This window comes from Streptomyces sp. NPDC058239, assembly GCF_042882185.1.
GTDB lineage: Bacteria > Actinomycetota > Actinomycetes > Streptomycetales > Streptomycetaceae > Streptomyces.
In genome coordinates, this window is the sequence record NZ_JBHVWS010000023.1 from 57,188 (window position 1) to 99,418 (window position 42,231).

General features: G+C 70.1%; 40 protein-coding genes. 20 read left to right on the plus strand and 20 right to left on the minus strand.

Going from position 1 to position 42,231, the window contains the following annotated elements; translation table 11 throughout:
- Nucleotides 1–2 precede the first annotated feature (2 nt).
- The 3 genes from ACFVYE_RS23915 to eccB all read right to left on the minus strand — a co-directional run bounded on the left by ACFVYE_RS23915 (nucleotide 3) and on the right by eccB (nucleotide 3,338).
- A complete protein-coding gene (locus tag ACFVYE_RS23915; RefSeq protein WP_383975813.1) occupies nucleotides 3–350 on the minus strand; it encodes a WXG100 family type VII secretion target in 348 nt (115 codons plus the stop codon).
- Between the two features lie 154 nt (nucleotides 351–504).
- Nucleotides 505–1,608, minus strand: coding sequence for a type VII secretion-associated serine protease mycosin (mycP, locus tag ACFVYE_RS23920; protein WP_389607366.1), 1,104 nt, complete (start codon nucleotides 1,606–1,608; stop codon nucleotides 505–507).
- A gap of 179 nt (nucleotides 1,609–1,787) precedes the next feature.
- Complete coding sequence (eccB, locus tag ACFVYE_RS23925; protein ID WP_389607316.1) at nucleotides 1,788–3,338, minus strand: type VII secretion protein EccB; 1,551 nt, start codon at nucleotides 3,336–3,338, stop codon at nucleotides 1,788–1,790.
- Nucleotides 3,339–3,656: 318 nt separating this feature from the next.
- Between eccB and eccE the strand changes: the two genes are divergently transcribed.
- The 3 genes from eccE (at nucleotide 3,657) to ACFVYE_RS23940 (ending at nucleotide 5,810) form a co-directional block, all read left to right on the plus strand.
- Complete coding sequence (eccE, locus tag ACFVYE_RS23930; RefSeq protein ID WP_383975821.1) at nucleotides 3,657–4,835, plus strand: type VII secretion protein EccE; 1,179 nt, start codon at nucleotides 3,657–3,659, stop codon at nucleotides 4,833–4,835.
- 11 nt (nucleotides 4,836–4,846) lie between these two features.
- Nucleotides 4,847–5,602: a hypothetical protein gene (locus tag ACFVYE_RS23935; protein ID WP_389607318.1), complete on the plus strand. Its 756-nt coding sequence runs from the start codon at nucleotides 4,847–4,849 to the stop codon at nucleotides 5,600–5,602.
- A 79-nt stretch (nucleotides 5,603–5,681) separates the two neighbouring features.
- Nucleotides 5,682–5,810, plus strand: coding sequence for a hypothetical protein (locus tag ACFVYE_RS23940; protein WP_389607320.1), 129 nt, complete (start codon nucleotides 5,682–5,684; stop codon nucleotides 5,808–5,810).
- Between the two features lie 16 nt (nucleotides 5,811–5,826).
- Here ACFVYE_RS23940 and ACFVYE_RS23945 read toward each other — a convergent pair whose 3' ends face one another.
- Nucleotides 5,827–8,406 (minus strand): bifunctional FO biosynthesis protein CofGH, encoded by a 2,580-nt coding sequence (locus ACFVYE_RS23945; protein ID WP_389607322.1) that lies wholly within the window; start codon nucleotides 8,404–8,406, stop codon nucleotides 5,827–5,829.
- A gap of 124 nt (nucleotides 8,407–8,530) precedes the next feature.
- Here ACFVYE_RS23945 and ACFVYE_RS23950 point away from each other — a divergent pair, with 124 nt between their 5' ends.
- The 3 genes from ACFVYE_RS23950 (at nucleotide 8,531) to ACFVYE_RS23960 (ending at nucleotide 10,495) form a co-directional block, all read left to right on the plus strand.
- On the plus strand, nucleotides 8,531–9,196 hold the full coding sequence (locus ACFVYE_RS23950) for an HAD family hydrolase (RefSeq protein WP_389607367.1): 666 nt from the start codon (nucleotides 8,531–8,533) through the stop codon (nucleotides 9,194–9,196).
- A 438-nt stretch (nucleotides 9,197–9,634) separates the two neighbouring features.
- Nucleotides 9,635–10,036, plus strand: coding sequence for an RNHCP domain-containing protein (locus ACFVYE_RS23955; protein ID WP_383960505.1), 402 nt, complete (start codon nucleotides 9,635–9,637; stop codon nucleotides 10,034–10,036).
- Nucleotides 10,037–10,078: 42 nt separating this feature from the next.
- Nucleotides 10,079–10,495, plus strand: a complete 417-nt coding sequence (locus ACFVYE_RS23960) for an RNHCP domain-containing protein (protein WP_383960503.1) — start codon at nucleotides 10,079–10,081, stop codon at nucleotides 10,493–10,495.
- A 75-nt stretch (nucleotides 10,496–10,570) separates the two neighbouring features.
- Here ACFVYE_RS23960 and ACFVYE_RS23965 read toward each other — a convergent pair whose 3' ends face one another.
- Together ACFVYE_RS23965 and ACFVYE_RS23970 are read right to left on the minus strand one after the other, a co-directional pair.
- Nucleotides 10,571–11,434, minus strand: a complete 864-nt coding sequence (locus ACFVYE_RS23965; RefSeq protein ID WP_383960501.1) for an NmrA family NAD(P)-binding protein — start codon at nucleotides 11,432–11,434, stop codon at nucleotides 10,571–10,573.
- Between the two features lie 105 nt (nucleotides 11,435–11,539).
- Nucleotides 11,540–11,962: an ATP-binding protein gene (locus tag ACFVYE_RS23970; RefSeq protein WP_383960498.1), complete on the minus strand. Its 423-nt coding sequence runs from the start codon at nucleotides 11,960–11,962 to the stop codon at nucleotides 11,540–11,542.
- Nucleotides 11,963–12,096: 134 nt separating this feature from the next.
- On the opposite strand from ACFVYE_RS23970, the gene ACFVYE_RS23975 reads away from it, so the two are divergent.
- The 3 genes from ACFVYE_RS23975 (at nucleotide 12,097) to ACFVYE_RS23985 (ending at nucleotide 14,275) form a co-directional block, all read left to right on the plus strand.
- Nucleotides 12,097–12,963 carry a Scr1 family TA system antitoxin-like transcriptional regulator gene (locus ACFVYE_RS23975; RefSeq protein ID WP_389607325.1) on the plus strand — a complete coding sequence of 289 codons (867 nt, stop codon included), beginning with the start codon at nucleotides 12,097–12,099 and terminating at the stop codon, nucleotides 12,961–12,963.
- Nucleotides 12,960–13,205, plus strand: a complete 246-nt coding sequence (locus ACFVYE_RS23980; RefSeq protein ID WP_389607327.1) for a DUF397 domain-containing protein — start codon at nucleotides 12,960–12,962, stop codon at nucleotides 13,203–13,205. Before ACFVYE_RS23975 ends, ACFVYE_RS23980 begins: the two co-directional genes overlap by 4 nt.
- A gap of 302 nt (nucleotides 13,206–13,507) precedes the next feature.
- Nucleotides 13,508–14,275 (plus strand): CDP-alcohol phosphatidyltransferase family protein, encoded by a 768-nt coding sequence (locus tag ACFVYE_RS23985; RefSeq protein ID WP_383960491.1) that lies wholly within the window; start codon nucleotides 13,508–13,510, stop codon nucleotides 14,273–14,275.
- A gap of 208 nt (nucleotides 14,276–14,483) precedes the next feature.
- Here ACFVYE_RS23985 and ACFVYE_RS23990 read toward each other — a convergent pair whose 3' ends face one another.
- A complete protein-coding gene (locus ACFVYE_RS23990) occupies nucleotides 14,484–15,263 on the minus strand; it encodes a DUF4232 domain-containing protein (protein WP_383960488.1) in 780 nt (259 codons plus the stop codon).
- A gap of 339 nt (nucleotides 15,264–15,602) precedes the next feature.
- Nucleotides 15,603–16,049, minus strand: a complete 447-nt coding sequence (locus ACFVYE_RS23995; protein ID WP_383960485.1) for an anthrone oxygenase family protein — start codon at nucleotides 16,047–16,049, stop codon at nucleotides 15,603–15,605.
- A gap of 93 nt (nucleotides 16,050–16,142) precedes the next feature.
- On the opposite strand from ACFVYE_RS23995, the gene ACFVYE_RS24000 reads away from it, so the two are divergent.
- Nucleotides 16,143–16,718 (plus strand): TetR/AcrR family transcriptional regulator, encoded by a 576-nt coding sequence (locus ACFVYE_RS24000; protein ID WP_389607330.1) that lies wholly within the window; start codon nucleotides 16,143–16,145, stop codon nucleotides 16,716–16,718.
- A gap of 218 nt (nucleotides 16,719–16,936) precedes the next feature.
- Here ACFVYE_RS24000 and ACFVYE_RS24005 read toward each other — a convergent pair whose 3' ends face one another.
- Nucleotides 16,937–17,860 (minus strand): hypothetical protein, encoded by a 924-nt coding sequence (locus ACFVYE_RS24005; RefSeq protein ID WP_389607332.1) that lies wholly within the window; start codon nucleotides 17,858–17,860, stop codon nucleotides 16,937–16,939.
- A gap of 174 nt (nucleotides 17,861–18,034) precedes the next feature.
- Here ACFVYE_RS24005 and ACFVYE_RS24010 point away from each other — a divergent pair, with 174 nt between their 5' ends.
- Entirely contained in the window at nucleotides 18,035–18,682 is a 648-nt protein-coding gene (locus ACFVYE_RS24010; RefSeq protein ID WP_389607334.1) for an HAD family hydrolase, read from the plus strand.
- A gap of 97 nt (nucleotides 18,683–18,779) precedes the next feature.
- Nucleotides 18,780–19,565: a hypothetical protein gene (locus ACFVYE_RS24015; RefSeq protein ID WP_383960475.1), complete on the plus strand. Its 786-nt coding sequence runs from the start codon at nucleotides 18,780–18,782 to the stop codon at nucleotides 19,563–19,565.
- A 112-nt stretch (nucleotides 19,566–19,677) separates the two neighbouring features.
- Here the strand turns inward: ACFVYE_RS24015 and ACFVYE_RS24020 are convergent, their stop codons facing one another.
- The gene (locus ACFVYE_RS24020) at nucleotides 19,678–20,523 is read right to left on the minus strand and encodes an LLM class F420-dependent oxidoreductase (RefSeq protein WP_389607336.1); all 846 of its coding nucleotides are present in this window, start codon (nucleotides 20,521–20,523) and stop codon (nucleotides 19,678–19,680) included.
- Nucleotides 20,524–20,739: 216 nt separating this feature from the next.
- Between ACFVYE_RS24020 and ACFVYE_RS24025 the strand changes: the two genes are divergently transcribed.
- The 3 genes from ACFVYE_RS24025 (at nucleotide 20,740) to ACFVYE_RS24035 (ending at nucleotide 23,808) form a co-directional block, all read left to right on the plus strand.
- Nucleotides 20,740–22,230: a CehA/McbA family metallohydrolase gene (locus tag ACFVYE_RS24025; RefSeq protein WP_389607368.1), complete on the plus strand. Its 1,491-nt coding sequence runs from the start codon at nucleotides 20,740–20,742 to the stop codon at nucleotides 22,228–22,230.
- A 232-nt stretch (nucleotides 22,231–22,462) separates the two neighbouring features.
- Nucleotides 22,463–23,107, plus strand: coding sequence for a DNA polymerase ligase N-terminal domain-containing protein (locus tag ACFVYE_RS24030; RefSeq protein WP_383960469.1), 645 nt, complete (start codon nucleotides 22,463–22,465; stop codon nucleotides 23,105–23,107).
- A complete protein-coding gene (locus tag ACFVYE_RS24035; protein ID WP_389607338.1) occupies nucleotides 23,104–23,808 on the plus strand; it encodes an endonuclease in 705 nt (234 codons plus the stop codon). The genes ACFVYE_RS24030 and ACFVYE_RS24035 overlap by 4 nt, the downstream gene beginning before the upstream one ends.
- Nucleotides 23,809–23,851: 43 nt before the next feature.
- Here ACFVYE_RS24035 and ACFVYE_RS24040 read toward each other — a convergent pair whose 3' ends face one another.
- Nucleotides 23,852–26,572: a GNAT family N-acetyltransferase gene (locus tag ACFVYE_RS24040; RefSeq protein WP_389607340.1), complete on the minus strand. Its 2,721-nt coding sequence runs from the start codon at nucleotides 26,570–26,572 to the stop codon at nucleotides 23,852–23,854.
- A gap of 98 nt (nucleotides 26,573–26,670) precedes the next feature.
- On the opposite strand from ACFVYE_RS24040, the gene ACFVYE_RS24045 reads away from it, so the two are divergent.
- From ACFVYE_RS24045 to ACFVYE_RS24060, 4 genes are all read left to right on the plus strand, one after another.
- Entirely contained in the window at nucleotides 26,671–27,402 is a 732-nt protein-coding gene (locus ACFVYE_RS24045; protein ID WP_383960461.1) for a siderophore-interacting protein, read from the plus strand.
- 126 nt (nucleotides 27,403–27,528) lie between these two features.
- Complete coding sequence (locus tag ACFVYE_RS24050) at nucleotides 27,529–28,014, plus strand: DUF3995 domain-containing protein (protein ID WP_383960458.1); 486 nt, start codon at nucleotides 27,529–27,531, stop codon at nucleotides 28,012–28,014.
- Entirely contained in the window at nucleotides 28,004–28,522 is a 519-nt protein-coding gene (locus ACFVYE_RS24055; protein ID WP_383960456.1) for an RNA polymerase sigma factor, read from the plus strand. Before ACFVYE_RS24050 ends, ACFVYE_RS24055 begins: the two co-directional genes overlap by 11 nt.
- Nucleotides 28,519–29,001, plus strand: coding sequence for a hypothetical protein (locus ACFVYE_RS24060; protein ID WP_389607343.1), 483 nt, complete (start codon nucleotides 28,519–28,521; stop codon nucleotides 28,999–29,001). The genes ACFVYE_RS24055 and ACFVYE_RS24060 overlap by 4 nt, the downstream gene beginning before the upstream one ends.
- A 51-nt stretch (nucleotides 29,002–29,052) precedes the next feature.
- Here ACFVYE_RS24060 and ACFVYE_RS24065 read toward each other — a convergent pair whose 3' ends face one another.
- The 8 genes from ACFVYE_RS24065 to ACFVYE_RS24100 form a co-directional block, all read right to left on the minus strand.
- Nucleotides 29,053–30,618 (minus strand): APC family permease, encoded by a 1,566-nt coding sequence (locus ACFVYE_RS24065; RefSeq protein WP_383960452.1) that lies wholly within the window; start codon nucleotides 30,616–30,618, stop codon nucleotides 29,053–29,055.
- Between the two features lie 247 nt (nucleotides 30,619–30,865).
- On the minus strand, nucleotides 30,866–32,329 hold the full coding sequence (locus ACFVYE_RS24070) for an aldehyde dehydrogenase family protein (RefSeq protein WP_383960449.1): 1,464 nt from the start codon (nucleotides 32,327–32,329) through the stop codon (nucleotides 30,866–30,868).
- The gene (locus ACFVYE_RS24075) at nucleotides 32,326–34,065 is read right to left on the minus strand and encodes an amidohydrolase family protein (protein WP_383960446.1); all 1,740 of its coding nucleotides are present in this window, start codon (nucleotides 34,063–34,065) and stop codon (nucleotides 32,326–32,328) included. Before ACFVYE_RS24075 ends, ACFVYE_RS24070 begins: the two co-directional genes overlap by 4 nt.
- Nucleotides 34,066–34,350: 285 nt before the next feature.
- On the minus strand, nucleotides 34,351–35,478 hold the full coding sequence (locus ACFVYE_RS24080) for an LLM class flavin-dependent oxidoreductase (protein WP_383960443.1): 1,128 nt from the start codon (nucleotides 35,476–35,478) through the stop codon (nucleotides 34,351–34,353).
- 108 nt (nucleotides 35,479–35,586) lie between these two features.
- Complete coding sequence (locus ACFVYE_RS24085) at nucleotides 35,587–36,372, minus strand: SDR family NAD(P)-dependent oxidoreductase (protein ID WP_383960440.1); 786 nt, start codon at nucleotides 36,370–36,372, stop codon at nucleotides 35,587–35,589.
- A gap of 10 nt (nucleotides 36,373–36,382) precedes the next feature.
- Nucleotides 36,383–37,327, minus strand: coding sequence for a TIGR03619 family F420-dependent LLM class oxidoreductase (locus tag ACFVYE_RS24090; protein WP_389607347.1), 945 nt, complete (start codon nucleotides 37,325–37,327; stop codon nucleotides 36,383–36,385).
- A gap of 280 nt (nucleotides 37,328–37,607) precedes the next feature.
- Complete coding sequence (locus ACFVYE_RS24095; RefSeq protein ID WP_389607349.1) at nucleotides 37,608–38,471, minus strand: oxaloacetate decarboxylase; 864 nt, start codon at nucleotides 38,469–38,471, stop codon at nucleotides 37,608–37,610.
- A 485-nt stretch (nucleotides 38,472–38,956) separates the two neighbouring features.
- On the minus strand, nucleotides 38,957–39,916 hold the full coding sequence (locus tag ACFVYE_RS24100) for a phosphotransferase family protein (protein WP_383960434.1): 960 nt from the start codon (nucleotides 39,914–39,916) through the stop codon (nucleotides 38,957–38,959).
- A gap of 217 nt (nucleotides 39,917–40,133) precedes the next feature.
- On the opposite strand from ACFVYE_RS24100, the gene ACFVYE_RS24105 reads away from it, so the two are divergent.
- Nucleotides 40,134–40,625 carry a hypothetical protein gene (locus ACFVYE_RS24105; RefSeq protein ID WP_383960520.1) on the plus strand — a complete coding sequence of 164 codons (492 nt, stop codon included), beginning with the start codon at nucleotides 40,134–40,136 and terminating at the stop codon, nucleotides 40,623–40,625.
- 272 nt (nucleotides 40,626–40,897) lie between these two features.
- On the opposite strand, the gene ACFVYE_RS24110 is transcribed toward ACFVYE_RS24105, so the two are convergent.
- A complete protein-coding gene (locus ACFVYE_RS24110; protein WP_176740255.1) occupies nucleotides 40,898–41,050 on the minus strand; it encodes a hypothetical protein in 153 nt (50 codons plus the stop codon).
- Between the last annotated feature and the right edge of the window lie 1,181 nt (nucleotides 41,051–42,231).

Sequence of the window (42,231 nt, forward strand, 5' to 3'; positions counted from 1 at the left end):
TACTAAGAGACCTGGAACCGGTCCAGGACGCCGTTGCTGCCCAGGTTGCCACCGTCGACACCCTTGAAGCTGTTGAGGCGCTCGACTTCCTCCGCGTCGAAGCCGTCACGGCTCATCTGAACGGCTTCCTTGGTGAAGGCCAGGAGCTCCTTCAGGTTGCGCACGTCGAGATTGACCTGCGTCTGGAGGCCGTTGTACGCGTTGGCCGCAACGCCCTTCCAGTGGCCTTCGACGGCGTCGATGACCCCGTTGAGGTGGGTGATCCTGCCTTCGAGCGTGTCATGCATATTGCCGAGTTCGCCGATGAGCTTGTCGATCTGATCGGCTGAAAGCTTGAGCTTGTCTCCCATAACGCACCTTCCCCCATGAATCGGATGTCGCGGCTGCCCGATTGTCGGGTACCACGCGTACATCGGACCAAAGTTATCAAAAATCAGTTTAGCTGCGGCCGCTACTCATTCCAACAGCCTTAGCCCTGAGCTGAGTTGTTGGACATTCACCTAATTACCGGCGACGACGGTCCCGCAGCACGATCGCGGTGCCCGCGATCACTGCGATGAGAAGGCCCGTGGTGGCCAGCGCATAGATCGAGATCCGGGTGATCCGCTCCTGCCGGGTCTCCCCCAACTGGAGGGCGATCGGTTCCGGTCCGACGGGACCGTCCGACACCGCACGATCCGGGGTAGGTGCGCTCGGCGGGTGTTCGTCGTCGTTGAGGGCGCGCACCGGATCAACCACTCCCCACCCGATGAAGTCGTCCCGTCCCTTGACCGCACGTTCGGCGGTCTGCTCGATCTGGGCGACCACCTGGGACTGCGTCCAGCGCGGGTGTTTCGCCCGTAGGAGGGCAGCTACTCCGGCGACGTAGGGGGCCGAGAAGCTTGTGCCGTTGTCGACACACTGGCCGCCCTTCGGAACGGTGGACACCATGTCGACGCCCGGCGCCGCAACCCCTACGAAGGTTCCGGTCTGGGAGAACGGCGCCCGCTCGTCGTTGCGGTCCGACGCGGCCACCGCCAGGACGCCCTTGTAGGCCGCCGGGTACGTCACCTTGACCTTTCCGGCGAGACCGTCGTTCCCGGCGGACGCGACCACGACGATGTCCTTGTTCAGCGCCTCGGTCACCGCGAGTGCCAGGTCGGAGTCGGCTCGCAGGGGCTTGGCGGTGTCCTGGGAGATGTTGATGACCTGGGCGTGCTTCGCGATGGCGTGGCGGATGGCCGCGGCCATCGTCGCGGCAGTGCCGGTGCCCTTGTCGTCGTTCTGCCGGATGGGGATGATCGTCGCTTCCGGGGCGAGACCGACGAACCCCGTGCCCGGACGCGGGCGGGCCGCGATGATGCCGGCGACCTTGGTGCCGTGGCCGACGAGATCGGTTGTGCCGTCCCCACCGCCGGATGCCGCCGGGTCCTGAGCCCCGTCCTTCGACGGCGGAAGCAGATCGGTCCCGGACGCCCGGTCGACAGCGGACTTCAGCTGCGGATTGGTGTCGTCGACACCGGTGTCGATCACCGCGACCCGGACCCCCTTTCCCTTGGTGTCCTGCCAGAGCTGGTCGAATACCAGCCGCTGGAGCGCCCAGGGACGGCCCTGGATCTGCTTCTTCATCGGAAAGGTGCACTCACCGCTGCCCTCGGAACCCGTCTGCGGGTCGGAGTCCAGTGCTGCCGCGGGAGCCTGCGCGAACCCCGGCAGGCCGGCGCCCGCCGCGCACATCAGGAGCAGCACGACGGCCGAAGAACGGAATCCCTTGCGTGTGATCATCACGCGCTTCCTCCTCTCCGTTCTCAGGAACTCTGCGGCTGTTTGGCACTGTTGGCGTCCAGCCGGGGCCCCTTGGGCAGGAGGCCTGACCAGTTGTCCGGCACCGGCAGCGGCCGTACATCCTTGTAGCCGAGCCTGGTCTGGGCCTGGTTGACCTCGGCGGCCTGCTCCTCCGGCGTCGTGGGCTTCTCGGTGGCCCCGATCTTGGAGGGATCCGCGCTGCTGTCGTTGTTCGTCTGCACGGCGTAGCGCAGCCCGGTATCCGTCACCAGAAAGAGCGAACCGGTGGTGGGGGAAGCTCCGTTGAACTGCCGGTACAGCACACCGCTGCCCGGCGTGACGTACGCGCTGGTGGCCCCGTCCTGAAAGCGGACCGGATACCCGGGGCCGGCCCAGGTGGTCAGTTCCGGCACGCCCGCCGAGGTGACGCCGTGCAGCACGTTGCAGACGGTTCCGGTCCGGGCCGACGTGTCGTTGGCCTGTGTCGGGACGTTCTTCGGCCAGCCGTACTTCGCGTAGAACTCGTCCGGGGAAGAGGTGAAGGACTGCGGTCCGACTTCGGTGGCCTGCGCCTTCTGGCCCAGCACCTCCGCCTCCGGGCTCGTCAGGAGCAGCCTGGCGACGAGGTCGGACACGGGCGCAACCGTCCCCGGCAGGACGACGTACTGCTGCATGCCGGTACCGGCCACGGCCTTGAGTACCGTGCCCACCTTGTCCAGGCGGGGGTCCAGGCCGCTGACGCCGGCCGGGTCACCGACCTTGCCGGGCAACCGCGGGAAGTCGATGGGCTTGCCGGCATGCAGGGTGCCGAGCCAGTCCTTGGTGACCTTCTGGGGCTGTGCGCCCTCGCTGAACAGTGAGCGGCGCAGCACCTCGTCCCGGGCCGAGGGCTTGTCGCCTCCGGTGGTACCGATGACGTGCTGCGTGCCGTCCGCATCCACCAGGTAGCGCGTGCCACCCCCGCCGTCCGCCTCGACGTAGAGGGCCTGGCCGCCGTGGAGCTGCTGCTTGCCGCCCACCTTGTCCGCCTCTCGGTCGGCGAGCAGGAAGACCGCCTTCTGCACGGTGTCACCGGCGCCGGCGCCCGGCTGCTCGCAGACCGCCCAGAGCTTGTTCCGGCCCGCCTCGTCCGCGCTGGGCAGCCGGTCGGGTGCGTACGGAATGCCGAGCATCGGACCGCGCTGCAGCTTTCCGCTGTCCAGTTCGGACTCCGCCACCTGGATCACCGAGGACTTGTCCGGGTCCAGGAGCAGTTTCGCGGAGGAGAAGTTCAGCACCGGGTGCAGGCGCTTGACGCCTTTGGTCTCCAGGACGACGTATCGGGTTGTCGATTCACTGCCGACGATGACGTGGGCACCGGGGTCGTCCCAGCCGTCGGGAACCTTGGGCTTGAAGATGCCCCAGGCCCCGAAGCCCGCCACCAGCAGGGCGCCCACCACCACTCCTGGCAGCAGGGCCCGCAGCGGGCGCGGCGCCCCCTCGTCCGAACCGGCTGCGGACGGTTGCAGAAACGCGGCGACCAGCCGCTTTTTCGCGAAGGTGTAGGCATTGAGTTCGTCCCGCCGTGATGCCATCTGCCCTATTTCTCCCCGTGGTTGTAGATGCCTCGCGAACCGCCCCCACTATGCCCGCCGCCGCTCGTTCACCGCCGTGCGGGTACATGCTTCAAGGAGCCGGCCGACGCCCCTGCCCGACCGGGCGGGTCGTGAACCCCCCTTCGAACCCCTCATCGCCGGGCGTGGGACAGTGGGCGGTCGCGGGCCGGTGTGCCGATAGCGTCGGTCCGACTCGCACACGCCTTAGTGCCGTGACACGGAGGGACATACCGGGGGATGAGCAGCGCGACGACCGCAGTGATGAGTGTGCACCCGCAGCCGGGGCGGATCGGTGGAGTGCGGCTGCACCAGGTGGTGTTGATGGAGGTCGCCGGCGCGCTGATGCTTGTCGCGTGGGTGACGAACAGGATCCTGTTGGTGCCGATGGGCCTGGTTGCGGCGGCGCTGGTGCTGCTGGCGGTTCTGCGGCGGCGGGGGCGGCCGGTGATGGAGTGGCTCACCGCCGTCATGGCCCTGCGCGGGCGGCTGAGGGCCGCGCGACGGCCGTGGTCCGCGGAAGGGGTGGACCCCGCACTGGCGCCGGTCGTCGAGTGCGAGGCGGCGCTGCGGACGTACACCTACACCGACCGGCAGCGCGAGCGCACGATCGGGATGGTGGGTGACGGAACGTTCCTGACAGCCCTGCTGCTCGTGCAGCCACGGGACGAACCGCTGCGGATGGCCCGGGACGCGCGTCCGCTGGAACTCGGGTTGCTGCACGACGCCCTGGAGGTGGACGACATCCGGCTGGAGTCGGTACAGGTCGTACAGCACACGCAGCCCGCGCCCGGACCGCACCTGCCTGAACAGGCCGCGGCAGCACGGTCGTACGCGCCGCTCCAGGGCCAGGCCGGTACCCCCGCGATCCGGCTGACATGGATCGCGCTGAAACTCGACCCGGAGCTGTGTCCGGAGGCGGTGCGGGCACGCGGCGGCGGCATCGACGGAGCGCAGCGCGCGCTGTTGCGGGCCACGGATCAGCTGGCAAGCCGACTGGCAGGGGCGGGGTTCGACGCTTCGGTCCTGACCGAGGCGCAGGTGACGTCCGCCCTCGCGACCTCAGCCGGGGTGAATCCGCAGGCCAGCGCGCTGGCGGTGCGGACGGATGTGCCGCTGCGGCGCACCACGGAGTCCACCCGCGCCTGGCGCTGCGACGACCGTTGGCACACGACCTACTGGGTCGGCCGCTGGCCCCACCTGGGCGCGGGTGCTGCGCCATCGGCACAACTGGTGGCACTCCTGACGTCGGTGCCGGCGCTGGCCAGCACATTCAGCCTGACGGTCTCGCGCGGGACCGGTGGCACACCGGCCGTCAGCGGATACGTCCGCCTCACCGCCCGCGGGAGTGATGAACTGGTCTCGGTGCGCCGGCAGTTGGAGCGCGCCGCACGAGGAGTGAAAGTCAGCCTCGTACGGCTCGACCGCGAACAACTTCCCGGTGTGCTGGCCACCTTGCCCCTCGGAGGTACCCGTTGAGCACCCATCGCATGACGCGCACCGGCACCGCCGGCCCCGCTGCTTCCGCCCCACCGGCGGCCGGACGGGGCAGGGCCGGATTCGGACTGCTCGGCCCACGCCGCGACCGGCATGTGCTGCCCGTGGAACAGCTCGCCGCGCTGACACTGCCGCTCGGCGACGACGGGGTCGTGGTGGGCGTCGACGCGAAGAGGCAGCCCGCCGTACTCGGCCTCTTCCGCCCCTCTCAGCTCGATGTCGTGGTCATCGGCAGTGTGTGGACGGCGCAAGTACTGGCGCTGCGCACAGCCGGCACCGGCGCGCGCGTCGCCGTCGAGACGGCCAGGCCGCAGGCGTGGACGGGGCTCGCGCAGGCCGCCGGCGGGGGGCAACAGTGCATGACGGTGCACGACGTCAAGCAGGTGGGACCGCAGGGCGCGTCGGTCGCCAGCCCCGTCCTGGTCGTGCGGGACTGCGGCATGCGCCCACCGCGCAGCCGGCTGGCACCCGGACCGTGGCAGTCCGTGCTGACACTGCTGCCGTTCCTGAGCCCGACGGCGCCGAGGCTGCTCGAAAAGGCGGGACTGGTCGGCATCCAGCGGGTCTCCCCCGAGGAGGCGGTAGTCCTCGAGCGCATTCTGGGACTGCCCCGGGTGCAGGCGGAAGCGCTGCCCGCGCTCGGCGACGACATGGTGCTGTGGTGTACGACTCAGCACCGGAAGTTGGTCAAACTGCAACCGACCGACGTCGAGGCCGGGCTCCTCGGAACCCCGCGCCGCCTGGACTGACTTGATCCTTGACCTGTGCGGTGGGTCCGCGGGTCCGCTCGTCGGGGAGCACAGCTGGTGCCGGGGGCGTCGCCCGCCCATGACGACGAGGAAATCCGGCGCTGGACGGGCCACACCGGACAGCCACGCCGACGCGGACCGGAAGCGGACCGCCCCCGAACCGCTCGTGATCGACGCCGTGCCGGCCGATCACGAGCGGTTCGGCTGACGAGCCCCCCGCCCCGCTAAGGCAGCACCGGCAGCAGCTCCGGGAGGTGACCGTCGGAGGCGGCGGCCGCCGCGACCCGCTCCTGCGGCACCTCCCCGTACAGCGTCGTACGCGGCTTCGCCGGCCGGCCCGCGAGTTCCGCGATCGCGACGAGGTCCTGGATGGACCGGTACGAGCCGTAACCGGAGCCCGCCATCCGGGAGATGGTCTCCTCCATCAGCGTGCCGCCCAGGTCGTTGGCGCCCGAGCGCAGCATCTCGGCCGCGCCCTCCGTGCCGAGCTTCACCCAGCTGGTCTGGATATTGGTGATATGCGGGTGGAGCAGGAGCCGGGCCATGGCGGTGACGGCCCGGTTGTCGCGGTCGGTCGGGCCGGGGCGGGCGATGCCTGCCAGGTAGACCGGGGCGTTGGTATGGATGAAGGGGAGGGTGACGAACTCCGTGAAGCCGCCGGTCTCCTGCTGGAGCCCGGCCAGGGTCCTCAGGTGGCCGAGCCAGTGGCGGGGCTGGTCGACGTGGCCGTACATCATCGTCGACGACGATCGCAGGCCCACCTCGTGGGCGGTCCTGATGACCTCCAGCCAGGTCGCCGTGGGCAGCTTGCCCTTGGTGAGGACCCAGCGGACCTCGTCGTCCAGGATCTCGGCCGCCGTACCGGGGATCGAACCGAGCCCGGCCTCCTTCGCGGCGATCAGCCAGTCGCGGATGGACATGCCGGTACGGGTCGCCCCGTTGACGACCTCCATCGGGGAGAAGGCGTGCACATGCATGCCGGGTACGCGTTCCTTCACCGCCCGCGCGATGTCGAAGTACGCGGTGCCGGGCAGGTCCGGGTGGATGCCGCCCTGCATGCAGACCTCGACCGCGCCGACGTCCCACGCCTGCGCGGCCCGGTCGGCGACCTGGTCCAGGGAGAGGGTGTAGGCGTCGGCGTCGGTGCGCCGCTGGGCGAAGGCGCAGAACCGGCAGCCGGTGTAGCAGACGTTGGTGAAGTTGATGTTCCTGGTGACGATGTACGTGACGTCGTCGCCGACCACGTCACGGCGCAGCGTGTCCGCGATCCGGCACAGTTCGTCGAGTGCCGGGCCGTCCGCGTGGAGCAGGGCGAGCGCCTGGTCGTCGGTGAGTTTCGTCGGGTCGTCGGCGGCCTGGCCGAGCGCCTGGCGTACGTCGGTGTCGATGCGGGACGGAACCATGCCGGGGGCCGCTGCCTCGCGCAGCGCCTCCCAGTCCCCGTACACCTCGTCGAAGTCTTCGCGGCGGTCGCCGGTGCGGCCCTCCGTGTCGATGGTGCGGTGCAGATCGGTGCGGCCGGTGGCACCGAACTCCTCGTCGGGCTCCTGCCAGGGCAGGCCTACGGGGATCGCCCCCTCCTTCGCGAGGCCGGTCTCCGGGTCGGCGAGGGCGCGGACGTGCGGGAGCAGACGGGGGTCGAGCCAGGGCTCGCCGCGCTGGATGAACTCCGGGTAGATGGTGAGCCGCTCGCGGAGCGCGAAGCCCGACTCGGCGGTCTTCGCGGCCAGTTCGTCGATGTGGGGCCAGGGGCGTTCGGGGTTCACATGGTCGGGGGTGAGCGGGGAGACGCCGCCCCAGTCGTCGATGCCCGCGCCGATGAGCAGCGCGTACTCGGCGTCGACGAGGTTCGGCGGGGCCTGGATACGGGCGGACGGGCCGAGGATGTGCCGGGCGACGGCGATGGCCGCCGCCAGTTCCTCCAGCTCGGCGTCCGGCATGCCGCGCATCGCGGTGTCCGGCTTGGCGCGGAAGTTCTGGACGATGACTTCCTGGATGCCGTGGTAGGCGCGGGCGGTCTTGCGCAGCTCGAAGAGGGAGTCGGCGCGCTCCTCGTACGATTCGCCGATCCCGATCAGGATGCCGGTCGTGAACGGGACGTTGGAGCGGCCCGCGTCTTCGAGGACGCGGAGGCGCACGGCCGGTTCCTTGTCCGGGGAGCCGTGGTGCGGGCCGCCCGGTTCGGACCACAGGCGGGTGGCCGTCGTCTCCAGCATCATGCCCATGGAGGGGGCGACGGGCTTGAGCCGCTGGAGGTCGGTCCAGGTCAGCACGCCCGGGTTGAGGTGCGGGAGGAGGCCGGTCTCCTCCAGGACACGGATCGCCATGGCGCGTACGTACGCGAGGGTGTCGTCGTACCCCTCGGCCTCCAGCCACTCCCGCGCCTCGGGCCAGCGGTCCTCGGGCCGGTCGCCGAGCGTGAACAGCGCTTCCTTGCAGCCCATGGCCGCGCCCTTGCGGGCGATGTCCAGCACCTCGTCGGGCGACAGGAACATCCCGTGGCCCTCGCGCCGGAGCTTGCCGGGGACGGTGACGAAGGTGCAGTAGTGGCACTTGTCGCGGCAGAGCCGGGTCAGCGGGATGAAGACCTTGCGGGAGTACGTGATGACACCCGGCCGGCCGGCGGCTTCGAGGCCGGCGTCGCGCACCCGGGCGGCCGAGGCGGCGAGATCCGTCAGATCGTCACCTCGCGCCTGAAGCAGAACGGCGGCCTCGGTCACATCGAGAGCGACACCGTCGCGGGCCCGCTTGAGGGCGCGCCGCATGGAGTTGGTGGTCGGACGTCCGCGCTGAGGATCGGTCATGAAGCGAGCATACGAGCGAGGCGCGCGCCCCGGACCAGGGACTCCGTGGGACCGGCGGGACCGAAAGCCCGACCCTGGCGCCTGGGCCGCTGGAGCGGTCGGGGGCCGTAGGGTCGGGACGGTGATGGAAACGATCGTCTTCGGCATCGGCGAAACACTCGTACGCGACGACCGCTACTGGGCGTCCTGGGCGAACTGGCTCGGCGTTCCACCGCACACGCTCAGTGCGTTGGTCGGCGCGGCGGTCACCCAGGGCCGCGACAGTGCCGATGCGCTGCGCATCCTGCGCCCCGGCATGGACGTCAGGGAGGCATACCTGGCGCGTGCGGCGGCCGGACGCGGCGAGCATCTCGACGAGACGGACCTCTACCCCGACGTCCGCCCCGCCCTCGCGGAGCTGCGCGCGCTGGGGGTGCGGGTGGTGGTGGCGGGCAACCAGACGGTACGGGCCGGGGAGCTGCTGCGGGCCCTGGATCTGCCCGCGGACCTGGTCGTCACCTCGGACGAGTGGGGCGTGACCAAACCGGACCCGGCGTTCTTCGCACGCGTACGGGAGGTGTCGGAGGCCGCCCCGGAACGCACCCTGTACGTGGGCGACCACCCGGCCGACGACCTGTTCCCGGCCAAGTCCTTCGGTCTGCGCGCGGCGCATCTGCGCCGCGGTGCGTACGGGCACTGGTGGGCGGACCATCCGGACGTGGTGGAGACGGCGGACTGGCGCATCAACGCGCTGACGCAACTCCCGGCGCTGGTTGCCGAGGCCCGCGAATCCAGCCCGTCCGGCGTCTGAGGACGGGACCGTCGCCCGCGTGAGCGGACATCATTCGTGGCACGGCCACCGGCCGCGCCGCGTCCTCGTCCTGGGCCGGGCCACCTCACCCGTATCCGCGCGGCCCGATAATCGCTGGATCCGGCCCGGGCGCATTGTTACGGTCACCTCGACCACGGTGTCGACCGTCGCCGAACCATGGGCGCCCGCCCTGGAAAGAAGTTGATGTATGCCCCGGCCAGTAGTTCCGAGCCTCCCTCGTCGCGCCTCCAACCGCGCAGGGGCAATCGGAGCCGCGTGCATGCGCACGCCCGCGGCATCGCGCTGACCCGCGTTCCCTGACCGGTACGCGTTTCCGCCTCGTCAGTACGTGATCCCCGGCTGACGGCTCATGCCCCCGAGGGCTGCTCGGTACTTCCCTGCTGCATTGCTCATCCTCTTCGGCAAGGAGAAAACCGGGTGTCCACCGACAACCCCCAGAACCGTTCGACCAAGTCCTCCGCCAACGGCGCCAGCGCCTATCTGAGGACCGACACCTTCACCTGCCTGTGGTGCGGGCTGACCGTCGCCACGCTCGCGCCCGACGGCAGCCGTCGCAACCACTGCCCCAGCTGCCTGCACTCGCAGCACTGCCTCGACCACGTCGAGGGCGGACCCTCCGACTGCGGGGCACGTATGACCCCGATCTCCATCGCGGTGCTCCGCACCGGCGGCTGGATGGTCATCCACCGCTGCACCCGCTGCGACGAGCTGACCTCGAACCCGGTCTGCGGAGACGACAACCAGCTGATTCTGATGCGGATGGCCGTGCGCCCGCTGGCCCAACCGCCCTTCCCGCTCGAAGCGTTCGGTGACCTGTGAGGGGCCGCCGACAACGACCGAGGACAGGACGGAGGCCCCTCCGTGCCACGACGTAAACCCCGACGAACGTCCCACCGCCCGCAGAGACGAAAGGATGTCCTGCACGGACCGGGCGGCGCCCACGGCGACGCGTTCCGCTGCGTCGGCTGCCGACTCGACGTGCCGCTGAACGCACCGGGCACCGCCCATCGCAATCACTGCCCGCACTGCCTGACCAGCCTGCACGTCGATCTGCGGATTCCGGGAGACCGGGCTGCCGACTGCCGCGGGCGGATGACTGCGCTCAGCCTGTCCGTCCGGCAGGACGGGGAATGGACGATCATCCACGAGTGTCTGACCTGCGGTGAGCTCAGCGCCAACCGCATCGCGGGAGACGACAACGCCCTCGCGCTGATGCGCATGGCCGTACGGCCTCTGTCCGACACCGTCGTCCCCGTGCGAGCACTGCTCGCGCTGTGACACGGATGCGCCCCTGCCCGAGCCGCCCGGCTCGGGCAGGGGTCGGCGAAAGACGTGACACCACGGGCCCAGGTGTCACGTTGTCCTGATGCGGGGTGTCGGCCACTTCTGGGCGTCCACCCATGCTCCGTACGGAGTCCAGGGGACGGTGGGGAACTGGGTCCGCAATGCCTCCAGGTCCACCTGGTATCCGGTGTCCGCCAGATAGCTGTACATGGCGAACATGTCGGGGTTGGTGGTGCGCAGGTCCGCCAGTGGCGTCTGCCGGAACGCGACCGTGCCGCCCGCGGCCCGTCCGATCTCCTCGGCCATCCGGACCGGCGTGGGATCGTCGCCCGCCACCTCGATCCGCTGCCCGATCCAACGCTCCGGATCGGCCACGACCGCGGCCACGACCCGGCCCAGGTCCTGCCGCGCCACCTGCTGGAGGGGGGTGTCACCGGGAAGCGGCATGGTGAGGAGCCCGGCGGCGACCTCGTCCAGCGCGCCCAGCGCATTGTCGAAGAAGTAGGTCGGTGCCACCACCGTCGCCGGAAGTCCGGAGCCGGCGAGCAATTCCTCGATCCTGGCCTTGGTCTCGAAGTGCGGGATGCCGGTGCCACGGTCCGCACTGGCGACGGAGGCCATCACCAGATGCGGCAGCGCGGCGTCCTCGGCGGCCCGCACGATTGCCGCGCCCTGGGCCACCTCCGCGTCCAGACCGTCCTGGAACGGTGTGGTGACGGCGAACGCGGCCGTCGTGCCCAGGAATGCCCCGGCGAGCGAGCCCTCGTCGAACAGATCCCCGTGGACGACCTCCGCTCCGGCCGCGGCCAGCGCCCTGGCCCGCCCGCTGCCGGGATCACGCACCACGGCGCGCACGGCACGCCCCGCCTCCAGCAGGGCGGCGGCCACCGCACCGCCCTGGCCACCGGTCGCTCCGAGTACCGCGATGGACATGGGGCCTCCATGATCGAGGGACATGGGTCCATGCTGACCAGCGGCGGCCGGACCTGCCACCGGGAGGACCCGGGCGGTGGCGTCCGGCCCTGTTGCGTGTCCGCCTCAATGATGACCGGCAGGTAACTCGGCCCAGACCGTCTTGCCCACGACCCGGTCGGTGACTCCCCAGGACGTGGCCAGCGCCTCGACCAGGTTCAGGCCGTAACCCGACTCCGCGTCGGCCCGGAGGATGCGCTGCTCCGGCCCTCGCTCACCCAGTGCGTCCGACACCTCGATCCGGAGCGTGCCCGCGAGGGCAACAAGCCTCAGTTCGAAGTCCCGCCCCGCTACGAGCCCGTGCAGCACCGCGTTGGCCGCCAGCTCGGACACGATCACGGCGGCATCGTCGGAGAGCCCGCTCCCGTACGGCACACCCCACTCGTCGAGTTGATGCACAGCGAGCCGACGGGCGAGCCGCGCGCCCCGGCGGGTGGCGCTGAACCGCTGGACGAACTCGGCGCCCACAAGGGTGATTTCGGCGTTCATGTGACTCAGCGTGTCCGGTTGCTCGTACGCTGACCAGGAGTGACACCACGACGCCGAGCAGCTGTACGGGCACGCCCGGCCGGCTGTACGGGGCGTCGGCCGTGACCGGGCGGACAGAGAGCGGTGCGGGGCAGATGGCGAACGCGGAACGTGAGGAACGACCGGAGCGGCCGGCCGAGTCGGACGGAACTGCGCACCTGTTCAGGGCGCTGGGCAAGCAGATCAAGGTGCTGCGGGAACGCGCGGGCCTGAGCCAGAAGGATCTGGGGCTCGCTGCGCATTGCGGGGAGGACCTGATCTCCGCGATGGAGCGGGGAGTGCGGACGCCGCAAGCTGATTTCCTTGAGCGGGTCGATGGGCTTCTTGAGGCAAAGGGCGTGCTCAGAGTGGCAATCCCCGACGTCCTGGAAGCCCGGAAAAAGGCACGCACCCGGCATCCGGAGTGGTACCGCGATTACGCAAGGTTGGAGGCGGACGCAGTACAGCTTTACGTCTACAACAACCAGTCCGTGCCCGGCCTGCTTCAGACCGAGTCTTACGCACGCGCCCTTTTCACTCAGTGGCAACCGCTGCTCAGCGAGGAGACCATCGACAAGAGGGTGGCCGACCGACTGGACCGCCAGCAGATCTTCTCCCCATGGCCCTCGCCGACGTTTCACTTCATTCTGGACGAGAGCGTACTGATGCGTCCCATCGGCGGCCGGGGCGTCCATCAGGAACAGTTGCGGAAGCTCCTGCACATTGGCCGTCTCCGGACGGTGCAAATTCAGCTGATGCCGCTTGATCGCACCGAACAGCCGAGCCTGGATGGCCCGTTCACGCTGGTCACGCCCAAGGCCAAGCAGCAAGTGGCCTACCTGGAGATCCACACGTATCCAAGGCTGATCACCGATCCGGAGGAGGTCCGTGTGCTGGCCGTCCGCTATGGAATCATCCAGTCGGCGGCTCTCACGCCACAGGAGTCGTTGGCCGTGATCGAGAAGATGCTGGGAGAGCGATGAGCACCGAGCAACTGCACTGGTTCAAGAGCAGCTACAGCGGCGGCGAAGGTGGAACCTGCGTCGAAGTCGCCTACGACTGGCGCAAGTCCAGTTACAGCAGTGGCGGCGGCGGTGAATGCGTCGAGGTCGCGACCTGCCCCACCACCATCCACATCCGCGACTCCAAGAACGCCCAGGGCCCCCATCTCGACGTCGCCCCCGCCGCCTGGTCCTCCTTCGTCTCGTACGCCCGCCAGGGCTGAGCGCGGCCCGATCCACCTGGCACACCTGGTCCCGTACCGGATCGCGACAGCCGCGACCCGGTGCGCCGCGACCCGGTCGACCGTGACTCGGCGGCCCCCGACCACCCCTGTCGACCAGCCCGCCCCGCTCCAGAACTGCGACCGCTGCGACCGCTGCGACCGCGCCTTCCGCCCCCCCACCCCCGGCCACTGCCACGACTGCACAGCCGACGAACCACACCTCCTGTCGGCCTGAACAAGTGGGGTCTCTACCCTGTGGTGATCATTGCTGGTCCGACGGGACAGGTGGGTGAAGGAACGTCATGACGAGTGCTCCGGCATTGGCAGAACTGCGTGAGGTCTGCCAGCCGAACGCGAAGCTTCAGAGCCGTAACGGGGAGCACTGGGCGGGCCGCCTGTACATGCGGCGGATCTCCCTGCGGACCACCCGGCAGCTGGTGCGTACGCGAGTGACGCCCGATCAGCTCACCTGGACCATGGTGGTGTGCGGCGTGGCCTCCGGCTTCGCGCTCCTCATACCCGGCCTGGCAGGGGCCCTGCTCGCCGCGGTGCTCTTCCAGCTGTTCCTGCTCTTCGACTGCGTGGACGGCGAAGTGGCCCGCTGGAAGGGCCAGAACAGCGCGACGGGCATCTACGTCGACCGGCTCGGGGCCTACCTGGCGGACGCGGCGCTCATGATCGGGGCCGGGTTCCGGGCGGCGCGCGGCTCCTCGGACCTCTGGGTGTCGGTGGGACTCGCGGCGGCACTCGGAGTCGTACTGCTGAAGGCGTCCACGGACCTGGTGGATGTCGCGCGTTACCGCCGCGGTCTGCCGCTCGCCGACGACGAGGCGACCCGGCCCCGGTCGGCGGGGCTGGCCTCGGCACGGCGTCTGGCCTCGGCCTTCAAGATCCACCGGATCACCAACGGCATCGAGGCGTCCCTCGTCCTGCTGGCGGTCGCCGTGGTCGACCTGTTCATGGGCAGCATCGAGGCGACCCAGGTGACGGTGCTGGCCATCGCCGTCATCACCTGGGTCATGGTCGTGGCCCACCTGGCCTCGATCCTGTCCTCCTCGCGCCTTCGCTGAGTTGCAGGTTTTCTCTCCGTCCCGGCGGCGGCATCCACGCATGCCCGAGCGCAGCCGAGGACCGCGGCACCTCCCCATCGCATGACCGCCGGCCCCACCCCCTGCTGTTTCGCCATGGCAGGGCAGTCCAGCACTCTGCGCAGCGCGGTGAGCTCCCGGTGCCCCCGGGCCAGGGCGTTTCCCCGGCCGCAGGGGGCACTCGCGTGTGTCAGCCGGCGGGGGAGTCGCTCACCTTGCCGAGCGGGCTGATCTCGATCGGCCGGTTGGTGCTCTGGGAGTCCGGGTTCTCGGCCGGGAGGGAGCCCGCGGGCCAGGCGATGGTGACGGTCTTCGTCTCGTTAGGCGGAGTCACCAGGATCTTGGACACGCGCACACCGGAGCCGCCGGTGTTGTTGACCGGGAACGTGATGTTGAAGGCGGCGGACTCGCCGTCCTTGAGGACGTCGGGCACGGGCTTGTCGTCGCTGCGCTTCAAGGACATGGTGTCGCCCGATGCCGTCTTCAGGTCGACGCCGGCGAAGCCGCTGATGGTGCAGTCGCGGCCACCGCCGTTCTTGAACTGGACGGTGACGACGCCCTCCTCCTTGTCGGTCGTGTTGTCGGCGGCGCTGATCTCCAGCTCGTCGCTGCGGCAGATGCCGACCGACTTCTCGTTGGAGCCGGTGCCTGCGAGGGTGCCCTCGCCGCCTCCGTTGCCGCCTGCCTTGCTGTCTCCGGTGCCGCTTCCCTTGCTGCTGCCGCCGGATCCCTGGTCCGTGTCTCCGCTGCCGGAGCCGCCGTTCCCGCCCGTCGAGGCGCTGGAAGAGGAACCGGCGGGCGCCGCGTCCGTGCTGCCGTCGTTGCCGTTGCAGGCGGTCAGGGCGAGGGCACTGACCAGCGTGAGGCCGGCGAGGAACGTCGCGCTGGTGTGAGTGAGCTTCATGGGTTCCCCCGTGGTGTGCGTGGTGGCGATCAGCGGCCGGTCGGCGTTCTCCGTCCGGCTCGGCAACAGACAATCCGTTCCAGGAACGCGGAGACAAGCGGGCGCGCGGAATCCGGGATACTGGGACGCAAATATGGGTCTGACCTGCGAGAACGACTATTGCCTGGAACGTGGTGATGGGATGCCCGGTGGGCTCCCGCGCCCCTGGCCACCCGCACCGTCTCCGCCGGGATCTCCCCACCCCCGACCGGAAGCATCGACATCAGCACCCACCCCGAACGACAACGTCGGTCTCCAAGACCACAACCGGGTCTTGGAGACCGACGTCACGCCAGGCACCGAATTCGCCAACAGCATCCCGCTGAGGGGCGGGGCCCGCGATCGTGCTCCCGGAAACGACCGCCCCTAGACGAGGGCCACGGCGAACAGCGTGAAGGCGAGCACGATGACGCCCACGCGGACGTAGTGGAACCGGTCCCAACGCCCCACCTGCTGCTTCCAGTCCGCGGGCACGCCTTCCTGTGACCAGGTCGCGACGCGTGAGTTGATCGGCACGAGCAACAGAATCGACATCACCACGCTCACCACGAGCAGCACCGCCCCCGCGGCGACGAGCGACGCGCCCGCGTCGCCCCACGTCAGCGTGGACCACACCGCGCCGAGGACGACCGAGCTGATGTACCAGAACGGCATCACCCGGCCCAGGACACGCGCCCCGTCGCTGCGGGCTTCGACCCCGCCGTCGTTCGGAAGCCGGTCGAGGATCGGGTTCACGAACACCGCCACCGCGAACTCCACGCCCACCATCAGCCCGACCACAACGACCGTGACGACGGCCAGTACGTCCTGCATGACCCCTCCAAAGGGCTGACCTAGCGGCGCTAGGTTCTCATGCAATGCTAGACATGTCACCGCTCCATTGTCTAGCGGTGCTAGCATCGAGTCATGTCAGTACACGAACGCAAGGAACGCGAGCGGGCCAACCGCCACCGGCTGATCGTCTCCACGGCCCGCGAACTCGCCGAGGCCCACGGCTGGGACGCCGTCACCACGCGCCGGCTCGCCGAGCGGATCGAGTACAGCCAGCCCGTGCTCTACAGCCACTTCCGGGGCAAGAACGAGATCGTGGCAGCGGTCGCGCTGGAGGGGTTCGCCGAGCTGACGACCGCGCTGCGCGCCGCGGTGCCGCAGGGGCCCGCCGACCGGGAGGCGGTGGCCTCACTGGCCCGCGCCTACACCGACTTCGCCGCGCGCAACCACGCCCTGTACGACGCGATGTTCAGCCTCGACAACGGCCTCCCCTTCGCCGACGACGCCACGCCCGCTCCACTGCGCGAGGCGTTCCAGGCCCTGCTGGACCCGCTCGTCGACCACGCACACCCCGATGAACCGGGCTTGTTCGTCGAGACGTTCTGGGCCGCGCTGCACGGACTGGTCACCCTCACCCGCGCCGGACGCCTGCCCGCCGACCGGGTTCCCGACCGCCTCGCGCTCCTGGTCGACCGCTTCGTCCCGCGCTGAGCCTCGATCCACCGACTTGGTTCATGGGTGATCTTCTGGCTGGTGTTCGGAGTGGTGACCGTGGCTGGGCAGGCGATTTGCGCTCGTCCACCCAGCTCGGCAAGCCCGCACCGCTCGGCCGGCCGCATCACCGGGACCAGCCCGGCATACACGATCGGATTCGTGTCATCGAGCGCGGCGGAACCGCCGAAGCGACATGGGAGGATTGCATCCCACGGCTACTCGCTGTCGCCGTAGAAACAGATATGGCCGCCGATCCGGAGTGGGCGCCCCGGCGGAAGTGGCGTCTTCAGCGGCTCGTGTACCGGAATACCTGCCCAGTCGATGCGCAACGGGCCGTCATCCGGCTCCTGTTGTATTCGATCGTTCAGGTCGTACTCGATGATCTGCCGTCCGGGGCGATGGACCTGCAGGACCAGCTCCGCATCCTCATCCTCCAGACTGTCCCCTGTCAGATACCTGCTGAGCCTCCTGTCGATGTGAGCCCGCGCATCAGCGACAGACCCGAACAACAGAGACTCGCTGTCCGAATCGTCATTGGAAGTCCAGACACAGCCACGCAGCAGGGCGAACCCATGACGTCCACGACTCATCCCGTTCGGCGACGGTCGGCTGTCGGGCGCCGCCCCGAGGTACTCCAGGCTGGACTGGGCACAACTGTCCCCAGGATCCCTGCGCATCGCCTCCTCGTATGCCGCGACGGCACCGTCGCGATCACCGGACCAGGTGAGCGCATGCCCCAGGTACAACGGAATGAGGGGGTCTTCGGGGTCGCCGTCCAGAGCCGCTCGCGCCGCCTGAACTGCCTGCTCCGCAAGCGGACGACTCACGCATTCCTCGTCGTACTCTTCCATCCCGTTGAGTAATGTGCCGTCGTCGTCATCGAAATCGCATTTCACGTTGAACAACACGGTATGCCGCAGGGAGAGCGTCGCGGACATCGAGCGCAGGACAGCAATCGTGGCAGCGGTCTCCGCGTCACCGGGAACCGCCTTTTCCTCGGCCTCATCGCAGCAGCGCCGTGCATCGGCCAGCAGCTCGGCATTCTCCCGCTCGCCGTCAAAATGCCTGAGCAAGGACTCACACTTGGCGATCAGGCGACTCGCGTGTACCAAACCGGCATTCAGATCTCGTCCATCCATGCGGCCGCAGCCTACAAGTCGACGGCAAGAGCGTGTACTTGAAACTCGGGGCTGTCCTGACGCCCCCTCACACGGCGCTCGTGCCCGATGCGGACGATGCCGAGCGCCATCCCTGCCCGCGCCGCCAGGCTCATCCCGCCTCCGTCGAAGTGCAGGTTTCCTTATCCTGGCCGGATGACCACTCCTCCTGAACTCGTCATATTCGACTGCGACGGCGTACTCGTCGACAGCGAACGCATCGCCGTACGCATCCAGGTCGAAGTGGGCGCCGAACTGGGATGGCCGCTGACGGCGGAAGAGGTCGTCGAAATGTTCGTGGGCCGGTCGAACAAGTCCATCGGTGCGTTGGTCGAGTCCCACCTGCCCGGCAAGTCCGCCGTCTGGCAGCAACGCTTCGAGGACCTCCACCGTGCCGCCGTGGACTCCGAACTCGTCGCGGTCGACGGCATCCACGAGGCGCTGGCCGCCCTCACGCTCCCCACCTGTGTGGCATCGAGCGGCAGCCACGAGAAGATGCGCCACACCCTCGGCCACACCGGGCTCCACTCCCACTTCGAGGGCCGCATCTTCAGCGCCGGCGAGGTCGCGCACGGCAAGCCCGCCCCCGACCTCTTCCTCCACGCGGCCCGGCAGATGGGGGTGGAGCCGTCGGCCTGCGTCGTCGTCGAGGACAGCAAGTACGGCGTGCAGGCAGCCCGTTCGGCCGGTATGCGTTCCCTGGGTTACGCGGGCGGGCTGACCCCGGCGCACTGGCTGGAGGGCCCGGACACCGTGGTCTTCGACGACATGCGCAAACTGCCGACGCTCTTGTCGGAGATCTGACGGCCGGCCGCCTCGGGTCCGTTACGCGTAAGACGGGTCGGGGTGGTCGCTACCCTGTTCTCCCCCTGCCACAAGGCGGGGAGAACAGGGGTGGGACATGCGCAGAAGAATTGCTGCGGCCACGGTGGTGGCGGCAGTGGCCACCGGGATCGCGGTGGCTCCGGCCGCTCACGCGGAGGGGCGGGGTGACATCCGGGTCACCAAGACCGTCGTGAACGGTGGCGGCAATGTGATCGTCGGGGTCAAGAACGTCAAGCGGTTCCCGATCACCATGACGATCAAGGACAACTCGGGGGTGAAGGGGGTCGCCGACGTGTCCGCGTTCAACACGACCAATGGTCATGGGCCGGTCGACCACCTCGGCACGACGTGCAGGAAGGTCAGTACGACGACGTCCGTGTGCACTGCGACGATGCAGATCGATCCGACGTGGATCGACTCGTACGGAAGCGGCAACGAGGGCTGGGACGCCAACGCGGTCGCGGGGAACTGGCAGGTCAACGCCACGGTCCAGGCGAATGACCGCGACTACTGGATCTCCGACCGCATTGCCCTGTTCAAGGTGAAGCGCGCCGCGACCCTGACCACGGACGCCACGCCCGAGCCGGTCAGGAAGGGGGGCACGCTGACCGTCACCGGAAAACTGTCGCGGGCCAACTGGACGGACCTCAAGTACCACGCGTTCACCAAGCAGGTGGTGAAGCTGCAGTACAAGAAGCCCGGTGGCGCGTACAGCACCGTGAAGACGGCGACCACGGACAGCAAGGGGCACCTCCGCACGACGGTGAAAGCCACCGCTTCGGGCAGCTGGCGCTGGGCGTTCCTCGGTACGACCACGACCATGAAGGTCGTCTCCACCGGCGACGCCGTCACGGTGAAGTGACCTCGCGGCGGGCCGGAGAACGGCCCGCCGACGGGTCACCGTTCCTCGTGCACCGGCCGCTGCCGTCCGAGGAATCGCCCGCGCCCGCTCCGCCGCGCCACCCCGGACACGGCTACAGAAACTCCGCGTACGCGTCCAGCGCCCGCAGTACCTCCGCCTCTCCCGCCGGGGGCAGCTGGAGGACGACCTCCTCGATGCCCAGTTCCGCGTAGTGCGTCAGCTTCCCCGGGCTCGGGAGCACCGCGTAGGGGACCACCTGGAGCTGCTTCGGGTCGCGGCCGGCCGACTCCCAGGCCTCGCGCAGCTTCGGTACGGACTCCGTCAGACCGCGGCCGCCGATCGGGAGCCAGCCGTCGGCGTACTGGGCGATGTGCGCGAACAGCTTCGGGCCTGCCGCACCGCCGATCAGGGTGCGGGGGCCGTTCACCGGGCCGCGGGGACCCCGGACCGGCTTCGGGTACGCGTGGCTGGCGCGGACCGAGCCGAACTCACCGTCGTACGCCGTCGGTTCGTCCGACCACAGGGCGCGCATCAGGGCCATGCGGTCGCGGACGAGTTCCCGGCGCGTCGACCAGTTCACCCCGTGGTCCGCGGCTTCCTCGACGTTCCAGCCGTAGCCGAGGCCCAGCGTGAAGCGGCCGCCCGAGAGATGGTCGAGGGTGGCGATCTGCTTCGCCAGGTCGATCGGGTCGTGCTGGGCGACGAGCGTGATGCCGGTGCCGAGGGCGAGGCGTTCGGTGACGGCGGCGGCCTGGGCGAGGGCGACGAAGGGGTCGAGGGTGCGGCCGTACTCGGGCGGGAGTTCGCCGCCCGCCGGGTAGGGGGTGTCCCTGCTCACCGGGATGTGGGTGTGCTCGGGCAGATAGAGCCCGGCGAACCCGCGCTGTTCGAGCTCGCGGGCGAGCCGCAGCGGCGTGATCGTCTCATCGGTGAGGAAGATCGTTGTGGCGATCCGCATATGAGGACACCTCCGTCGTGATCCGGTGAGGGCCCCAACGTATGCCGTGCGGTGCGGAAAGCCGAGTGCCCGGGAGTTCGGACCCCGCTCGTGCCTCCCGCCGTTTCCCCGGAGTTCACGGCTCCCGGCCAGGGTCGGGTACGTCACCCCTCGCCAGCCACGACACCCCGGGGAGCCACTCGTATGTCCGCATCGCAATCCGCCCACGGCCGCCCGATGGCCAGGCGCGGCCTTCTCGTCGGTACGGCCGCCACCGCTCTAACGTTGGGCACTGTGAGCTTCGCCGACGCCGCGACCGGGGACGACGCCCCGGACCGGACCAGGACCGTACGCGGCACTCTGCCGACCGGGTCGCCCGACTATGTGTATCTGCCGGTCGAAGTACCGCGCGGGGTCCGGGAGATCGCCGTCTCGTACACGTACGAGAAGACGCCCGTCCCGGCCGGGACCCAGGGCAACGCCCTCGACATCGGCATCTTCGACGAGCGCGGCACGGAGCTGGGCGGTCGCGGGTTCCGGGGGTGGTCCGGTGGGGCGCGCAGCAGCTTCTTCATCCGGGCGGACGAGGCGACGCCCGGCTATGTCGCGGGGCCGGTACGGGCCGGGACCTGGAACATCGCCCTCGGGCCGTACACCGTCGCCCCGGAAGGGCTCCCGTACGAGGTGACGATCACCCTGCGCTTCGGGCCCACCGGGTCCACGCCGAAGCCCGTGCACCCGCCGGAGCGGGCGAAGGGGCGCGGGCGCGCCTGGTACCGCGGGGACTGCCATCTCCACTCCGTCCACTCGGACGGCAAGCGGACCCCGGCCGAGATCGCCGCCGCCGCACGCGCGGCCGGGCTCGACTTCATCAACAGCAGCGAGCACAACACGTACTCCGCGCACAGCGCGTGGGACGGGCTGTGGGGTGACGATCTGCTCGTCCTCACGGGCGAGGAGGTCACCACCCGCAACGGGCATGTGATCGCACTCGCCACCGACCCGGGCACGTTCGTCGACTGGCGCTACCGGGCCCGCGACAACCGGTTCGGGCACTACGCGAAGGCCGTGCGCCGGGCCGGCGGTCTGGTCGTGCCCGCGCACCCGCACGCCACCTGCATCGGCTGCCACTGGAAGTTCGGCTTCGGCGAGGCGGACGCGGTGGAGGTGTGGAACGGGGCGTACACCCCGGAGGACGAGATCGCCCTCGCCGAGTGGGACAACTCTCTTGTGGCGGCCGTCCGTACGTCGAAGCCGTGGGTTCCGGCGATGGGCAACAGCGACGCGCACCGGGAGCCGGACAAGGTGGGGCTCCCGCAGACGGTCGTCCTCGCCGAGGAGCTGTCGCGCGAGGCGATCACGGCCGGAATCCGGGCCGGGCACTCCTACATCGCCGAATCGTCCGCCGTCACCCTGTCCTTCGGGGCCTCGGGCGGGCGCGGCCTGCACGCGGGGATCGGTGAACGGCTGCGGGTGGACGGGGACGACACCCCGGTCACCGTACGGCTGGAGGTGACCGGAGCACCCGGCTGCACCGCGCACTTCGTCACCGACCAGGGCACGCTGTTCACGGCCACGCTGCCCGAGTCGGGGACGGGGGTGGTGGAGTGGCGCACGACGCCGGTCTACGCCGCCTATGTACGGGCCGAGGTCCGGCACCCGGCGACGGTGCCAGGGCTGCCCGGGGCACTGGCGGCGCTCACCAATCCGGTGTTCCTGGAGGGTTAGGGGCAGCCCCTGGCCTCGCCGTTTCGGTCGGGATGAGGCCGGAAGCGGGGCGGAAGCACGAAAGTGCCTTCTGAGCCGGCACGGCCTGGGGAAAAATCATCTCGATGTCAAGATACTTGATGTCGACATACCTGTCGCCGTTCCGGCGCACCCCGTCCCTGTGCGCTTCACGGCCGGGAGCGTCACAGTGGAAGGGGGGACACCGGGCGGGCCTGCCGGAGGAGGTGTCCGGATGGATGTGACCGGCGAAAACGACGACCGGCTCCGGGACTACCGCAGCAAACGGCACTTCGACGCGACCGCGGAGCCACGGGGCGACGGCGGGCGGACGGGTGCGGCGCCCTGTTTCGTCGTACAGATCCACCAGGCGCGGCGCATGCACTTCGACTTCCGGCTGGAGGTCGGCGGCGTGCTGAAGTCATGGGCGGTGCCGCGCGGACCTTCGGAGAACCCGCGCGAGAGGCGGCTGGCCGTCCCCACGGAGGACCATCCGCTGGAGTACCGCACGTTCGAGGGAGTCATCGCGAAGGGCGAGTACGGCGGCGGCACGGTGATCGTCTGGGACCAGGGCACCTACCGGCCGCTCAGCCACGACCGCTGGGGCGCGCCCGTACCGTTCGAGCAGTCCCTGGAGGACGGGCACGCGACCTTCTGGCTCGACGGCACCAAGCTGCACGGCGAGTTCGCCCTCACCCGCTTCAAGGGAGGTGGCGGGGACGACGCCCCGGGCGAGGAGATATGGCTGCTGATCAAGGCCAAGGACGGGCGCGCCACCCATGACGGGCCGGACACACCGGATCCGTACCGGGCACGTTCGGCCCGTACGGGGCGAACCCTGCAGCAGGTCGCCGCCGAGGAAGGGGGCGGACCTTCGTGACCGCCCGCAGGACCGTGGAGGTCCTTCTCAGCCGCTACGGCACCACCTACGCCGCCGAGGCCGGCATCCGGCTACGGAACACACCGCAGCCCCTGTACCAACTCCTCGTGCTCAGCGATCTGTTGAGCGCCCGCATCCGGGCGTCCGTGGCGGTGGCGGCGGCACGCGCGCTGTTCGCCCACGGCATGCGGTCCCCGGACCGGATGATCGGGTCGACATGGCAGCAGCGTGTCGACGCGCTGGGCGAGGGCGGCTACCGGCGCTACGACGAACGCACCGCCACCCAGCTCGGCGACGGCGCAGAGCTCCTGCTGGTCGAGTACGGGGGCGACCTGCGGCGGCTGCGCAGGGAGGCCGACGGCGACCTCGACATCCTGCGGTCCGGGCTGCGCAGAACCCCGGGCATGGGCCCGGCCGGTGCGGACATCTTCGTGCGCGAGGTGCAGGCCGTGTGGCCGGAGACGGCACCGTTCCTGGACGGAAAGGCTCTCCAGGGCGCCGAGAAACTGGGGCTGCCCGCCTCGCCGGCGAAGCTCGCACGGCTGGCGGAGCAGGCCGAACAAGCCGAGCAGGCCGAGCGACCCGGGCCGGCCGAGCAGGCCGAGGAGACCGACGACCGCGGGCCCGCCGTGCTCGCGGCGGCCCTGGTGCGCGCCGCACTGGACAAGCACGTCGTGGACGACGTCGCGGCGCGGGCCTGAGGGAGCGGCCCGCCGCCCCGGCCCGTCGGCCCGCTGCGTCCCCTTACACCCCCGCGGCGGCCGTCCGGCTCAGGAACGCCAGCCGGGCCCGCTTCTCCGGCTTGTCGATCTCCGGGCCGAGTTCGAAACCCGCCCGGACCATCCGAGCGACGGCCTTCTCGTTGCGGGCGTCCGGCTCGACGACGATCCGCAGGTGCGCCGGGTCGCTGAAGACGTAGCCGATGAGCACCGAGAGCAGGGCGGCCGTGAAACCGTGTTCGGCGGTGTCGCCCGGACCGATCAGGAGATGGACGCCGAAGTCGCCGGGCTGGACGTCGTAGCAGTCGGCCAGCGGGTCGGCAGCCGGTTCGTACGTCTGGAAGAGAGCGACCGGGACACCGTCGCGCAGGGCCAGATAGGCGTGGTGCGTGGTGAGCGAATCCAGGAACTCGTAGGTCTCCAGGACCTCTTCACGGCTCGCGTCGCCCATGCCCCAGAAGCGGGCGCGCTCCTCGGTGACCCAGCCGTGGATCAGGTCGAGGTCCGCGGCGGGGTCCACGGGGACGAGGCGGACGGTCCCGAAGCCGGGGGCCTCCTGCTCGTGGACGGGGGTGCGCACCGCGCTCGCGGCGGGGACGGCGGTCATCTCGGCTCTCTCCTCTGTTCGGTGCAGTTTGTTCCAGTCCATGACCACGGGCGCGAGGTCGCCCCGTACCCACAGCGGCAGTTGGTCACGGTGGTGGGCGTCGTCGCGGACCCCGGACGCCCCGAACGGGACCGCCCACAGGCTGTCCTCGCGCCGGGCCAGGTCCCAGACGTAGCGGGCGGCGGGGCCGCGGGCGAACCGGTCGGTGATGCCGGGAACGCTGGAGGTGGACAGCACACAGTCGTGGTCACCGGCGAGGCCCGGCCAGCCCTCCTCGGGGTCCGCGCCCGACAACGCCTGCCAGGGGGCCAGTCGGTGCACCTCGCCCCAGGGCCGCGGCAAGGCGTCCTCCGCGTACCGGGCCGCCACCGCCTCGGCCGCCGCGGCGACGGCCGCCAGCCGATCGGTGTGCGGCAGCGGTCCGTGCGTCAGCAGGGTCTCCAGGGCGTACGCGATTCTCGGCACAGCGGCCAGCCAGGGGCGGAACAACGCCGGGTAGGCGGGCGATCGGGCCGGGTCCGCGGAGCCGGTGAGGGCGTCCAGGGCGGGGTGGGCGGCCAGCCGGTGCACGACGTCGGCGCGCACGGCCGCGTAGAGCGTGGCGTCCGTGCTGTCGGCCTCCATGTGCCGGTCCCAGCAAAGGAGTCGGTCACGCAGACGGGCGGCCCCGTGACTGAGACCGGTTGCTCCGGCCAGCAGCTCCAGCAGCGGGCGGGCGGAGGCGAGACGGGTGTCGGTGTGGATGTCCGCCATGCCCTTGGTGGTCCAGTGGCCGGACCGGGCAAGCAGTTCCCGGATGCGTTCTGCCCGGTGCGGGGGCGCGAACTCGACGCCGAGCGGGGTGGCGAGGCCGCGCGCGTTGGCCATCACCGCAGCACCGTCGACCTCGGTGCGAGGCATCGGCGCATGACGGCCCTGCCAGGCGTACGCCGGGTCGTGGGCCGGTACGACGCGCAGCCGGTTCTCGCGCGGGCGCAACGGGACGTACCCGGCGACGCGGTGCAGGGCGGCACCCGTGGTGTCGGCGGCGAGGACGACGTTGACCGGCTCCACCCAGTGGTCCAGGGCGGCGTCGAGATCGGCGACGGTACGGGCCCGGAGCAGGGCGGGCAGCGCCTCGAAGCCCAGCTCGTGGGTGACACGGGGCGGATAGCGGAGGCTGATGCCGCCCGCCGGGCGGCCGTTCGCGCCACCCTCCGCGTCTGCGTCACCGTCACCGTCCGGACCACCGATGATCACCGGCCCGCGCCCGGTCTCGATGATCTCGGCCGTGACCGGGTCGGCGCCCGCCACCTCGATCGTCTCGGTGTGGGAGGCCGCCGCCTCCCAGCCCCCGGGGCCCAGTGCCTCGACCCCGCCCGTCGCCGTACGCCGCAACCGCTCCCGGTACAGGTCCTGGTAGTCGGCCATCGCATTGGTGATCGCCCATGCGACGCCGCCCGTGTGCCCGAAGTGCGCGATGCCGGGTACACCGGGGACGGCGAGGCCCACCACGTCGAAGTCGGGGCAGGCGAGCCGGATCTGCTGGTAGACGCCCGGGTCCTCGATGAAGCGGTGCGGGTCGCCCGCGACGATCGCCGCCCCGGTGGCGGTGCGGTCGCCGGTCAGCAGCCAGCCGTTGGAGCCGGAGGTGCCGGGGCCGTCGGTGGCGAAGAGCTCGATCGCTTCGTCGCCGAGCCGGCGGGCCACCTCCTCGCGCCAGAGCTTGGTCGGGAAGCCGGCGAACAGAATGTGGGTGGAGAGCCAGACGCCCAGCGGGGTCCAGGGCTCCCACCGCCCCGGGTCGACCCCGGCAGCCGTGAACTCCGGAGCGAGGTGCGCTCCTTCGGCCAGACCCTCGTTGACACCGTCGACGTACGAGACGACCCATGCGGCGGTCCGCGGTGCGACGCGCTCCAGGCGTTCGAAGCAGCGTCGCGCGGTGTCGGCGAGCCGGGCCTGCCGGGCGAACCGGTCCCAGTCGACGGCGTCCGCACCGAGGAACGCGGCGGTGGTGCCCTGGACCCGGTGGCGTTCGATCTCGATCTGCCAGGCGCGGTCCAGGGCGGCGTTACGGCCCTGGGCATGGGCGAGTTCGAGTGAGCTGCCCGCTCGTACATGGGGTATGCCCCAGTCGTCCCGGTAGACGTCTCCACCCATGCCGCATCCCGCCCCTTGCCAGATCGTTCGACTTCCCAAGCCCCCACAATTTAGGTTAGCCTAACCTAAAGTAATCTTCGGGACGGGGAGGGACAGCTGTGGGCCACGGCTGGGAGGGCGTTGTCCTCAAGCTCATGCGGGGACGGGACTTCACGTTCACCGTGACCGGGGCCGAGCAGGTCACCGAGGACTTCCACCGGGTGCACCTCACCGACGGCGGGCTGCTCGCCGCGACCGGCGGGGCACATCCGACGATGTGGGTCAGGATCTGGTTCGAGCAGGGCGGCAAACCGCACCAGCGCGCCTACACGCTGGTCGACCCCGACCCGGCGGCCGGGACGTTCAGCCTGGAGTTCGCCCTGCACAATGGCGCCGCGAGCGACTGGGCCCGCAGGGTCGAGCCGGGCGACACGATCGAGGCGACCCTTCAGGGCACCGGCTTCGCCCTGCCCGAACCGCCACCCGCCCGGCTCTTCGTGATCGGCGACCCGGCCTCGCTGCCCGCCATCAACTCCCTGCTGGACGCGGTCCCGCGGACGCCGGCCACCATCTGGTTCGAGACCACGCACGCCTCGGACGAGAAGCTGCCGTTCCGCCTGGACCCGGCCCACCACACCCTGCACCTGGTGCCGCGCCGCGACGAGGGCGCCCGACTGGTCGCCGAGGTGAAGGCCGCGCTACCGGAGCTGCTGGGGGCCGACCCGTCCGACGCGTACGTCTGGATCGCCTGCGACACGGCGACGACCAGGTCCCTGTCCTCGTACGTACGCAAGGACCTGGCCGTTGCCAAGGAGCGGGTGAACGCGCTGGGTTACTGGCGCGCGGGCTGAGCGGACTCCGGCTCCCGGGGGCACCGGTCCGACCCGGACGCCAACTCGTCGGAACGAATCGGCGACCCGGCTCCTCTGTGGGGTGACGCAAACCGTCACCACCATCCGCCCCGCAGAGGAGCACCCATGAACCCCACCCGGCGCACACCCACCGCCACCACCGCGGCCGCGGCCGTCGCCACCGTCCTCACCGCCGACGGACTGCTGCACGTCCTCTGGTCCACCGGCATCACCTGGCCCGCGCACGACGCCGCATCCCTCTCGTACGCCGTACTCGGCATCGACGCACCCTTCACCCCGCCCGTCGTCCTCCCGCTCGCCACCCTGCTGTTCACCGGCGCGGCCCTGGTCACCGCCCGCGCCCGCCTGGGCCGCACCCACCGTCTGGGCCGGCTGCTCCAGGCCGGCACCGTGGCCGTCGCCTGCGGCACCGCGCTGCGCGGCCTCGCCGGGATCGCCTGGGCGTGCGGGCTGCGCACCGGACTGGACGCAGGGGCGGGCGACACGTTCCACTGGCTCAACCTGGCGCTCTACACCCCTGTCTGCCTGGTGCTCGCGGCCGCCGCACTCCGGGTGGCGGCCGGGGAGGAAGCCCCGACCCGTGTCCGATGACCACGACCTGGATCACGCGCGCACCGTACGGCTGGTGCGCGCGGCCCAGCGCGGCGACACGATCGCCATGAACGAGCTCCTCGACGTCCTCACCCCGTACGCGGGCCGCATCTGCACCCCCATCGCCCTGGCCGACGGGCCGGACGCCGTCCAGGAGACCCTCGTCGCCGTCTTCCGCAGCCTGCGTGCCCTCAAGGAACCGGCGGCCCTGTATGGATGGGTGCGCGCCATCGCCTGCCGGGAGGCGGTCCGCGTCGCCCGCCGCACCGCACGCTCCGTCCCCGCGGACCTCACCGCCGTCCCCCAGCGCGGCGACCCGCAGCTGGCCTCCGACATCGGCGACGTCCTCGCCCGTCTCTCCCCCGAACACCGGGCCGTCCTCGTCCTGCGCGACGTCGAGGGCCTCGACGAACAATCCGCCGCCGCACTCCTCGGCCTGCGCGTCGGCACCGTCAAGTCACGGCTGCACCGGGCCCGGGACTCCTTCCGGAAGGCATGGACTTCATGACCGAAACCCCCCTCCACCGGTGGCCCACCACCCCGGAACTCGACCCGGTCCGCCGCCTGCACGCCCTCGCGGCGGGCGTCCGCGGCGCCCGCGTCACCACCCGCGAGATCCCCGCCCCGTACGCCACCGTCCTCCCGCTGCTGGCCGACATCGACGGCGAACTGTCCCGGCTGGTCCCGGACATGCGCCGTCTGAAGCTCACCCGCGCGGACGGCGACCGCGTCGAGGCCGTGGCCCGCAGCCGCTACGGCATGCACGCCCGCTTCCACGGCGTGCGCCGTCCCGGCTGGCTCTGGCTCCAGAGCCGCTTCGTCCTGATCGGCATGGCGGCCACCCCGTCGCCCACCGCCCCCGGCCACACCCTGGTCGCCTTCACGGGAGGTGTACGCATCCCGGGCCGCGCGGCCCTGGTCCCACTCGGCGTGTCCCGCGCAGGCCGCCGGGTCCTGGGCCGGCTGGCAGCCCGTGCGGGCGGGTAGCCGTACGCACGGTCCGCAGCTTGTCCAGGTCTCAGCCGAAAGCCCCGGCCGTCAGTCCTCCACGACCAGTGCCGGAGTCTCCTTCGTCAGTACCTCGCCGCGGAAGAACGCCGGGCTGCGGCGCTGCATGACCAGCATCAGCACCACACCGAGCAGCAGCAGCCCGACACCGATCACGAACACCGAGCCGACCCCGAGGACCGACGAGCCGGAGCCGTACGCCGGATCCCACATGTCATAGAGGGTCTTGCCGAAGACCGCGGTGAGCAGGATGCCGCCGACGACCGGGAAGAGGCCCTTGAAGACCAGGTCGCGGACGGAGCGGGTCAGGTCGGCGCGGAAGTACCAGGCGCAGGCGAACGCCGTCAGCGCGTAGTAGAAGCAGATCATCAGGCCGAGCGCGTAGATCGTGTCGACCAGGACGTGCTCGCTGACCAGAGTCATGACCGTGTAGAAGACGCCGGTCGCCACGCCCGCCGTGACGGTGGCCTTCCCCGGCGTCCTGAAGCGCGGGTGGACGCGGGCGTACGAGGCGGGCAGGGCCTCGTACGTGGACATCGCCAGGACCGTGCGGGCCACCGGGATGAAGGTGGTCTGCAGGCTCGCGGCGGCGGAGGCGAGCACGGCGATGAAGAGCAGGACTCCGAGGCCCGGGCCCATGACCGGGCCGGCGAGTGCGGCGAAGACGTTGTCGGAGGTGTCCGGGTTGGCGAGGCCGAGACCTGAGCCGCCGGAGCCGACGGCCATCTGGGCGGCGACAGCGGTCGCCAGGTAGGAGCCGACGAGCACGACCATCGCGATGAGGGCGGCGCGCCCGGGGGTCTTCTCGCTGCCGATGGTCTCCTCGTTGGCGGTCAGACAGGTGTCCCATCCCCAGAACATGAAGATCGACAGCGACAGACCCGCCGTGAACGCCGCGAACGACTGCACCGCGAACGGGTTCAGCCAGGACCAGGAGAAGTCCACCGACGAGGCGAACTCCCCACTGTTCGCCTTCTGTACGGCCATCGCCACGAACAGCGCGAGGACGACGAGCTGAAGGCCCACCAAGGCGTACTGGATGCCCTTGGTGGCCGTCATCCCCCGGTAGCTGATCGCCGTGGCGATCGCGATCAGGATCAGACAGGTGAGGATGTGGACGGGCTTGCTGTCGTCCAGGGCGGCGATCGAACCGCTGCCCGTGATCTCGCCCGCGAGGAGCCAGAAGTACGAGGTGGCGACGCCCGCCAGGTTCGACAGGACGATGATCGTCGCAATGACCAGGCCCCAGCCGCACATCCAGCCGACGCGCGGGCCGAATGCCTTCACCGTCCAGGTGAAGGAGGTGCCGCAGTCCGGCATGGCCTTGTTGAGTTCGCGGTACGCGAATGCGACGAGCAGCATCGGCAGGAAGCCGGCCAGGAAGACGGCGGGCATCTGCACACCGACCTCGCCCGCGGTGGAGCCGAGGGTGGAGGTGAGGCAGTAGACGGGGGCGACGGTGGAGATGCCGATGACGGCGCTGCCCATCAGGCCGACGGAGTTCCCGCCCAGGCCCTTGCCGCGTACACCGCCGTCGGCCGGGGCCGCGCCCCGTACCGGGTCTCCGGCCTGCGGCCGCGCGTCCAGCTGTGTCATGGAGAGGACGTTATGCGCTGCGATATCCACATTCGGAGGCTGAGACTCCGGCACCTCATCCTTGAATTTCTGGTGACAGAACGGACACTCAGAAATTAATTGAAGGCAATCAATGATCGCGACCTGCGGATAAGAGGAAGACGCTCGATCACAGCGCCGTACGGGAATCGCAGCACTGTCCATTTTGTGGTGGTTCAAAATTTTCCCGTGGGTGTCCGCTGAACGGACACCCACGGCGTGTGCCGGTTCAGCCCGGCCAGACGATCGCCTGGAGTTCGCTGTACGCGTGCAGGGCGTACGAGCCGACATCGCGCCCGACCCCGCTCTTCTTGAACCCGCCGAACGGGGCCTCCATGTTCCGCCCGACGGTGTTCACGCCGACCCCGCCGGCGCGCAGCTGCCGGCCCACCCGGAAGGCGCGTGCCACGTCCGAGGACCAGACGTAGTCGATCAGTCCGTAGTCGCTGTCGTTGGCGAGTGCGATGCCCTCGTCCTCGTCGTCGAAGGGGACGACCACGACCACGGGGCCGAAGATCTCCTCGCGGACGACGCGCATGTCGTTGGTGCAGTCGGCGAGGAGGGTGGGGGCTACGTAGAAGCCCCGGTCGAATCCGGCCGGGCGTTCGCCGCCCGTGACGATCCTCGCCCCCTCCTTCCGGCCGAGTTCGATGTACGACTCGATGCGGTCGCGGTGGGCGGCGGAGATGACCGGGCCGACGACCGTGCCCCGGTCCGTCGGGTCGCCCACCTTCAAATGACCCGCGTACGCGGTGAGTTTCTCGATCAGGGCATCGTGGGCTGCGCGCTGCACGAGGACGCGGGTCGGGGCCGTACAGATCTGGCCGCTGTAGAAGGAGAACGTGGTGCCGATGCCCGCTGCCGCGGAGTCGAGGTCCGCGTCGTCGAGGACGACGGCGGCCCCCTTTCCGCCCAGCTCCATCAGCTGCCGCTTCATGGAGCGCCCGCACACCTCGGCGATGCGCTGTCCGACGGCCGTGGAGCCGGTGAAGCTGACCATGTCGATGTCCGGTGAGTCGACGGCGGCCTCGCCCGCCTCGGGGCCCGATCCGGTGACGACATTGACGACGCCCGCCGGGACGCCCGCCTCTTCGAGCGCCTCGGCCATCCGGTAGACGGAGAGCGGATCCTGCGGTGCGGGTTTCACGACGACCGTGTTGCCCATGGCGAGTGCGGGGGCGACCTTGCCGGCCGGGTTGGCCCAGGGGTTGTTGTACGAGGTGATGCAGGTGACGACGCCGACCGGCCGGCGTGCGGCGAGCGCCCCGAAGACACCGGCCCGCCCCATCGGCCCCGCCTCGTTGATCTGCGGTGCGATCGGCTCCTCGACCGGTTCCAGGGCGCCCCTGGCGTACCGGCGGAAGCGGGCGGCGCCGACGGCGGCCTGCATGGCCCTGGCCGTCGACGTGGTGGCGCCGCTCTCCGCCTGGGCGAGTGCGGCGTTGCCGGTGAAGTCGCGCTGCATCAGGTCGGCGGCGCGGTCGAGGATCGCGGCGCGTTCCTCGGGGCGGGTGCGGGACCAGGTGGCGAAGGCCTCGCGGGCCGCGGCCGCTGCCGCGTACACCTGCTCGCGGCTCGCCTCGGGGGCGAGGCCGACGACCTCCTCGGTGGCCGGGTTGATCACCTCGTAGTGGCCGTGGCCGGGTTCGGTCCACTCGCCGCCGATGAAGAGGCGCTGTTTTCTGTCGCTCATACGGTGCTCACCGTCCGGGTGTCGCGCCCGGAGCGGAGCACCGTACCGGGGACCGCGCCGGTGACCTTGTCGTCGCGCAGGGTCTCCACGCCGTTGACGCGGACGGACACGATGCCGATGGCCTTGGAGTCGAGGCGGGGGCTGTCGCCGGGCAGATCGTGTACGAGGGTGGCGGGCCCGGCGTCGATGCGTCCGGGATCGAAGAGGACGAGGTCGGCGTGGAAGCCCTCCTCGATGCGGCCGCGGTCGCGAAGCCCGAAGAGCCGGGCGGGATCGTCCGTGAGCATCTTGACGGCCTGTTCGAGGGGGAGGAGTTTGCGTCGGCGCAGGCAGTCACCGAGGAAGCGGGTGGTGTACGGGGCGCCGCACATCCGGTCCAGGTGCGCACCCGCGTCGGAGCCGCCGAGCATGACGTCCTCGTGCTCCCAGGTCTGCCGTCGCAGCGCCCAGGAGTCGGGGTCGTTGTCGGTGGGCATGGGCCACAGCACCGTGCGCAGCTCGTCGTCGGCGCAGATCTCGACGAGGCAGTGGAAGGGGTCCTGCCCGCGTTCGGCGGCTATGTCGCCCACGACGCGGCCGCTCAGTCCTTCGTTGGCCGCGCTGTACGTGTCCCCTATGACATACCGGCCGAAGTCGGCGAGGCGGCGGAAGACGCCGGCCTCCTTGCTGTCGGCGCGGCGGAGCATTTCGGCGCGGGTGTCGGCGTCGCGGAGCCGTTCGATGCGTTCGGGGACGGGAAGGGCGAGGATGTCGCCCCAGCCGGGGATGAGGTTGAGGGCACAGAAGGTGCCGAGCGACATGTTCATGGGGGTGAGGATCGGCATGGTGAGTGCGACGATCCGGCCGCCGGCCCGGCGGGCCCGTTCGCTGGGGACGAGCTGGCGGGGTACGCGTTCGGGGACGGCGGCGTCGATGGTGAGGACGTTCCAGTTCAGTGGGCGGCCCGCGGTGGCGGTCATGTCGACGAGGAGCTCGATCTCTTCGTCGGAGAACTGGTCGAGGCAGCCCGCGACGATCGCTTCGAGCTGGGTGCCTTCGTGTTCGCCGACGGCGCGGGAGAGGGCGAGGAGCTCCTCGGGGAGCGCGTGCCGGGAGGCGACGGGCTGTCCGTCCCCGTCGGAGTGGGTGGCGGACTGGGTGGTGGACAGCCCCCAGGCTCCGGCGTCCATCGCGTCGTGGAACAGCGCGAGCATGGCGGCGAGCTGTTCGGGGGTGGGCTGCCCGCCGATCGCGTCGGCGCCCATGACGTGTCTGCGCAGGGCGCAGTGGCCGACCATGAACCCGGCGTTGACGGCGATCCGTCCTTCGAGGGCGTCGAGGTATTCGCGGAAGCTGGACCAGCTCCAGTCGACGCCCTCCTCCAGTGCCTTGAGGGCCATGCCCTCCACCCGCGACATCATGCGGCGGGTGTAGTCGGCGTCCTCGGGGCGTTCGGGGTGGAGCGGGGCGAGGGTGAATCCGCAGTTGCCTCCGGCGACGGTGGTGACGCCGTGGTTCATGGAGGGTGTGGCGTACGGATCCCAGAAGAGCTGGGCGTCGTAGTGAGTGTGGGGGTCGACGAAGCCGGGGGCGAGGACCAGGCCGGTGGCGTCCTCGGTGGTGACGGCTTCCTCGGCGAGCGTGCCCGGTTCGGCGATGACGGCTATGCGGCCGTCGCGGATACCGATGTCGGCGGGGTACGAGGGTCCGCCGGTGCCGTCCACGACGGTCGCTCCGCGTATGAGGTGGTCGAGCATGACGGGGGTTCCCTTCTGTGTTTCCCGCCGCGGGATTGTGGGTGTGCAGCCGGGGTGCGCACGGCCGCGGCACGCACCCCGGCTCCACGGAGCGGCGGTCCGGGAAGACGCCGCTGTTCTCGGCCCCGCCGGCGTTTGAGGCGCGGGGTCCGGGGCGGAGCGAAATCCGGCCCCGCCGGCGATCGAGGCGCGGGGTCCGGGGCGGAGCCCCGGTTTCGGGAAGGGGCGGGTAGGGGACAACGCCGCCGCAGGCGCACCGAACCCGCACCCCACCACGCCCTGCCCCTACGCCCCCGCCGCCCCCCGGAACCGCGAGGTCCGGTGCACCGGGTCCGTGTCGATCTTCGGGATCACATGCTCACCGATCAGCCTGATCGAGTTCAGCGTGTCCTCGCGGCTCATCCCGATCGGCAGCCCGAAGCTCAGCTGATCCGCCCCCGCCTGCTCCCACCGCTTGCACTGCCGCAGCACCTCGTCCGGATCACCGCAGATCATCAGTTCCTCGGCGATCAGCAGCTCGATGATCTCCTCGGAGTACTCCGGCAGCAGCTCGGGCCACTCCGGGATGCCCTCGGGCCGGGGGAACGTGTCGTGGTAGCGGAACAGCAGCGACTGCAGATAGTTCAGCCCGCCGCCCACCGCGATCTCGACGGCCTTCGCGTGCGTCTCGGCGCAGATGGCGGTGGAGGTGACCATGACGTTGTCGTTGACGAAGTCCCCGACGGGTTCGGCCTCCTTGACGGCCGTCTTGTAGGACTCGACGACCCACTCCATGTCGGAGACCTTCTGCACGCTGAAGCCCAGCACGCCGAGCCCCTTCTTGCCCGCCATCGCGTACGAGGACGGCGACCCGGCCGCGTACCACATCGCCGGGTGCGACTTCCCGTACGGCTTGGGCAGGATCTTGCGCGGCGGCAGCGACCAGTGCTTGCCCTGGAAGCCGGCGTACTCGTCCTGGAGCCACATCTTGGGGAACTCGGCGATGGTCTCTTCCCAGAGTTCCTTGGTGTGGTTCATGTCGGTGATGCCCGGCATGAAGCCCAGGATCTCGTGGCTGCCGGCCCCGCGCCCGGAGCCGAATTCGAAGCGGCCCTCGGAGAGGTGGTCGAGCATGGCGACCTTCTCGGCCACCTTCACCGGGTGGTTGACGGGGGCGAGCGGGTTGAAGATGCCGGATCCGAGGTGGATGCGGTCGGTGGCGTGTGCGAGGTAGCCCAGGTACACATCGTTGGCCGAGAGATGCGAGTACTCCTCCAGGAAGTGGTGCTCGGAGGCCCAGGCGTACTTGAAGCCGGACTTGTCCGCCTGGATGACGTACTCGGTCTCCTCGATCAGCGCCTTGTGCTCTGCCCCGGGGTCGGCCTTGGCCCGTGCGGCGGGCACGTACCCCTGTACAAAGAGCCCGAATTCCAAGGGGGTTCACCGTCCTCATTCATTTCTGACACACCGTCAGATTGCGATGCGTCCGACTGTTCCACCGGCACCCGCACCCGTCAATACCTGACACATCGTCAGAACGCCTCAGAACAGGCTGACGCCCGCCAGCCAGCCCCCGTCGATGACGAACGGCTGCCCGGTGATGTACGAGGAGTCGTCCGAGGTCAGGAAGAGCGCCAGCGCCGCCACCTCCTCCGGCTGCCCGATCCGCCCCAGCGGTACGAGCTTCCGGTACAGCTCGGCCACCGCCGCCCTGGACTCCTCCGGGTCCGCGGTCGGGTCCAGCGCCGCCGGGTTGGTCATCGCGGTGTCCACGGCCCCGGGGCAGACGGCGTTGACCCGTATCCCCTTCGCGGCCAGCTCCACCGCCGCCACCTTGGTCAACCCGAGCACCGCATGCTTGGTGGCGGCGTACGCGCCCACGAACGCCATGCCCGTGAGCCCCGTGTACGAGGCGGTGTTGACGATGGTCCCGCCGCCCGCGGCCTCGATCTCGGGCGCGACGTTCTTGATCCCGAGGAACGCGCCCACCTGGTTGACCTGCACCACCTGCTGGAACTCCTCCAGCGGTGTGGTCACCAGCTCGTTGAAGCGGAGAATCCCCGCGTTGTTGACCAGTCCGTCGATCCTTCCGAAGGCGTCCTTCACGGCGGCGACGGCGGCCTGCCACTCGTCCTCCCGGCTCACATCCAGATGGACGAACCTGGCGACGTCCTCCCCCAGCTCCTTGGCCAGCGCCTCGCCCTGCTCGTCGAGCACATCGGCGATCACCACCCGCGCGCCCTCCGCGGCGAAGAGCCGCGCCTCCTGCTCGCCCTGCCCGCGCGCCGCACCGCTGATCAGCACGACCCGCCCGTCCAGCTTGCCCATGGCCTGACTCCTACCTGTCGAGATGGGGTGCGACCTCGGCGGCGAACGCCGCCATCTGGTCGGTCAGTTCACTGCGGCTCCGGCTGCGGAACCGCACCTGGATCTGGCGGACGCCCATGGCCCCGTACTCGCGCAGCGACTCGGCGAGGACCTCCGGCTTTCCGGTGAGGGTGCGCCGCCCGACGGACCACTCCGGCTCACCGACGTACAGCGGCTCGGTGATCGCGCCGATGACGATCGGGGCCTCGATCCCGGCCGCCTCGCGCAGCTCCTTCAGCCGGGCGATCTGTGCGGGCAGCTTCTCCCGCGGATCACCCTGCGGCAGCCAGCCGTCCCCCCGCACCGCGGCCCGGCGCACGGCGGCGGGCGAGGAGCCGCCCACCCAGACCGGCACCCGTTCCTGGGCCGGGCGCGGCAGCTGCCCGAGCCCGGCGAAGGAGAACCGTTCCCCCGCGAACTCCGGGTACTCCTCAGGACCGAGCGCCGCCTTCAGCGCGTCGATGGTCTCGTCGAGGACCCGGCCCCGCCCCTCGAAGTCCGCCCCGAGCGCATGGAACTCCTCCGGCACGTGCCCGGCCCCGACCCCGAGGATCAGCCGGCCGCCGCAGAGGTGGTCGAGGGTGGCGTACTGCTTGGCGGTGGCCAGCGGGTGCCGCAGGCCGACGACGGCGACATGGCTCATCAGCAGGACCCGCTCGGTGATCCCGGCGAGAAAGGCGAGGGTGGCGACCGGGTCGTACCAGACGGTGCTCATGACCCCGGCAAGCCGCCGCGGGATCGCGACGTGGTCGCAGCTCGCGAGGTAGGCGAAGCCGGTACGGTCGGCGGTGCGGGCGATCCCGGCGAGGTCGGCGGGGGTGGCCGCGGCCTCCCACCCCTCCGCGTAGATGGTGCTCTGCGACTGGATCGGCAGCTGCATCCCGTACGACAGCGGCCCGGTGGGCAGTATCGGCACCGGACGGCCTCCTTCCCCGAAGGAATCTGACGCATCGTCACATGACGGGCGCGGGGGCCATCGTCGTACCTGACGTCACATCAGACAAGAGGCGGGCGCGAACCGGCAGGCCGCCCGCCACGCACCCGGGCGGCCTGCCGACCGGGGCGACAGCGGCGTCCGACGCCGACGAGCCCCGCGGACGGGTGGCATCACCGTCCGGATCGCACCATCGAGGCCCCGGCGTCCGGGATGAGCAGTGACGAGGCGGGCGCGGCCCGCTCCCGGCGCATCGTTCGCGTCAGGCGGTCATGGGCTCACGGACGGGGTGGTGCCCGCCGATGTTCTTCTCCAGCAGTTCCGTCGAACGCCGCACTCCGATTCCGCCGGAGGGCGCGAGCTCGGGGAGCCGTCCGTCGGACTGCTTGAGGTCCGCCAGTGCGGCATCGATGGCGGCATGTGCGGCAAAGAGGCAGGGAGTGCTGTAGATCGCCGCCTGGCACTCCAGCTCGGTCAGTTCGGAGAGCGAGAGCCTGGGGGACTTTCCGCCCGCGATCTGGTTGAAGAGCAGCGGCTTGTCACCGACCACCTTCCGGATGCGCCGGATCCATTCGACGCTGCGCACCCCGTCGACCAGGATGACGTCTGCATCCGTCCCGGCCAGCGCCTCGGCCCGGCGCAGGATGTCGTCCTCCTCCGTGGCGTCCGTGCGGGCGACGACCACCAGATCCTGCCTGCTCTCCAGCACGAGGTTGAGCTTCTCCAGATACTCCTCCAGCGGGAGCACCTGCTTGCCGTCCGCGTGACCGCACCTGCGGGGCCGCTTCTGGTCCTCCAGGACGACTCCGGAGGCTCCGATCCTCTCCAGCCGCCGCACCACATGGCAGGCGACCTCGGGATCGACGTAGCCGTCATCGATGTCGACCAGCAGGTGGTGCGAGGGGAAGGCCGGCCGCAGCCGCTCCACGAAGGCAACCATGTCCGGCCAGGCGATGAAACCGATGTCGGGGAGCCCGTAGTGGGAGGCGGCGAAGCCGAATCCGGACACGAAGAATCCGTCGTAGTGCCGGGCCGCGACGGACGCCGAGTACATGTCGTAAATACCGATGAGGGGGGTCGTTCCCGGAGATCGGACTTCTTCCCTCAGCGCACTTCCGTAACGCACAGCGTCTCCTTGCCAATAATTCGTTGATTCGTGAATCGATACCCGCGGAATCACCGATGCGGCGAATCGGCGGTTCAGTGATTCCATTTGCGAAATGGGCGTTGAACGACGCCGTCTCAGACGATTCGGAATCCGACGCCATCGGGGACCGGAGTCACCGGGACACCGGCAGCCGAATCGGGGCATGCGGATCGACGGTTCAGAAATTCACTGATGCGACGAATGCGGAAACACCACGCGCAGCGCTCACCTGCGGGAGAGACGACGGCGCTCATGCCGCACAGGACGCAAGAAACTGCCCTCTTGGCGAAGATGCGTATATCTATACAGACATAACCGTCCCTTTACCCCGGGACACGCCGCGTTTGACCCTGCGTACGAAACCGGAGGGTCGCTTTCCTTCGGATCGTCCGATGCGTCGGACGGAAGGACCTCCGACTGCCCGACAGCGACGTCATGTTGGGCGTTGTGGCAATGACCGCCGATCAGGCGAACCGGTCGAGCAGGCACTCCACATAGCCCTCCAGGCGCGCCGTGAGCACCTCGGGCGTCAGATCGGTCCGTCCCAGCTCCCGCCACGGGACCGCGACCTTCTCCGCGTCCGGCGCGTAGGCCAGCGCGTCCAGCAGCCGCCAGTACAGGTGGTCCGCACCGCTCGCGGACAACCGCCCGCCCGCACCCGTGTACTCCTCGGCAAAGCTCATCCCGGCCGGGACACCGTGCAGGAGCGCCAGTGCGGTCGAGCAGTGGGCGACGTCCAGGTCGGCGGGGCCCCAGGAGGTCTCGACCCAGTCGACGACCCCGCTGATACGCAGGCCCGCCCCGGCACCGGCGAAGAGCACGTTGCCCGGGTGGAAGTCGCGGTGCAGGAACCGGGGTGTGTACGCCGGCGGCTCGCGGCGGATCACATCCACCGCCCGCCGCCAGAGCCGGGCCCGTCCGGTCGACCCGGGTACTCGCACCCGGTCCGGCGCGGTCCACGCCTCGTAGTCGCGCGGGCGGGTCGCGTCCGTCACCCGCACCCGGTGAATGTCGGTCAGCTGCCGCGCCAGCAGCCCGATGCGCTCTTCTGCCCCGGCATCGTCAACTCGCACCTGCCCGGGCAGCAGGGTCATCAACAACGAGGGGTGGTCACAGTGTTCAGCCCCGGCATCGACGGCCACGAGCCGGGCCGCCGGGACCTCGGTTGCGCCCAGCAGCCTCAGTACGTCCGCCTCCCGGGTGAGCAGCCCCGGCGCATGGCGTACGAAGAAGGGCTTGACGAAGGACCTCAGCACGAGCGAACGCCCGCCCTGCGGCCCGGAGACGTCCAGCCGTCGCATCTGCGAGGTCCATCCGCCGCGCAGCCGCTCCGCGGCCTCGATCCGCTCCCCGGGCGCAAGGGCCTTCTCCACCCACGTACGCGTCGCCGCCCGGTCGAGGTCGCTGTCCGCTGCTTCGCCCATGCGTGGAGCGTACTGACCTCACTGACGCGGAGAACAGCCGGCAGAGGCTGCCGGGAGCCGGCGGCGGGCGGGACGACGTCCACTTCGACGCGCCCTTTTCACCTGAAGGGTGGATACGCAGGTCGTTCGCCCCTGGGCAGGCTTCCCGAGCTTGGAAGCAGCACAGCCGAGCAGCGTTCGAACTCGCAAGACAGACAAGGAGCACGTCTTGAAGCGCATGGGACTTCTGTCCGCCCGCACGGTGATCGCCGCCACCGCTTCGGTCCTGTTGGTGGCCGGCACCGCACAGGCCGCACCGGCGAAGTACGCGCGGCACGCGGATGCCGCCGCCCAGTTGAAGAAGGCGGGCATCACCTGGACGTCCAGCGGCAACTGCTCCGACTGGAACAAGAAGTCGTGTACGTCGTTCACCCAGGTCAACAAGGCGACCATCGCGGGCACGATCGCCTTCAAGAAGGTCAGCGGCTGCAAGGTGATCGTCACCGGCGGCACCGAGAAGGGCCACAGCCCCGGCACCTACAGCCATCGCAACGGGTACAAGACGGATATCTCCACCAAGGTCCCGTGTGTCAACACCTACATCACGCGCAAGTTCGCCAAGGCGGGCAAGCGTAGCGACGGGGCCGCTCTGTACAAGTCCCCCGCCGGCAACGTCTACGCACGGGAAGGCAGCCACTGGGACATCACGCACTACAACAGCAAGGCGTAGCGGACGCTGTCGTCCGCCGGCCGCGTGCCGGAAGTTCAGCTGCCCCGGTAGACCCGACAGCCCCCGAGAACCCGAGCCGGCCGCTTCCTGAGAAGTGCGGCCGGCGTGCGCCGGTGCGATGGCACCGGTTGGGAACTCGGGGGCTGTGGAACTCGACGGAAACGACATGGAGCTGCCGCAGCAGAAGACCCTTCATCTGCTGCGGCAGCGATCACAGGGACTGTTCCGAACCCTGAGCGGGTTCCTGTCCATTCCCCTTGGAACTAGTTACCTCACGGACCGACGGTGCCAGGAATGCAGACCGCGTACGACTGGACGGTCTGCGCGGTGGCGCCGTTGTTGTATGCGGAGACGTGCCAGGTGTTGGTGGCGGTGTCCGGGTAGCTCGCCGTCCAGATGATGTCCGGGTTCTGCAGTTGGCTCACGGCACCTCCCCCGGTCAGCACGGTTCCGGCAGGGCACACGGCCACGATGTCCGTGGTGCTGCCCCCAGCGGGCACAGACGTGGCGTTGCTGTTGGCCTGCACGGACGGGCCGACAGGTCCCGTCGGGCCGGTGGCACCCGTCGCACCAGTGGCACCAGTGGCACCAGTGGTGCCGTTGGTGCCGTTGGTTCCGGCCGCACCCGTCGGACCCGTCGGACCGGCAGGTCCGGTCGCACCATCAGCACCATTGGTACCGGCTGCACCCGTCGGACCAATCGGACCGACAGGCCCAGTCGCACCATCAGCACCATTGGTACCGGACGCACCCGTCGCACCCGTCGGACCAACCGGCCCAGTCGCACCATCAGCACCATTGGTACCGGAGGCACCCGTCGCACCCGTCGGACCAACCGGCCCAATAGGACCGGTGGCGCCCGTAGCGCCATTAGCACCGGACGCACCCGTGGCACCGGTGACGCCCTGCAGACCCGTCGCACCCGTCGGACCAACCGGGCCAATGGGCCCAGTAGCACCGGTGGCACCGTTAGCGCCATTGGCACCCGCCGGACCCGTGGCACCGGTGGCACCATTGGCACCCGCCGGACCCGTGGCACCGGTGGCACCGTTAGCGCCATTGGCACCCGCCGGACCCGTGGCACCGGTGGCACCATTGGCGCCGGACGCACCGGTGGCGCCCTGCAGACCCGTCGCACCCGTCGGACCAACCGGACCAATGGGCCCAGTAGCACCGGTGGCGCCGTTAGCGCCATTGGCACCCGCCGGACCCGTGGCACCGGTGGCACCGTTGGTACCGTTGGTACCCGGCAGGCCCGTCGCACCCGTCGGACCGGTCGCACCGGTCGGACCGTGAGCGCCAACAGCACCGGACGCACCCGTGGCACCGGTGGCGCCCTGCAGACCCGTCGCACCGGTGGGACCAGCAGGCCCAGTCGCACCATTGGCACCCGCCGGACCCGTGGCACCGGTGGCACCGTTGGCACCAGCCGGACCCGTGGCACCGGTGGCACCGTTAGAACCCGGCAGACCCGTAGCACCCGTCGGACCAGCAGGCCCGGTCGCACCATTGGCACCAGCCGGACCCGTGGCACCGGTGGCACCGTTAGAACCCGGCAGACCCGTAGCACCCGTCGGACCAGCAGGCCCGGTCGCACCATTGGCAC

What these genes read in the sequence shown, in the direction of transcription:
- ACFVYE_RS23915 (WP_383975813.1), bottom strand. Translation starts at nt 350, where the DNA reads ATGGGAGACAAGCTCAAGCTTTCAGCCGATCAGATCGACAAGCTCATC.
- mycP (WP_389607366.1), bottom strand. Translation starts at nt 1,608, where the DNA reads ATGAAGAAGCAGATCCAGGGCCGTCCCTGGGCGCTCCAGCGGCTGGTA.
- eccB (WP_389607316.1), bottom strand. Translation starts at nt 3,338, where the DNA reads ATGGCATCACGGCGGGACGAACTCAATGCCTACACCTTCGCGAAAAAG.
- ACFVYE_RS23935 (WP_389607318.1), top strand. Translation starts at nt 4,847, where the DNA reads ATGACGCGCACCGGCACCGCCGGCCCCGCTGCTTCCGCCCCACCGGCG.
- ACFVYE_RS23940 (WP_389607320.1), top strand. Translation starts at nt 5,682, where the DNA reads ATGACGACGAGGAAATCCGGCGCTGGACGGGCCACACCGGACAGCCAC.
- ACFVYE_RS23945 (WP_389607322.1), bottom strand. Translation starts at nt 8,406, where the DNA reads ATGACCGATCCTCAGCGCGGACGTCCGACCACCAACTCCATGCGGCGC.
- ACFVYE_RS23950 (WP_389607367.1), top strand. Translation starts at nt 8,531, where the DNA reads ATGGAAACGATCGTCTTCGGCATCGGCGAAACACTCGTACGCGACGAC.
- ACFVYE_RS23965 (WP_383960501.1), bottom strand. Translation starts at nt 11,434, where the DNA reads ATGTCCATCGCGGTACTCGGAGCGACCGGTGGCCAGGGCGGTGCGGTG.
- ACFVYE_RS23970 (WP_383960498.1), bottom strand. Translation starts at nt 11,962, where the DNA reads ATGAACGCCGAAATCACCCTTGTGGGCGCCGAGTTCGTCCAGCGGTTC.
- ACFVYE_RS23975 (WP_389607325.1), top strand. Translation starts at nt 12,097, where the DNA reads ATGGCGAACGCGGAACGTGAGGAACGACCGGAGCGGCCGGCCGAGTCG.
- ACFVYE_RS23980 (WP_389607327.1), top strand. Translation starts at nt 12,960, where the DNA reads ATGAGCACCGAGCAACTGCACTGGTTCAAGAGCAGCTACAGCGGCGGC.
- ACFVYE_RS23985 (WP_383960491.1), top strand. Translation starts at nt 13,508, where the DNA reads ATGACGAGTGCTCCGGCATTGGCAGAACTGCGTGAGGTCTGCCAGCCG.
- ACFVYE_RS23995 (WP_383960485.1), bottom strand. Translation starts at nt 16,049, where the DNA reads ATGCAGGACGTACTGGCCGTCGTCACGGTCGTTGTGGTCGGGCTGATG.
- ACFVYE_RS24000 (WP_389607330.1), top strand. Translation starts at nt 16,143, where the DNA reads ATGTCAGTACACGAACGCAAGGAACGCGAGCGGGCCAACCGCCACCGG.
- ACFVYE_RS24005 (WP_389607332.1), bottom strand. Translation starts at nt 17,860, where the DNA reads ATGGATGGACGAGATCTGAATGCCGGTTTGGTACACGCGAGTCGCCTG.
- ACFVYE_RS24010 (WP_389607334.1), top strand. Translation starts at nt 18,035, where the DNA reads ATGACCACTCCTCCTGAACTCGTCATATTCGACTGCGACGGCGTACTC.
- ACFVYE_RS24015 (WP_383960475.1), top strand. Translation starts at nt 18,780, where the DNA reads ATGCGCAGAAGAATTGCTGCGGCCACGGTGGTGGCGGCAGTGGCCACC.
- ACFVYE_RS24020 (WP_389607336.1), bottom strand. Translation starts at nt 20,523, where the DNA reads ATGCGGATCGCCACAACGATCTTCCTCACCGATGAGACGATCACGCCG.
- ACFVYE_RS24025 (WP_389607368.1), top strand. Translation starts at nt 20,740, where the DNA reads ATGGCCAGGCGCGGCCTTCTCGTCGGTACGGCCGCCACCGCTCTAACG.
- ACFVYE_RS24030 (WP_383960469.1), top strand. Translation starts at nt 22,463, where the DNA reads ATGGATGTGACCGGCGAAAACGACGACCGGCTCCGGGACTACCGCAGC.
- ACFVYE_RS24040 (WP_389607340.1), bottom strand. Translation starts at nt 26,572, where the DNA reads ATGGGTGGAGACGTCTACCGGGACGACTGGGGCATACCCCATGTACGA.
- ACFVYE_RS24050 (WP_383960458.1), top strand. Translation starts at nt 27,529, where the DNA reads ATGAACCCCACCCGGCGCACACCCACCGCCACCACCGCGGCCGCGGCC.
- ACFVYE_RS24060 (WP_389607343.1), top strand. Translation starts at nt 28,519, where the DNA reads ATGACCGAAACCCCCCTCCACCGGTGGCCCACCACCCCGGAACTCGAC.
- ACFVYE_RS24065 (WP_383960452.1), bottom strand. Translation starts at nt 30,618, where the DNA reads ATGACACAGCTGGACGCGCGGCCGCAGGCCGGAGACCCGGTACGGGGC.
- ACFVYE_RS24070 (WP_383960449.1), bottom strand. Translation starts at nt 32,329, where the DNA reads ATGAGCGACAGAAAACAGCGCCTCTTCATCGGCGGCGAGTGGACCGAA.
- ACFVYE_RS24075 (WP_383960446.1), bottom strand. Translation starts at nt 34,065, where the DNA reads ATGCTCGACCACCTCATACGCGGAGCGACCGTCGTGGACGGCACCGGC.
- ACFVYE_RS24085 (WP_383960440.1), bottom strand. Translation starts at nt 36,372, where the DNA reads ATGGGCAAGCTGGACGGGCGGGTCGTGCTGATCAGCGGTGCGGCGCGC.
- ACFVYE_RS24100 (WP_383960434.1), bottom strand. Translation starts at nt 39,916, where the DNA reads ATGGGCGAAGCAGCGGACAGCGACCTCGACCGGGCGGCGACGCGTACG.
- ACFVYE_RS24105 (WP_383960520.1), top strand. Translation starts at nt 40,134, where the DNA reads ATGGGACTTCTGTCCGCCCGCACGGTGATCGCCGCCACCGCTTCGGTC.